57 protein-coding genes and 1 other RNA gene (2 of these 58 only partly in view) are annotated in these 53,964 nt (G+C 68.7%); 30 read left to right on the top strand and 28 right to left on the bottom strand.

The genetic code is table 11. From position 1 onward, the window contains the following. Window positions 1–315, top strand: the end of a protein-coding gene (locus ACFPN9_RS11230; RefSeq protein ID WP_082737569.1) for an ABC transporter transmembrane domain-containing protein. 1,464 nt of this gene lie to the left of the window's left edge; 315 of the gene's 1,779 nt are visible here — the last part of the coding sequence; its start codon lies off the left edge, out of view; its stop codon occupies window positions 313–315. Between the two features lie 26 nt (window positions 316–341). Here the strand turns inward: ACFPN9_RS11230 and ACFPN9_RS11225 are convergent, their stop codons facing one another. From ACFPN9_RS11225 to ACFPN9_RS11185, 9 genes are all read right to left on the bottom strand, one after another. Then, window positions 342–758, bottom strand: a complete 417-nt coding sequence (locus ACFPN9_RS11225) for a DUF1036 domain-containing protein (protein ID WP_197426727.1) — start codon at window positions 756–758, stop codon at window positions 342–344. Between the two features lie 88 nt (window positions 759–846). Further along, a complete protein-coding gene (locus ACFPN9_RS11220) occupies window positions 847–1,695 on the bottom strand; it encodes an urea carboxylase-associated family protein (protein WP_066726222.1) in 849 nt (282 codons plus the stop codon). Between the two features lie 22 nt (window positions 1,696–1,717). After that, the gene (locus ACFPN9_RS11215; protein ID WP_245282376.1) at window positions 1,718–2,035 is read right to left on the bottom strand and encodes a c-type cytochrome; all 318 of its coding nucleotides are present in this window, start codon (window positions 2,033–2,035) and stop codon (window positions 1,718–1,720) included. A 5-nt stretch (window positions 2,036–2,040) separates the two neighbouring features. Beyond that, the gene (locus ACFPN9_RS11210) at window positions 2,041–3,057 is read right to left on the bottom strand and encodes a peptidoglycan -binding protein (RefSeq protein WP_066726223.1); all 1,017 of its coding nucleotides are present in this window, start codon (window positions 3,055–3,057) and stop codon (window positions 2,041–2,043) included. 5 nt (window positions 3,058–3,062) lie between these two features. Then, the gene (locus tag ACFPN9_RS11205) at window positions 3,063–4,043 is read right to left on the bottom strand and encodes a flagellar motor protein MotA (protein WP_066726381.1); all 981 of its coding nucleotides are present in this window, start codon (window positions 4,041–4,043) and stop codon (window positions 3,063–3,065) included. Between the two features lie 154 nt (window positions 4,044–4,197). Then, window positions 4,198–4,983, bottom strand: a complete 786-nt coding sequence (locus ACFPN9_RS11200) for an inositol monophosphatase family protein (RefSeq protein WP_066726225.1) — start codon at window positions 4,981–4,983, stop codon at window positions 4,198–4,200. Between the two features lie 142 nt (window positions 4,984–5,125). Further along, window positions 5,126–6,049 (bottom strand): tetratricopeptide repeat protein, encoded by a 924-nt coding sequence (locus ACFPN9_RS11195; RefSeq protein ID WP_066726228.1) that lies wholly within the window; start codon window positions 6,047–6,049, stop codon window positions 5,126–5,128. Further along, window positions 6,046–6,699 (bottom strand): thiamine phosphate synthase, encoded by a 654-nt coding sequence (locus ACFPN9_RS11190; protein WP_082732886.1) that lies wholly within the window; start codon window positions 6,697–6,699, stop codon window positions 6,046–6,048. Before ACFPN9_RS11190 ends, ACFPN9_RS11195 begins: the two co-directional genes overlap by 4 nt. After that, window positions 6,696–7,850, bottom strand: a complete 1,155-nt coding sequence (locus tag ACFPN9_RS11185) for a benzoate/H(+) symporter BenE family transporter (RefSeq protein WP_066726231.1) — start codon at window positions 7,848–7,850, stop codon at window positions 6,696–6,698. The genes ACFPN9_RS11190 and ACFPN9_RS11185 overlap by 4 nt, the downstream gene beginning before the upstream one ends. Before the next feature lie 166 nt (window positions 7,851–8,016). Here ACFPN9_RS11185 and ACFPN9_RS11180 point away from each other — a divergent pair, with 166 nt between their 5' ends. After that, the gene (locus tag ACFPN9_RS11180) at window positions 8,017–10,020 is read left to right on the top strand and encodes a PhoX family protein (protein WP_066726234.1); all 2,004 of its coding nucleotides are present in this window, start codon (window positions 8,017–8,019) and stop codon (window positions 10,018–10,020) included. A gap of 201 nt (window positions 10,021–10,221) precedes the next feature. Here ACFPN9_RS11180 and fba read toward each other — a convergent pair whose 3' ends face one another. The 5 genes from fba to tkt all read right to left on the bottom strand — a co-directional run bounded on the left by fba (window position 10,222) and on the right by tkt (window position 16,742). Next, window positions 10,222–11,298, bottom strand: coding sequence for a class II fructose-bisphosphate aldolase (gene fba, locus ACFPN9_RS11175; protein ID WP_066726237.1), 1,077 nt, complete (start codon window positions 11,296–11,298; stop codon window positions 10,222–10,224). 531 nt (window positions 11,299–11,829) lie between these two features. After that, a complete protein-coding gene (locus ACFPN9_RS11170; protein ID WP_066726240.1) occupies window positions 11,830–13,023 on the bottom strand; it encodes a phosphoglycerate kinase in 1,194 nt (397 codons plus the stop codon). Then, window positions 13,020–13,481, bottom strand: coding sequence for a hypothetical protein (locus ACFPN9_RS11165; RefSeq protein ID WP_156446687.1), 462 nt, complete (start codon window positions 13,479–13,481; stop codon window positions 13,020–13,022). The genes ACFPN9_RS11170 and ACFPN9_RS11165 overlap by 4 nt, the downstream gene beginning before the upstream one ends. Before the next feature lie 71 nt (window positions 13,482–13,552). Continuing rightward, the gene (gene gap / locus ACFPN9_RS11160) at window positions 13,553–14,563 is read right to left on the bottom strand and encodes a type I glyceraldehyde-3-phosphate dehydrogenase (protein WP_066726246.1); all 1,011 of its coding nucleotides are present in this window, start codon (window positions 14,561–14,563) and stop codon (window positions 13,553–13,555) included. A 181-nt stretch (window positions 14,564–14,744) separates the two neighbouring features. Next, window positions 14,745–16,742 carry a transketolase gene (tkt, locus tag ACFPN9_RS11155; protein ID WP_066726251.1) on the bottom strand — a complete coding sequence of 666 codons (1,998 nt, stop codon included), beginning with the start codon at window positions 16,740–16,742 and terminating at the stop codon, window positions 14,745–14,747. A 334-nt stretch (window positions 16,743–17,076) separates the two neighbouring features. Between tkt and ACFPN9_RS11150 the strand changes: the two genes are divergently transcribed. The 5 genes from ACFPN9_RS11150 to ACFPN9_RS11130 all read left to right on the top strand — a co-directional run bounded on the left by ACFPN9_RS11150 (window position 17,077) and on the right by ACFPN9_RS11130 (window position 19,785). Continuing rightward, window positions 17,077–17,460 carry a DUF4164 domain-containing protein gene (locus ACFPN9_RS11150; protein ID WP_348626276.1) on the top strand — a complete coding sequence of 128 codons (384 nt, stop codon included), beginning with the start codon at window positions 17,077–17,079 and terminating at the stop codon, window positions 17,458–17,460. A 12-nt stretch (window positions 17,461–17,472) separates the two neighbouring features. Further along, window positions 17,473–17,841 carry a cell division protein ZapA gene (locus ACFPN9_RS11145; protein ID WP_066726253.1) on the top strand — a complete coding sequence of 123 codons (369 nt, stop codon included), beginning with the start codon at window positions 17,473–17,475 and terminating at the stop codon, window positions 17,839–17,841. Between the two features lie 80 nt (window positions 17,842–17,921). Further along, a non-coding RNA gene (gene ssrS, locus ACFPN9_RS11140) (6S RNA) lies at window positions 17,922–18,079 on the top strand. Between the two features lie 7 nt (window positions 18,080–18,086). Beyond that, complete coding sequence (locus ACFPN9_RS11135) at window positions 18,087–18,671, top strand: 5-formyltetrahydrofolate cyclo-ligase (protein ID WP_066726254.1); 585 nt, start codon at window positions 18,087–18,089, stop codon at window positions 18,669–18,671. A gap of 289 nt (window positions 18,672–18,960) precedes the next feature. Continuing rightward, window positions 18,961–19,785, top strand: a complete 825-nt coding sequence (locus tag ACFPN9_RS11130) for a TIGR00282 family metallophosphoesterase (protein ID WP_066726255.1) — start codon at window positions 18,961–18,963, stop codon at window positions 19,783–19,785. Window positions 19,786–19,804: 19 nt separating this feature from the next. On the opposite strand, the gene ACFPN9_RS11125 is transcribed toward ACFPN9_RS11130, so the two are convergent. Continuing rightward, the gene (locus ACFPN9_RS11125; protein WP_066726256.1) at window positions 19,805–21,166 is read right to left on the bottom strand and encodes a globin-coupled sensor protein; all 1,362 of its coding nucleotides are present in this window, start codon (window positions 21,164–21,166) and stop codon (window positions 19,805–19,807) included. 249 nt (window positions 21,167–21,415) lie between these two features. Between ACFPN9_RS11125 and ACFPN9_RS11120 the strand changes: the two genes are divergently transcribed. Next, window positions 21,416–22,159 carry a YebC/PmpR family DNA-binding transcriptional regulator gene (locus tag ACFPN9_RS11120; RefSeq protein ID WP_066726257.1) on the top strand — a complete coding sequence of 248 codons (744 nt, stop codon included), beginning with the start codon at window positions 21,416–21,418 and terminating at the stop codon, window positions 22,157–22,159. 151 nt (window positions 22,160–22,310) lie between these two features. Here the strand turns inward: ACFPN9_RS11120 and ACFPN9_RS11115 are convergent, their stop codons facing one another. After that, entirely contained in the window at window positions 22,311–23,090 is a 780-nt protein-coding gene (locus tag ACFPN9_RS11115) for a sulfite exporter TauE/SafE family protein (RefSeq protein ID WP_066726258.1), read from the bottom strand. A 188-nt stretch (window positions 23,091–23,278) separates the two neighbouring features. Here ACFPN9_RS11115 and ruvC point away from each other — a divergent pair, with 188 nt between their 5' ends. From ruvC to ACFPN9_RS11085, 6 genes are read left to right on the top strand one after another with little or no spacing between them, the layout of a single operon-like run. After that, on the top strand, window positions 23,279–23,791 hold the full coding sequence (ruvC, locus tag ACFPN9_RS11110) for a crossover junction endodeoxyribonuclease RuvC (protein ID WP_066726259.1): 513 nt from the start codon (window positions 23,279–23,281) through the stop codon (window positions 23,789–23,791). A gap of 6 nt (window positions 23,792–23,797) precedes the next feature. Next, the gene (ruvA, locus tag ACFPN9_RS11105) at window positions 23,798–24,415 is read left to right on the top strand and encodes a Holliday junction branch migration protein RuvA (protein ID WP_066726260.1); all 618 of its coding nucleotides are present in this window, start codon (window positions 23,798–23,800) and stop codon (window positions 24,413–24,415) included. Beyond that, entirely contained in the window at window positions 24,412–25,458 is a 1,047-nt protein-coding gene (gene ruvB / locus ACFPN9_RS11100; RefSeq protein WP_066726261.1) for a Holliday junction branch migration DNA helicase RuvB, read from the top strand. Before ruvA ends, ruvB begins: the two co-directional genes overlap by 4 nt. A 51-nt stretch (window positions 25,459–25,509) precedes the next feature. Further along, a complete protein-coding gene (locus tag ACFPN9_RS11095; protein WP_066726264.1) occupies window positions 25,510–25,776 on the top strand; it encodes a ribbon-helix-helix domain-containing protein in 267 nt (88 codons plus the stop codon). Beyond that, a complete protein-coding gene (locus tag ACFPN9_RS11090) occupies window positions 25,766–26,062 on the top strand; it encodes a type II toxin-antitoxin system RelE/ParE family toxin (RefSeq protein WP_066726267.1) in 297 nt (98 codons plus the stop codon). The genes ACFPN9_RS11095 and ACFPN9_RS11090 overlap by 11 nt, the downstream gene beginning before the upstream one ends. A gap of 5 nt (window positions 26,063–26,067) precedes the next feature. Beyond that, window positions 26,068–26,628, top strand: a complete 561-nt coding sequence (locus ACFPN9_RS11085) for a DUF3828 domain-containing protein (protein ID WP_377816937.1) — start codon at window positions 26,068–26,070, stop codon at window positions 26,626–26,628. A 35-nt stretch (window positions 26,629–26,663) separates the two neighbouring features. Here ACFPN9_RS11085 and ACFPN9_RS11080 read toward each other — a convergent pair whose 3' ends face one another. After that, window positions 26,664–27,170 carry a hypothetical protein gene (locus ACFPN9_RS11080; RefSeq protein ID WP_066726273.1) on the bottom strand — a complete coding sequence of 169 codons (507 nt, stop codon included), beginning with the start codon at window positions 27,168–27,170 and terminating at the stop codon, window positions 26,664–26,666. Between the two features lie 151 nt (window positions 27,171–27,321). On the opposite strand from ACFPN9_RS11080, the gene ybgC reads away from it, so the two are divergent. The 4 genes from ybgC to ACFPN9_RS11060 all read left to right on the top strand — a co-directional run bounded on the left by ybgC (window position 27,322) and on the right by ACFPN9_RS11060 (window position 29,243). Beyond that, window positions 27,322–27,726, top strand: coding sequence for a tol-pal system-associated acyl-CoA thioesterase (gene ybgC / locus ACFPN9_RS11075; protein WP_066726276.1), 405 nt, complete (start codon window positions 27,322–27,324; stop codon window positions 27,724–27,726). Window positions 27,727–27,769: 43 nt separating this feature from the next. Further along, window positions 27,770–28,426 carry a TetR/AcrR family transcriptional regulator gene (locus tag ACFPN9_RS11070; protein ID WP_377816933.1) on the top strand — a complete coding sequence of 219 codons (657 nt, stop codon included), beginning with the start codon at window positions 27,770–27,772 and terminating at the stop codon, window positions 28,424–28,426. Further along, on the top strand, window positions 28,423–28,665 hold the full coding sequence (locus ACFPN9_RS11065) for a hypothetical protein (protein ID WP_066726281.1): 243 nt from the start codon (window positions 28,423–28,425) through the stop codon (window positions 28,663–28,665). The genes ACFPN9_RS11070 and ACFPN9_RS11065 overlap by 4 nt, the downstream gene beginning before the upstream one ends. A 137-nt stretch (window positions 28,666–28,802) precedes the next feature. Next, on the top strand, window positions 28,803–29,243 hold the full coding sequence (locus ACFPN9_RS11060) for a DUF2852 domain-containing protein (RefSeq protein WP_066726283.1): 441 nt from the start codon (window positions 28,803–28,805) through the stop codon (window positions 29,241–29,243). 99 nt (window positions 29,244–29,342) lie between these two features. On the opposite strand, the gene ACFPN9_RS11055 is transcribed toward ACFPN9_RS11060, so the two are convergent. Both ACFPN9_RS11055 and ACFPN9_RS11050 read right to left on the bottom strand, forming a co-directional pair. Then, on the bottom strand, window positions 29,343–30,050 hold the full coding sequence (locus ACFPN9_RS11055; protein ID WP_066726286.1) for a class I SAM-dependent methyltransferase: 708 nt from the start codon (window positions 30,048–30,050) through the stop codon (window positions 29,343–29,345). Continuing rightward, on the bottom strand, window positions 30,047–30,499 hold the full coding sequence (locus tag ACFPN9_RS11050) for an Rrf2 family transcriptional regulator (RefSeq protein WP_066726289.1): 453 nt from the start codon (window positions 30,497–30,499) through the stop codon (window positions 30,047–30,049). The genes ACFPN9_RS11055 and ACFPN9_RS11050 overlap by 4 nt, the downstream gene beginning before the upstream one ends. Before the next feature lie 324 nt (window positions 30,500–30,823). Between ACFPN9_RS11050 and tolQ the strand changes: the two genes are divergently transcribed. From tolQ to tolB, 4 genes are read left to right on the top strand one after another with little or no spacing between them, the layout of a single operon-like run. Then, entirely contained in the window at window positions 30,824–31,534 is a 711-nt protein-coding gene (gene tolQ, locus ACFPN9_RS11045; RefSeq protein ID WP_066726292.1) for a protein TolQ, read from the top strand. 12 nt (window positions 31,535–31,546) lie between these two features. Further along, a complete protein-coding gene (locus tag ACFPN9_RS11040; protein ID WP_066726295.1) occupies window positions 31,547–31,996 on the top strand; it encodes an ExbD/TolR family protein in 450 nt (149 codons plus the stop codon). A 28-nt stretch (window positions 31,997–32,024) separates the two neighbouring features. Further along, window positions 32,025–33,221: a cell envelope integrity protein TolA gene (tolA, locus tag ACFPN9_RS11035; protein ID WP_377816928.1), complete on the top strand. Its 1,197-nt coding sequence runs from the start codon at window positions 32,025–32,027 to the stop codon at window positions 33,219–33,221. A 2-nt stretch (window positions 33,222–33,223) separates the two neighbouring features. Next, window positions 33,224–34,564 carry a Tol-Pal system beta propeller repeat protein TolB gene (gene tolB / locus ACFPN9_RS11030; protein ID WP_082737617.1) on the top strand — a complete coding sequence of 447 codons (1,341 nt, stop codon included), beginning with the start codon at window positions 33,224–33,226 and terminating at the stop codon, window positions 34,562–34,564. A gap of 13 nt (window positions 34,565–34,577) precedes the next feature. Here the strand turns inward: tolB and ACFPN9_RS11025 are convergent, their stop codons facing one another. Beyond that, a complete protein-coding gene (locus ACFPN9_RS11025; protein ID WP_066726301.1) occupies window positions 34,578–34,985 on the bottom strand; it encodes a rhodanese-like domain-containing protein in 408 nt (135 codons plus the stop codon). A gap of 84 nt (window positions 34,986–35,069) precedes the next feature. Here ACFPN9_RS11025 and ftrA point away from each other — a divergent pair, with 84 nt between their 5' ends. The 5 genes from ftrA to ftsH all read left to right on the top strand — a co-directional run bounded on the left by ftrA (window position 35,070) and on the right by ftsH (window position 40,935). Next, window positions 35,070–36,125 carry a transcriptional regulator FtrA gene (ftrA, locus tag ACFPN9_RS11020; RefSeq protein WP_377816925.1) on the top strand — a complete coding sequence of 352 codons (1,056 nt, stop codon included), beginning with the start codon at window positions 35,070–35,072 and terminating at the stop codon, window positions 36,123–36,125. Between the two features lie 147 nt (window positions 36,126–36,272). Next, window positions 36,273–36,782 carry a peptidoglycan-associated lipoprotein Pal gene (pal, locus tag ACFPN9_RS11015; protein ID WP_066726304.1) on the top strand — a complete coding sequence of 170 codons (510 nt, stop codon included), beginning with the start codon at window positions 36,273–36,275 and terminating at the stop codon, window positions 36,780–36,782. 131 nt (window positions 36,783–36,913) lie between these two features. Beyond that, a complete protein-coding gene (gene ybgF, locus ACFPN9_RS11010) occupies window positions 36,914–37,846 on the top strand; it encodes a tol-pal system protein YbgF (protein ID WP_082737614.1) in 933 nt (310 codons plus the stop codon). Then, window positions 37,843–38,898, top strand: coding sequence for a tRNA lysidine(34) synthetase TilS (gene tilS / locus ACFPN9_RS11005; protein ID WP_066726307.1), 1,056 nt, complete (start codon window positions 37,843–37,845; stop codon window positions 38,896–38,898). The genes ybgF and tilS overlap by 4 nt, the downstream gene beginning before the upstream one ends. Before the next feature lie 111 nt (window positions 38,899–39,009). Beyond that, window positions 39,010–40,935, top strand: a complete 1,926-nt coding sequence (gene ftsH / locus ACFPN9_RS11000) for an ATP-dependent zinc metalloprotease FtsH (RefSeq protein WP_066726390.1) — start codon at window positions 39,010–39,012, stop codon at window positions 40,933–40,935. Window positions 40,936–41,021: 86 nt separating this feature from the next. Here the strand turns inward: ftsH and ACFPN9_RS10995 are convergent, their stop codons facing one another. Next, a complete protein-coding gene (locus ACFPN9_RS10995; RefSeq protein ID WP_066726310.1) occupies window positions 41,022–42,695 on the bottom strand; it encodes a formate--tetrahydrofolate ligase in 1,674 nt (557 codons plus the stop codon). A gap of 260 nt (window positions 42,696–42,955) precedes the next feature. Here ACFPN9_RS10995 and ACFPN9_RS10990 point away from each other — a divergent pair, with 260 nt between their 5' ends. Next, entirely contained in the window at window positions 42,956–44,467 is a 1,512-nt protein-coding gene (locus ACFPN9_RS10990; protein WP_066726313.1) for a sensor histidine kinase, read from the top strand. Between the two features lie 21 nt (window positions 44,468–44,488). Here the strand turns inward: ACFPN9_RS10990 and ACFPN9_RS10985 are convergent, their stop codons facing one another. Together ACFPN9_RS10985 and ACFPN9_RS10980 are read right to left on the bottom strand one after the other, a co-directional pair. Then, window positions 44,489–45,172, bottom strand: a complete 684-nt coding sequence (locus ACFPN9_RS10985) for a glutathione S-transferase family protein (RefSeq protein ID WP_066726316.1) — start codon at window positions 45,170–45,172, stop codon at window positions 44,489–44,491. A gap of 35 nt (window positions 45,173–45,207) precedes the next feature. Beyond that, window positions 45,208–45,945, bottom strand: coding sequence for a haloacid dehalogenase type II (locus tag ACFPN9_RS10980; protein ID WP_066726319.1), 738 nt, complete (start codon window positions 45,943–45,945; stop codon window positions 45,208–45,210). Between the two features lie 103 nt (window positions 45,946–46,048). Between ACFPN9_RS10980 and gpmI the strand changes: the two genes are divergently transcribed. Then, a complete protein-coding gene (gene gpmI, locus ACFPN9_RS10975) occupies window positions 46,049–47,575 on the top strand; it encodes a 2,3-bisphosphoglycerate-independent phosphoglycerate mutase (RefSeq protein WP_066726322.1) in 1,527 nt (508 codons plus the stop codon). 77 nt (window positions 47,576–47,652) lie between these two features. On the opposite strand, the gene ACFPN9_RS10970 is transcribed toward gpmI, so the two are convergent. From ACFPN9_RS10970 to ACFPN9_RS10960, 3 genes are all read right to left on the bottom strand, one after another. Next, entirely contained in the window at window positions 47,653–48,552 is a 900-nt protein-coding gene (locus ACFPN9_RS10970) for an outer membrane protein (protein WP_066726325.1), read from the bottom strand. 309 nt (window positions 48,553–48,861) lie between these two features. Continuing rightward, window positions 48,862–50,205 carry a phosphoglucosamine mutase gene (gene glmM, locus ACFPN9_RS10965; RefSeq protein ID WP_066726328.1) on the bottom strand — a complete coding sequence of 448 codons (1,344 nt, stop codon included), beginning with the start codon at window positions 50,203–50,205 and terminating at the stop codon, window positions 48,862–48,864. A gap of 239 nt (window positions 50,206–50,444) precedes the next feature. Beyond that, on the bottom strand, window positions 50,445–51,482 hold the full coding sequence (locus ACFPN9_RS10960) for an L-idonate 5-dehydrogenase (RefSeq protein WP_066726331.1): 1,038 nt from the start codon (window positions 51,480–51,482) through the stop codon (window positions 50,445–50,447). Between the two features lie 147 nt (window positions 51,483–51,629). Here ACFPN9_RS10960 and ACFPN9_RS10955 point away from each other — a divergent pair, with 147 nt between their 5' ends. Then, window positions 51,630–52,397 carry an SDR family oxidoreductase gene (locus ACFPN9_RS10955; RefSeq protein ID WP_156446689.1) on the top strand — a complete coding sequence of 256 codons (768 nt, stop codon included), beginning with the start codon at window positions 51,630–51,632 and terminating at the stop codon, window positions 52,395–52,397. Between the two features lie 12 nt (window positions 52,398–52,409). On the opposite strand, the gene ACFPN9_RS10950 is transcribed toward ACFPN9_RS10955, so the two are convergent. After that, window positions 52,410–52,826 carry a low affinity iron permease family protein gene (locus tag ACFPN9_RS10950; protein ID WP_066726335.1) on the bottom strand — a complete coding sequence of 139 codons (417 nt, stop codon included), beginning with the start codon at window positions 52,824–52,826 and terminating at the stop codon, window positions 52,410–52,412. Window positions 52,827–52,861: 35 nt separating this feature from the next. Continuing rightward, window positions 52,862–53,964, bottom strand: partial view of an RNA polymerase sigma factor gene (locus tag ACFPN9_RS10945; protein WP_066726338.1) — the 3' portion only. The gene runs 187 nt beyond the window's last position; only the last 1,103 of its 1,290 coding nucleotides appear in the window; the start codon falls outside the window, past its right edge — the gene reads right to left on this strand; its stop codon occupies window positions 52,862–52,864.

Raw genomic sequence — 53,964 nt, 5'->3', positions numbered from 1 at the left:
TCGGGCGGCCAGCGCCAGCGTCTCGCGATCGCGCGCGCGGTGCTGAAGGACGCGCCGATCCTGCTGCTGGACGAGGCAACGAGCGCGCTCGATTCCGAGAGCGAGCGGGCGGTTCAGGATGCGCTCGACCGGCTGATGCGCGGGCGTACCACGCTCGTCGTCGCGCACCGCCTCGCCACCATCCTCTCCGCCGACCGCATCCTGGTGATGGAGGACGGCCGCGTCGTCGAGGAGGGCACCCATGTCGAGCTGAAGGCCCGCGGCGGGCTCTATGCGCGGCTGGCCTCGCTGCAATTCGGGCTGGAAGCGGCCTGAGCGCCGGACCCGGCGGCCGCCTCAGTTCACGAGGTCAGGTTGATCGTGTACTTGCCGGGGTTGGGCACGGTGCCCTTGAAGCCGACGCTGCGCTCCCCGGCCGGGCAGGTGCCGCCGACGATCTCGCGCGTGATCGCGCGGGAAGGGACGCAGAAGGTCTTGTCGACGCCCGACTGGCCCGGCCAGTGATAGGTCCGGCCCTCCTTCTCGGCATAGTAGTAAAACAGCGCCGTGTTCAGCCGGGCGACGCTCTTGCAGCTTCCGGCGGGAATCGTCTGCCAGGCCGTCAGCGTCCACTTTTTCGTCGTCTGGGGGACATTGGCCAGAGCCGTGAAGATCTTCGAGCCGGTCTTGTTGCAGAAGACGATCTCGGTCTGCTGCTGTTGGGCGGCGACCGGCGTGCCGATCATCGCCATGGCGGCAACCGCCGCCAATCCTGCCATTCTCATCTCGCCCCCCAGCGGAACCATCGCGTCACCTGATCTGACTGCCGCAAGGGCAGCCTTGTCAACTCGCGCCGCGGTGGTCGCGTCAAAGGCCATGCGTGCGCGGATAGGCGCTCGCGGGCGGGGAGGCCCAGCCGGCGAGCAGTTCGGGCTCCGTGCGGTAGATCTCGACCCTGAGGGGATAGCAGGCGGCGGCGTCGCTCGAATGGGTCGCGCTGCAATCGCCGCCCGGGCAGGCTGAGAGCGCGCCGAGCAGGTCGATCTCCGCGAAGAACTCGATGTAGTCGCCCGGCCGCACCGGGCTCGCCTTCATGAAGTATTGATGCGTGCCGCGGGTGAAGCCGGTGCACATGAAGACGTTGAGCACGTCGTGGACATGCCGCTCGGCCTCCGTCACGGGCAGGCCCTTGGCCTTCGCCAGCGCGCGCGTCAGGTTGGAATGGCAGCACTGGTGATAGTCGCCGCCCGAGAGGAGGCGGTTGGTGTAGGGGTCGCAGCGCGTCCCGATCACGTCATGCACGGCCCCGCCATCGGCGTCGATCCCGTACCAGGCGAGGGTGTCGTGGGTGATCGTCGCGAGCGGCCGCAGGGCCGGCAGGCTGCTCCAGAGCCGGTCGCCGGTCGAGACATGGGTGGCATGAAGCTGGCGGGTCTTGCCGCTGAAGAACCGCTCGGAGAGGTCGTGCGCGTTCCAGAGGTTGAGATCGCCGACCTGAGGTCCGTCGACGCCGACGATGCGGAAGAACTGGCCGGCCTGCACGCGGAAGGCCTCGGCGTCGCGGGGTGCGACCACGACCTCCTCGATCTTCGTGAGATCCTGTCGGGCGCGGCCGAGCATCGCCATGTCGGGCTTCGGCAGGCTCTCGACAGGGTAGCAGATGGTCAGCGGTCGGGAGCGGCGGGCGGCGGCGTCGGCAGGCTCGGCGGGCAGCATGGCGGGCTCCGGTCGGCGGTGGTCAGCGGGGCGGCAGCGCGGCGTAATAGGCGGCGAGCGCCGCGATCTCCTGACCGCTCATATGGCGGGCCATGTAGCGCATCTCCTTGTGGGTGCGCTTGCCGCTCCGGAACGCCATCATCTGATTGAAGAGATAGCGCTCGTTCTGGCCGGCGAGATGCGGCACCTCGGTGTCGCGGGCGATGCCGTCGAGCCCATGGCAGGCGGCGCATTCCTCGATCACCGAGCCGCGCGGTTCGGCGAGGGCCGCGCCGGCGGCTGCGACCGTGGCCGCGAGCACGATGGCGGCCCCCCAGGCCAGTGCCCGATCCTGCCTCACGCGTCTCACCGCTCGGTGATCTTGAACTCGATGCGGCGGTTGCGCCGCCAGGCATCGTCGGTGTTGGCGACGTCGAGCGGCTGGAACTCGCCGAAGCCGGTGGCGGCGATGCGGTCGGCCGGGATGCCCTTCGTCACGAGATATTCAACGACCGCGATGGCGCGGGCCGCCGAGAGGTGCCAGTTCGAGGGGAATTGCGGCGAGCGGATCGGCCGGTTGTCGGTGTGGCCGTCGACACGCAGGATCCAGGGCAGGTCGGGCGGCATCTCGCGGCCGAGATCGGCGATGATGGCGCCGAGCTTGTCGAGCTCGCCACGCCCCTCCGGCTTCAGCACGGCCTGGCCGGCATCGAAGAAGACCTCGGACTGGAAGACGAAGCGGTCGCCGACGACGCGGATGTCGGGCCGCGTGCCGAGCACCTGGCGCAGGCGGCCGAAGAAGTCCGAGCGGTACCGCGCCAGCTCCTGGACGCGCTGGGCCAGCGCCACGTTGAGCCGCGAGCCGAGCTCGGCGATGCGGGCCTGCGCTTCCTTGTCCTTGGCCTCGGAGGCGCTGAGCGCCTCCTCCAGCGCCGCGAGCTGGCGGCGCATGGCGAGGATCTGCTGGTTGACGAGATCGACGGTGGCCTGGGCGCGGGCCGAGAGCTGCTTTTCGGCTTCGAGCGCCTTTTGCGCCTCGCCGAGCTGGGCGGCCTGGTTGCCGGGCTGGGCGGCCAGCAGATCCTGGATACGGCCGCGCTCGGCCTGCTCGCGCGTCAGCGAGGATTGCAGGAGCTGCAGGTTCTCCTGGGCCTGGCGGTTCGAGGAGCGCTCGAGGGCGAGCAGGTCGGTCAGCTCCGAGATCTGCCGGTTCAGCCGCTCCAGCGCCGTGTCCTTGCCGGTCAGCTCCTGCGACAGGAAGAACTGCCCGAGCACGAAGACGGAGAGCAGGAAGACGATGCCGATCAGCATCGTCGAGAGTGCGTCGACGAAGCCCGGCCAGAAATTGACCTCGTCGCGGCGGTGGGAGCGGGAGAGGGCCATCGCCGTCAGGGCTCCATCACATTGTCGGCGGTGAGGCGCTCGAGCAGGCGCTTCATGTCCTTCTCGCGGGCCGCCTGCGCTTCCACCCAGTCACGGATGAGCTGCTGCTCGGAGCGCATGTGCTGGACGAGGCCCTGGATGCCCTCGGCGAGGCTGGCGAGCGCCTGGGTCGCGGCGCGGTTGTTGGCGCCGCTCTCGGCCATGGCGGCGCCGAGCCGGTCCAGCCTGTCGGCCAGCGGGTCGCCCGTCAGCGAGCGCAGACCCGGCGCAGCGCCCGCGGCCGCCGTGCGCGTGCCGAGCCAGCTTTCCATCTCGTTACGGAAGCGGCGCTGGGCCTGCGCGACCTGCAATTCGAGGAAGCCGAGGATCAGCGAGCCGGCGATGCCGAAGAGCGAGGAGGAGAAGGACAGGCCCATGCCGGCGAGGGGCGCGGCGAGGCCGGCCTTGAGTTCGTCGAACAGCACGCCGGCTTCCGCGCCGGTGCGCAGGCTCTTGATGACGTTGCCGACGGAGGAGACCGTGTCGAGCAGGCCCCAGAAGGTGCCGAGCAGGCCGAGGAAGACGAGCAGGCCTGCCAGATAGCGCAGCACCTCGCGGCCATCGTCGAGCCGCACCGCGATCGATTCGAGCACGGTCGCCGCCTGGGCGGGGGCGAGGCTGCGGGCCTCGAGCGCCGGCAGCACCGGGCCGAGCGGCGCGATGACCTCGCCGCGGCGGATCTCCGCGGCGGCGGGAGCCGCGGCGAGGCGGGTGGCGGCGCGCGCCTCGGCATGGAGGCGCCAGAGTTCGCGGAGCGCGATCAGGACGCCGACGAGGAGCGAGCCGAGGATCAGGCCGTTCAGGCCCGGATTGGTCATGAAGGCGGTGATCAGGCCGCCCTGGAGGATGAAGCCGAGGAAGCCGATCAGCGCGAGGAAGACGAGGGCGCGGACGACATAGCGCAGCGGGCGCGAGAACCGCGTCTCCTCCCGCGGGGGCGCGGCCATGTCGCGTTCGGCCGCCAGATCCTCAGTCGCCATGCTTAATCATCCGTTCGCCATCGTCACGGGGGGACTGTCGCTTCCCGTGCCGCGATGATCAAGCGCGAAAGATCAAGGGGATATGACCAAAGCCGCGGCTGTGGCCGCGAGGTTGCGCGGCTCAGACCGTCTTGAGCGCGGCGCGCAGGGCCTGCTCGCCGATCTCGTTGCCGCAGATGATGTCGCGGGCCATGGTCGGCTGCTTGCCGTCGAGCGTGCCGAAGGTGCCGCCCGCCTCGCGGATCATCACGGCCCCGGCCGCGAAGTCCCAGGTGTTGAGCTCGCGCTCCCAATAGGCGTCGAAGCGGCCGGCGGCGACATAGGCGATGTCGAGGGCGGCGCAGCCCATCCGGCGGACATTGGAGAAGCGGGTCATCACCGCGCCGAGTTCGCGCAGGAAGAGCGGATGGCCGCCCTTGCCGATATGCGGAACGCCCATGCCGACGAGCATCTCGCTCGGCTCGCGACGGCCCGAGACGCGCATGCGCCGGTTGTTGACATAGGCGCCCTTGCCCTTCTCGGCGATGAAGAGCTCGTCCTTGGCGGCGTCGTAGATCACGCCGGCGACGAACTGGTTGTCGCGCTCCAGCGCCACCGAGATGTTCCAGTGCGGCACGCCGCGCAGGAAGTTATGGGTGCCGTCGAGCGGGTCGATGTGCCAGCGATTGCTCTCGTCCGTCCCCTGGACGACGCCGCTCTCCTCCATGACGAAGCCATAGCCGGGCCGGGCCTTCTCGAGCGAGGCGCGCAGGATCTCCTCGGCCTTGTGGTCGGCCTTGGAGACGAAGTCGCCCGGACCCTTGGCGAGGACCTGCAGGTTCTCGACCTCGCCGAAGTCGCGCTTCAGCGAACGCGACGCCTTCATCACGGCGTCGGTCATCACGGTCATCAGGGGAGAGCGGATCATCGGTAACCTCGTTCGCGCCGTTCGGCGCAGCAGTGGGACCCCGGCTTGACAGGATCCGGTTCAGACAGCGGGCCCGGCTTCGGGGCGCGTCGGGCGCTCGCGGCAGGGCTTCGGGAAACTCGCCCGGTCCCTTGCTCGCCCGTTACGGCGCCGTCAAGGCCGCGCCCTCGATCCGGCTGGCGGCGAGGCGGGCGGCGCGGGCCTGCTGTTCCGGGTTCAGCCGGTCGAAGAGCTGCTCCAGGGCCGGGTCGTCCAGCCCCTTCGCGCGTGCTGCGAGGTGCCAGGCGGCCGCCTCGATCGAGTCGGGGGGAATGCCGCGTCCGCTCTGGTAGAGCCGCGCGATGCGGTTCTGCGCGATCGGATTGCCCTTGCCCGCCGCCCTCAGAAAGAGTTGCGCCGCCGCGGCCTCGTCGGAGGCGACGCCGGTGCCGTTGAACAGCATGATGGCATATTCGATCTCGGCCGGGAGATGACCGGCGTTGGCGGCCTGTGCCATCCAGCGGGCCGCCTGCTCGTCGCTTTTCGGCATGCCGCGGCCCTGCCGCGCCAGCGTCGCCAGCGCATGGAGCGCGTCGGGGATGCCGCCTCTCGCGGCGATCTCGAGGCTGCGGATGGCCTCGGCCTCATCGGTCGGCTGGCCTGTCGCCAGCAAAGCGAGGGCGAGGTTGTAGTTGGCGGCGGGGTGGCCCGCCGCGGCGGCACGTTTCAGCAGCGCGCCGGCCCGGGCGGGATCGCGCCGGCCACTCGCGTCATCGAGCAGGGCGATGGCGAGCGCGTAGACGGCGTTGACGTCCCCGCGCTCGGCGGCGCGCTCATACCATTCGGAGGCGACCTTCTGGTCCGGTCGCACGCCCAGGCCCTGGCGGTAGATCTCGCCGACCAGCGTCATCGCCGCGGCGTCCTTGCTGTCCACCTCGATGCGCTTGAGCGCCTCGGAGAGCGCGCGCCGGTAGTGGCCGGTCTGATAGGCGCCATAGGCGAGGTCACGCTCGGCCGCGGCGGCCGGCGATGCGAAGGAGAGGCCGGCCAGCCACAGCCCGGCGAGGGCCCGGCGCAGGCCTGTCATCGCGCCGCCTTCCGCGCGGCGCAGGCGGCGATGGCCGCATTCGCCTCGGCGACGAGGGCCCGCAGGTCGCGGCCCTCCTCGAAGGCCCATGCGCCGAGCGCGACGAATTCGGCGCCGGTCTCGGCAAGGGCTGCGACGGAGTCCGGATCGGGCGCATAGGCGACGCAGGGCGTCTCGAAGATCTCGGCCCACCAGCCGGCGCGCTCGATCACGGCCGGCAGTGGCGGCATGGAGCCGTCCGGGCGCGGCTCGCCGAACATGACGTAGTCGACGCCGGCCTCGCCGACATCCATGGCGTCGTGGCGGGCGCGCAGCCCGCCGGCGCCGATGATGCGCTCGCCCTTGAGGCTCGAGCGCGCCTCGGCGATCGCCTCGGGCCCACCGGCGAGATGGACGCCGTCGGCGCCGCCCCTCGTCGCGACGAGCGCGGAATCGGCGACGACGAGCGCGACATTGGCGCCCTGGACCGGGCCGGCGAGGCGCTTGACGCGCTCGATCCGGCTGCGCTCGTCGCCGGGGGCGAGTTGCAGCAGCACCGCGGCGAGATCGCCGCCGGCCTGGGCCTGCATCAGGCGGAAGGCCATCGCCTCGGCATCCGCCACGGGCGGGGTGACGAGCATCAGGCGGGTGGGGGGAGAGGTCGTGGTCATGATCTTGCGCGCAAACGGCCCGCGATGGCGTCCAATGTCAAGACTCCGAGGCCGGCAACGAGGCTCCAGAAGGCCGAGCCGACGCCGAACAGCGTCAGGCTCGAGGCCGCCACCGCGAAGGCGATGATGGCGGCGAAGCGATGCGCGTCCGAGGCGGTGGCCTGGGTGAGGGCGCCCGTCAGCGAGCCGACGAGGCCGAGGCCGGCGACCGCCACGATCAGCGCCTTGGGCATGGCGAGGATGAGGGCGAGCAGCAGCCCGGCCGTCGCGGCGATGGCGAGCCAGAGCAGGCCGTAGAGGATGCCCGCCTTCCAGCGCTGCGTCGGATCGGGATGGGTGTCGGGGCCGGTGCAGATCGAGGCGCTGATCGCGGCCATGTTGACCATATGCGCGCCGAAGGGCGCGGTGAGGAAGGAGGTGAGGCCGGTGACGAAAAGGCAGGCCGGCACGGGGGGCTGGTAGCCGGCGGCGCGCAGCACGGCGAAGCCGGGCAGGTTCTGCGCCGCCATGGTGACGAGATAGAGCGGGATGCCGATGCCGAGCATGGCGGCGGTATCGAAGCGCGGTGTGACGAATTCGAGGCCGGTGAGGGCGAGCCTGCCGGTGGGCCAGGCGGCGAGCCCCGTGGCGAAGCTGACCGCGATGCCGACGCCGAGCGCGGCGATGACGCACAGGAAGGGATTGACCAGCCGCGCCAGCAGGAAGACCGCCAGCAGCGGCAGGACGAGGCCGGGCGAGACCCGCGCCTCGTCGAAGACCGCCACGACGAAGCGGAAGATCACGCCGGCCAGCATGGCGGCGGCGATCGGCATCGGGATCTTCTCGATCAGCGCGCCGAGCGGGCGGAAGGCGGCGGTCAGCATCATCAGCGCCGCGGCGAGCAGGAAGGCGCCGATGGCGGCTGCCATGTCGAGCCCGCTGCTGGCCGCGATGAGGGCGGCGCCCGGCGTCGACCAGGCGCAGATGATCGGCAGGCGGTGGCGCCAGGAGAGCCAGAGGCTCGCCGCTCCCTTGGCCAGGGCCAGGCCCGCAATCCAGGAGACGGTCTGCGCCGGCGTCGCGCCGAGCGCCTGCGCCGCCGCCAGCACGACGGCGACCGAGGCGGCGAAGCCGACAAAGACGGCGACGAGGGCTGAGAACAGGAGGGACATGCGGGTTCTGCGGCGGCGGGGGCTCCTTGAACCAGAATATGCGGTGCGCCGGAAGGGCCGGCCGCGCAGGGCCGCCCGACGCCGTCGTCACCGCAGCGTCACCCTCGCCGGATAGGCCTCGATCTGTTCCAATGCCAATCTGCGCATGTCACCGGGATCAGGACCCATGAGCCAGGACAGCCCCTACGAATCGACCTTCGGCGCCAGCCTTCTGGAGCATGAAGACGCCGCGCCGCAGAATCCGACCGACAACGCCACGATGGGCGAGTTGATCTCCCAGCGCTTCTCGCGCCGCGGCCTGCTGAAGGGCGCGCTCGCCGTCTCGGCGATCTCGGCGACCGTCGGCACGCTGGCGCTGGAGACGGCCGAGCGGGCGCAGGCGCAGGCTGCGAAATCCGCCTTCGCCTTCAAGGAGGTCGAGGCCGGCGTCGATGCCGATCATCACGTCGCCGAGGGCTATGACGCGCAGGTCCTGCTGCGCTGGGGCGACCCGATCACCCCCGGAGCCCCCCCCTTCGACCCGGCGAAGCAGACGCCGGAGGCTCAGGCCCAGCAATTTGGCTACAACAACGACTTCGTCGGCTATCTGCCGATGCCCGGCGCGGCGGACCCGTCCGCCCATGGCGTGCTCTTCGTCAATCACGAATACACCAACCCGCATCTGATGTTCCCGGGCGTGGTCGAGATGAAGGACGGCAAGCCGGTCCTCAAGAACGCGACGCCCGAGCGCTTCAAGATCGAGGCGATGGCGCATGGCGCGACCGTCGCGGAAATCCGCCGCACCGACGGCAAATGGGCGCTGGTGAAGGATTCCAAGTACAACCGCCGCATCACGGTCGCCACCGAGATGCAGCTCTCGGGCCCCGTCGCGGGAACCGACCGCGTCAGGACAGGGGCCGATGCCAGCGGCCGCAAGGTGCTGGGCACGCTCAACAACTGCTCGGGCGCGATGACGCCGTGGGGCACCTTCGTGTCGGGCGAGGAGAACTTCCACGGCTATTTCTCCGGCAAGCTGCCGGAGGGCCATCGCGAAGAGGCGAACTACAAGCGCCTTGCCATCCCGTCCTCGCCCTATGCCTGGGGCCGGTTCGAGGAGCGCTTCGACCTGGCGAAGGAGCCCAACGAGGCCAACCGCTTCGGCTGGGTGATCGAGGTCGATCCGTTCGATCCGACCTCCGTGCCGAAGAAGCGCTCGGCGCTCGGCCGCTTCAAGCATGAAGGCGCCGACATGATCGTGGCGAAGGACGGCCGCGTCGTGGCCTATCTCGGCGACGACGAGCGCTTCGACTATGTCTACAAATTCGTCACGGCGGGCCGCTTTGACGCCAATAACCGCGCGGCCAATCTGGACCTGCTCGATACCGGCACGCTCCATGTCGCGAAGTTCGCGGCGGACGGCACGGTGGAATGGCTGCCGCTGGTCTTCGGGCAGGGCCCGCTGACGGCGGCCAACGGCTTCCAGAGCCAGGCCGATGTGCTGATCGAGACCCGCCGCGCCGGCGACCTGCTCGGCGCCACCAAGATGGATCGGCCCGAGGACATCACACCCAATCCGGTGACCGGCAAGGTCTATGTGATGCTGACCAACAATTCGAGCCGCAAGGACGAGCAGGTCGATGCGGCCAATCCGCGGGCGAAGAACGCCTTCGGCCACATCATCGAGATCATCGAGGAGGGCGGCGACCACACCGCCACGAAGGGGCGCTGGGAGATCCTGCTGAAATGCGGCGATCCTTCGGTCGCGGCGGTCGGGGCGACCTTCTCGACCGACACGACCAAGAGCGGCTGGTTCGGCATGCCCGACAATGCGGTGGTGGACTCGGCCGGGCGGCTCTGGGTCGCGACCGACGGCAACGGTCCCGATGTAACCGGACGCACCGACGGGCTCTGGGCGGTCGACACGGAGGGCGGCGCGCGCCGGACCTCGAAGCTGTTCTACCGCGTGCCGCATGGCGCCGAACTCTGCGGCCCCTGCTTCACGCCGGACGACACTACGGCCTTCGTGGCCGTGCAGCACCCCGGGGACGACGGCCCGGACTGGCCCGCCTTCGGCCGCCGCTCCTATTACGAGGATCTCTCGACCCGTTGGCCGGACTTCAAGCCGGACATGCCGGTGCGGCCCTCGGTGGTGGCGATCACCAAGAAGGGCGGCGGCAAGATCGGCGTTTGATCGCAAGCGTCATGGTCGGGCTTGAGCCGACCATGCCTTCACACAGAAACGCCCGGCAAATTGCCGGGCGTTTTTGTAGGGGCGTTTTCGCGGGAGCGCCTGGACCGTCATCACGAGGAGCGTCAGCGACTAAGCAATCCGAGGGATGCGCGCCGGTCTGGATCGCTTCGCTGCGCTCGCAATGACGGCTGTGGCTTGGCCTCAGCCCGCCTTGCCGAAGGTCGGGTCGAGCTCGCCCTTGGCGTAGCGCTTGGCCATCTCGGCGGTGGTGAGCACGCGCTTGATCTTGCTGGCCTGGCCGGCGGTGTTGAACTCCTGCAGGCGCTGCTTGCAGAGCTTCGTCATCGCCTCCATGGCGGGCTTCAGATATTTGCGCGGGTCGAACTCGCCGGGATGCTCGGAGAGGATCTTCCGGATCTGGCCGGTCATCGCCATGCGGTTGTCGGTGTCGATGTTGATCTTGCGGACGCCGTGCTTGATGCCGCGCTGGATCTCCTCGACCGGCACACCCCAGGTCTGGGGCATCTTGCCGCCATACTGGTTGATGATGTCCTGGAGGTCCTGCGGCACAGAGGAGGAGCCGTGCATGACGAGGTGCATGCTCGGCAGCTTCTTGTGGATCTCCTCGATGACATGCATCGCCAGGATCGCGCCATCGGGCTTGCGGGTGAATTTGTAGGCGCCATGCGAGGTGCCCATGGCGATGGCGAGCGCATCGACCTTGGTCTCGGCGACGAATTTCACCGCCTCGTCCGGATTGGTCAGGAGCTGGTCGTGGGAGAGCTTGCCCTCGAAGCCGTGGCCGTCCTCCTTCTCGCCCTCGCCGGATTCCAGCGAGCCGAGCACGCCGAGCTCGCCCTCGACGGAGATGCCGCCGAGATGGGCCATCTCCGTCACGGTGCGGGTCACGCCGACATTGTAGTCCCAGTCGCCCGGAGTCTTGCCGTCGGCCTTGAGCGAGCCGTCCATCATCACCGAGGTGAAGCCGGCCTGGATCGCGGTCATGCAGGTCGCCGGCTCGTTGCCGTGGTCGAGATGCACGCAGACGGGGATGTGCGGGTAGATCTCGGTGACCGCATCCATCATGTGCTTGAGCATGATGTCGTTGGCGTAAGAGCGCGCGCCGCGCGAGGCCTGGATGATGACCGGGGCGTCGGTGGCGTCCGCGGCCGCCATGATCGCCAGCGCCTGCTCCATGTTGTTGATGTTGAAGGCGGGCACGCCGTAGTCGTTCTCGGCGGCATGGTCGAGCAGTTGGCGAAGCGTGATACGGGCCACGTTGGCACTCCCCTTGAGGCATGGATAGGGGAGGATGTAGTGCGCCGCTTGCCGGATGGCAAAGCCAAAGCGGCGATCGGAGGCCGGATTCAGCGTCCGCGGGCTAGCACCTTAGGCTCAGTCCCGCCGCTTGCGCAGCCATGCGGAGAAGCGATCGTCCAGCCGGAGCATCCGATCAATCTCGGCCTCCATCGCGGTTAGTTCTGCTCTGCGTTCCCGCAACGACAGCGACCAAGCTTGCCTTCGCAACAAGGTCCGCGCTCTCGCCTCGTCCGGCGAGCCAGTGACTGCACGCGAACGCGCCCTTCGCCTGATTGAGGCGACCTCCGTCCGGATCGCGCTTCTCAGGCGGTCTTCGCCGATTTCATTCGCGTCGCCCATGGACAGAGCGTAGCACCGGCCCCATTGGCCGCAAGCCGGTTTCCTAAGGGACCGTGCCGAGGCACGCGAAGTTCAGCGCCAACTGGAGCATCCTTCGAGACGCGCTCCTGCGGAGCGCTCCTCAGGATGAGGGCTGAGGAGATGGCTTTCTCAGCCCTTCCGCAGCGCTTCCACCCCTGGCAGCGGCTTGCCTTCCATCCATTCCAGGAAGGCACCGCCGGCGGTGGAGACATAGGTCAGGTCGTCGGCCACGCCGGCATGGTTCATGGCGGAGACGGTGTCGCCGCCGCCGGCGACCGCGACGAGCTGGCCGGCCTTGACGCGCGCGGCGGCCGCCTTCGCGACGGTGACGGTCGCCGTGTCGAAGGGCGGCAGCTCGAAGGCGCCGAACGGTCCGTTCCAGACGAGCGTCTTCACCGTGTCGAGCTTCAGCACGACCTCGGCGACGCTCATCGGGCCGGCGTCGAGGATCATCTCCTCGGCCGCGACCTCGCCGATCTTCACGACGCGATGGCCGGGATTGGCCTTGAACTCGCGCGCGACCAGCGCATCGACCGGCAGCAGGATCTCGCAGCCGGCGGCTTTCGCCTTGTCCTCGATCTCGCGGGCGGTGGCGACGAGGTCATGCTCGCAGAGCGACTTGCCGACATCGATGCCGCGCGCGGCGAGGAAGGTGTTGGCCATGCCGCCGCCGATGGCGAGGACATCGACCTTCTTCACGAGATTGCCGAGCAGGTCGAGTTTGGTCGAGACCTTGGCCCCGCCGACGATCGCCATGACCGGGCGGGCGGGGTTGTCGAGGCCGGCGGAGAGCGCCTCCAGCTCGGCCTGCATGGTGCGGCCGGCATAGGCCGGCAGGACATGGGCGAGGCCTTCGGTCGAAGCGTGGGCACGGTGCGCGGCCGAGAAGGCATCGTTGACATAGAGATCGCCGTTGGCGGCGAGTGCCCTGACGAAATCGGGGTCGTTCTTTTCGTCGCCGGCGTGGAAGCGGGTGTTCTCCAGCAGCAGCACATCGCCGTTCTTCGCGGCCGCGAGAGCCTTGGCGACGTCGTCGCCGATGCAGTCCTGCACGAAGGTTACGGGCTGGCCGAGCGCATGGGCCAGGGCGGGCACGACCTGCTTCAGGCTGTTCTTGGCGTCGGGGCCCTTGGGGCGGCCGAAATGGGCGAGCAGCACGACCTTGGCGCCCTTAGCGGCGATCTCGCGGATGGTCGGCAGGATGCGGTCGATGCGGGTGGTGTCGGTGACCTTGCCGTCCTCCATCGGGACGTTGAGATCGACGCGGACGAGGGCGCGTCTGCCGGCGAGATCGGCGTCGTCGAGGGTCTTGAAGGCGGTCATCGAACGAGCAGGCTCCCGAACAGGCCAGGCACGCCGAAGCGCAGCACCAGAACGGTCAGCGCCACCGTCAGCAGGGCGGTGACGATCGCGGTGGTGAAGAGCGTGCCGGCGCGCGGCGTGGCGTCGATGCGCGAGCGCAGGGCGGCTATCTCGCCGCGGATGGCGGCGAAGTCCATCGTGCCGGCGGCGGCATCGACCTTGTGGGCGCTGCGCTCGAGCGAGGCCTCGGCGCGGGTCAGCACGGCCTCGTAGCGGGCGAACTTCTCCTCGATGCGCGCGGCCTTCTCCTCGATGCGGGAGAGCTGGTCGAGCTGGCGCGGTTCTGTGACGGGAGCGGCGTCGCCGGCCGTCATGGAGGAACCGATGTTCACGGGCGCGCCATAGCTCGGGGCGGGCGTGACGGTCGTCGGCATCGCGGTGTCGGCGGGCGAGGCGACGGTCGGCTCGATCTTGGCCATGGTCGTTCCGTTCGTTTCGAGAAGGAAGCGGGGCCGCATCGTTTCCGCGCGGCCCCGTCGGTCATGTCACGTCAGAGGAGCTTGCCCATGGCGACGGCGGTGTCGCTCATGCGGTTCGAGAAGCCCCACTCGTTGTCGTACCAGGACAGCACGCGCACGAACTTGTCGTCCATGACCTTGGTCTGGTCGAGGGCGAAGGTCGATGAGTGCGGGTCGTGGTTGAAGTCGATCGAGACGTTCGGCTGGTCTGTCACGCCGAGGATGCCCTTGAGCGGGCCGCGGCGGCTCGCCTTGAGGATGGCCTCGTTGATCTTCTCGACGGTGGTCTTGCGCTTGGAGATGAACTTGAAGTCGACGACCGAGACGTTGGGCGTCGGCACGCGGATCGAGGTGCCGTCGAGACGGCCCTTGAGCTCGGGAATGACGAGGCCGATTGCCTTGGCGGCGCCGGTCGAGGTCGGGATCATCGACATGGCGGCGGCGCGGCCGCGGTAGAGATCCTTGTGCATGGTGTCCAGCGTCGGCTGGTCGCCGGTATAGGCATGGATCGTGGTCATGAAGCCCTTGTCGATGCCGACTGTGTCCTGCAGCACGCGCACGACCGGCGCGAGGCAGTTGGTCGTGCAGGAGGCGTTCGAGACGACGAGATGCTCGGCCGACAGCGCCGTGTGATTGACGCCGTAGACCACCGTCAGATCGGCGCCGTCGCAGGGGGCCGAGACGAGGACGCGCTTGGCGCCGGCGGCGAGATGGGCCGCGGCCTTCTCCTTGGTGGTGAAGATGCCGGTGCATTCCAGCGCGATGTCGACGCCCAGCGCCTTGTGCGGCAGCTCCTTGGGATCGCGCACGGCGGTGACCTTGATCGGGCCGCGGCCGACATCGATCGTGTCGCCGGAGACGATCACCTGGCCGGGGAAGCGGCCATGGACGCTGTCGAAGCGGAAGAGATGGGCGTTGGTCTCGACGGGGCCGAGGTCGTTGATCGCGACGACCTCGATGTCCTTGCGCTTCGACTCGATGATCGCGCGCAGGACGTTGCGCCCGATGCGGCCGAAGCCGTTGATCGCCACCTTGATCGTCATCTCAAACCTCTCATTCGCCGAACCAAGGCGCTGGCGCGCCATTCACGCGGGCAATTCGGCCAAAGCGTGGCCGAACGCAAGTGAAAAACCGTGATGACGGCGCGCGCGGACAGTGATGCGATCGCGCGACAGCGGGCCGCGCCCTGCCTGTGTGCCCCGGCACGCCCGCTGCGACGATGCCTCAGCCGTTGTGGCGCTTCATCGCCGCCTCGGCGACCGCCTCCGGCGTGATGCCGAAATGCTTGTAGACCTCCTTGTAGGGCCCGCTGGCGCCGAAGGAGGACATGCCGACGAAGGTGCCGTCATGGCCGATGACGGCATCCCAGCCGAAGCGGACGCCGGCTTCGACGGCGATCTTGATCGGGGCGGAGCCGATGATCGCGGCCTGGGTGGCCTCGTCCTGCGCCAGCAGCAGCTCGAGCGAGGGGACCGAGACGACACGGGCGCGCACGCCCTTCTCGGCCAGGAGCTTGCGGGCCGCGACCGCGATCTCGACCTCGGAGCCCGAGGCGAAGAGCGAGACCTGCGCCTTGCCGCCTTCGGCGGCCAGCAGCTCGTAGCCGCCCTTGGCCGAGCGGTTGGTGGCGGTGGCGTCGGTGCGCAGCTGCGGCAGGTTCTGGCGGGAGAGGGCCAGAACGGTCGGGCCCTTGGTGTTCTCGAGCGCGAACTGCCAGGCTTCGGCCGTCTCGATCGTGTCGGCCGGGCGGAAGACATGCATGTTCGGCATGGCCCGCAGCGAGGCGATCTGCTCGACCGGCTGATGAGTCGGCCCGTCCTCGCCGAGGCCGATCGAGTCATGCGTCATGACGTAGACGACCGGCAGGCCCATCAGCGCGGCGAGCCGCATCGAGGGGCGGGCATAGTCGGCGAAGACCAGGAATGTGCCGCCGCCGGTGCGGAAGCCGCCATGCAGGGTGATGCCGTTCATCGCCGCGGCCATGCCGTGCTCGCGGATGCCGTAGCGGACATAGCGGCCCTTGGGCGTCCGGGGCGTGAAGTCCTCGGCCGCCTTGGTGCGGGTGTTGTTGGAGGGGGTCAGGTCGGCCGAGCCCATCACCAGCTCCGGCATGACCGGGGTGATGGCCTCGAGCGCCAGCTCCGAGGCCTTGCGGGTGGCGACCGCCTGCGGCGCGGCAATCAGCGCCTTCTTGTGGGCGAGGATCGCCTTGCCGAGCTTGGCCGGCACGCCATGGGCGAGGCGGCGCTCGAACTCGGCGCGCTTGCGCTCGGAGAGCAGGCCGAAACGGCTGCGCCAGTTGGCATGCTCGTTGGCGCCGGCCTTGCCGGCCTCGCGCCAGGCCTTCAGCACATCGGCCGCGACCTCGAAGGCGCCGCCGGTGATGCCGAGGTTCTTCTTGGCGGCCTCCAGTTCCTCGGCGCCGAGCGCCTCGCCATGCGCCTTGGACGTGCCCTGCTTCTTCGGCGCGCCGAAGCCGATGATCGTCTTGCAGGCGATCATCGTCGGCTTGCCGGACTTGCGGGCGCGCTGGATCGCGGCCTCGATGGCGTCGGGGTCATGCCCATCGACGCGCTCGGCGCGCCAGCCGCAGGCCTTGAAGCGCGCGACCTGGTCGACATTGTCGGTGATCGAGAGCGGGCCGTCGATCGAGATGCCGTTGTCGTCCCACAGCACGATCAGCTTGTTCAGCTTCTGGTGGCCGGCCAGCGCGATCGCCTCCTGGCTGATGCCCTCCATCAGGTCGCCGTCGGAGGCCAGAACATAGGTGTGGTGGTCGACGACCTTCTTGCCGAATTCGGCGGCGAGCATGCGCTCGGCCATCGCCATGCCGACGGCGGTGGCGAGACCCTGGCCGAGCGGGCCGGTGGTGGTCTCGACGCCGAGGGTCATGAAGTTCTCGGGGTGACCGGGTGTCTTCGACTCGAGCTGGCGGAACTTCTTCAGGTCGTCGAGTTCCATCCCCGGCACGCCGGTGAGATAGAGCAGGGCATAGAGCAGCATCGACCCGTGGCCGGCGGAGAGCACGAAGCGGTCGCGGTCGGGCCAGCGCGGATCGGCCGCGTCATACTTCATCACGCGCGTGAACAGCACGGTGGCGACGTCGGCGGCGCCCATCGGCAGGCCGGGATGGCCGGACTTGGCCTTCTCGACGCCGTCCATGGCGAGCCCGCGAATGGCGTTGGCGAGCTTGTCGTGCTGGGCACGGTCGATCGTGGTCATGGTGCTTCCTGGCTCCGTCTGGCGAGGGCGGGGCCATGGCCCCACCTCATGCGCGGGCGGCGGACCCGGGACGGCCCGATTTCCGACCGCGCTCCGGTCACGAATGGTGGCCCGGCTTAGGCCGCGGGCTCGGTGCGAGTCAATTCGCGAGAGGGGTTTCGCGGTCCCGGATTTTGTTGCGCTGCGACGTGGTTTCGCTGCGATGCGGCGACAACAATTGCGCCCAAGCCCTTGCGAAGGAGAGGCATCCCGCCCCGGCCGATTCACGTTTTCGTGCGAGTTGGTCTAGGGTCCGAATCGTGTGAGCCGGCTTCGATCAGAAGGGAGAGCCTCGGTGGCGAGCCTGATGGTGGACAAGGCCCTGGCGCGGCTGGACGGCGCCCTGGCACAGCTGGAGGCGGCGGCCCGCCGCCGCATCGAGGCCGAACGCGGCCGTGCCAATCTCGAAACCGAACTGGCGCTGATGCAGGACGACCGGGCGCGCCTAGCTGCTGAACTCGATGGCGCAACGGCGCGTCTCGGCGATGTCGAGACCGCGGCCGCTGATGTCGACCAGCGGCTGCAGCGCGCGATGAATGTCATCGGTGCCGTGATCGAGCGGGCCAGGGTCGATGCCGAGGCGCAGACCGACGAACCCGGCGACGACGACGAGGATGCGCAACCCGGTCCAGCCTATCGGGAGCCGGCTCCGGCCGGCGCCGGCGGCCGGGACGATTGAGCGGAGAGCGTTATGCCGCAAGTCAACGTCACCATCGCCGGCAAGGCCTACCGAATGGCCTGCGGGGACGGGGAGGAGCCTCACCTCGAGGCGCTCGCCCGGTCCCTCGACGGCAAGATCCAGGAGATGCGCCAGGCCTTCGGCGAGATCGGCGACATGCGTCTGCACGTCATGGCGGCGCTGATGGTCGCCGACGAGGCCTCGGAACTGCAGCGGCGCGTGGCGCGGCTGGAGGCGGAACTGGCCGCGCTGCAGGGCGATGCCGGTGCTGCCGACGAACGCATCGGCGAGGTCGAGGAGCGGGCGGCGGAGGCGCTCGTCGGCGCGGCCGAGCGGATCGAGGCGGTCGCGCGTAGCCTGCTGCCGAGCCCGCAAGGGTGACCGGCGCCAGCGGTGCATGGTTTCGCTGCGAACCCCGCATGGCACTGGCGCTTTGCCGGCGTCCCCCCTACATTGGCAAAGCTGGGCTGCCTGGTGCGTGCGAGAAACTGTATTCCCGGGCCCATACGACTCCCTAGGGAGCTGTCCCTGACCAGGTCCCTGGACCCGGACACACGGCGCCCACCTACTTTAGTAGGTGTCCCGGGATCGAAATCTCCACGGCCGAGGTGGCTCAGCACTCTCCCATGACCGACATGCCTTCCCCGCCCGACCCCGCTGTCCGCAAGGCGGCCCTCCGCGAGCAGGCGCTCGCCCGGCGCGATGCGCTCGAGATCGACGACCGCCTGATCTGGGACGAGGCGATCACTGAAGGCGTGCTCGCCCTGCCAGCGTTCGACGCGGCCGAAGGTCCCGTCTCGGCCTATTGGCCGATGCGATCGGAGGCCGATCCGAGGCCGGTCCTCGAGGCGCTGCATGAGCGCGGCCTGCCGCTCTGTCTGCCCGCCATCGTTGCGAAGCGGATGATCTTCCGGCGCTGGGCGCCCTATAAGCCGATCGTGCCCGGCGGCTTCGGCACGCTGGTGCCGGACCCGGCCCAGCCCGAAGTCGTCCCCGCCATCCTGATCGTGCCGCTCGCGGCCTTCGACCGGCGCGGCTACCGGATCGGCTACGGCAAGGGGCATTACGACGCCAAGCTCGCCGAAATCGGCCCTGTCACGAGCATCGGCATCGCCTATGGCGCGCAGGAGATCGACACCGTGCCGGACGAGCCGCATGACCGGCGCCTCGACTGGATCGTGACCGAGCGCGAGACGATCCGCTGCGGGTGAGCGCGTCTGGGCTCAGGTTCTGGTTCTGTCGCTTCAGCTCTTAGGCCCCGGCGATGTCATCCCGGACAAGCCGAGTACCGGCGACGATCCGGGATCCATTCCTGAGCCCATGCCGGATAGGTTCCGGAATGGGTCCCGGGTCTCCCTCCGGTCGCCCGGGACGACCCGCGCCTGTTCTAAATTTGTCGTGGGCGAGGTCAGGCACCAATCCTCGTCAGGTGCGGGCAGCGGTTGATTCCCGGCCGCTTTCGCGCCACGGAGGAGCCTCTTGCGCCTCCGGACCTGCCCCATGCGTTTTCTCTTCCTCGGTGATGTCGTCGGCCGCCCCGGGCGGGTCGCGGTGCAGGAGCGCCTGCCGCGGCTGCGTCAGCAGTGGCAGCTCGACTGCGTCGTCATCAATGGCGAGAACGCGGCCGGCGGCTTCGGCATCACCGAGGCGATCTGCGACGAATTACTGGCGGCGGGCGCCGATGCGGTGACCCTCGGCAATCACTCATGGGACCAGCGCGAGGCGCTCGTCTTCATCGAGCGGCAGGACCGGCTGGTGCGACCGGCCAATTATCCCAAGGGCACGCCCGGGCGCGGCGCGGCGGTGATCGAGGCGAGGAACGGCGCGCGTGTGCTCGTCGTCAACGTCATGGGCCGCGTCTACATGGACGCGCTGGATGACCCCTTCCAGGCGCTCGAGCGGGAGCTCTCCGCCTGCCCGCTGGGCGAGGTGGCGGATGCCGTGATCGTCGATTTCCATGCCGAGGCGACCAGCGAGAAGCAGGCGGCAGGGCACTTCCTCGACGGGCGCGCCAGTCTCGTCGTCGGCACGCACACTCATGTTCCGACCGCCGATCTGCGCATCCTGGCCTTAGGGACGGCCTATCAGTCTGACGCCGGCATGTGCGGCGACTATGATTCCGTCCTCGGCATGCAGAAGGAGGAGCCGATCCGGCGCTTCCTGCAGAAGACGCCGGGGGCCCGGCTCGAAGCCGCGACCGGAGAGGGCAGCCTGTCCGGCGTCGCCGTCGAGATCGATGACCGGACGGGCCTGGCAAAGGCCGTCTGGCCGGTCCGGTTGGGGCCGCATCTGGCGCCGGCCGCCCCGCCCTGGGACGAGGCCTGAGCGGAGCCGGACGCCGTCTTCAGGCGGCGTTGCTGCGCGCCATCAGCCCCTCGAAGGCGCTGGCCAGCGAGGCCGCTTCCCGCGAGAGCGTGGCGGCGAGGCCGAGCACCTCGCCGACGCTGCCTCCGGCCGTAGCGGCGAGCTCGCTGACGCCGCAGACGGTCTGGGCGACCTCCTGCGTGCCGACCGCCGCGAGATCGACGCTGCGGGCGATTTCCTGCGTGGCGCAGCGCTGCTGGTCGAGAGCGCTGGCGACCGTCGCGGTGGTGTCGTGCATCTGGCGGACGAAGGCGACGATGCTCTCGATCGCCTGCACCGCCTCATGGGTCGCCGCCTGCATGGCGGGCACCTGCGCGGCGATCTCGTCGGTGGCCTGGGCGGTGCGGGCCGAGAGCTGCTTCACCTCGGTGGCGACCACTGCGAAGCCGCGACCCGCTTCGCCGGCACGGGCGGCCTCGATCGTCGCGTTTAGGGCCAGCAGATTGGTCTGCGCCGCGATGGTGCGGATCATCTCGACGATCGAGCCGATGGTCTGGGCCGAGGTCGCGAGGCTCTTGACGATGACGTCCGTTTTTACGGCGGCGGCATTGGCGCTGTGGGCCATGCTGGCGGCGCGCGTCACCTCCTGGGCAACATGATCGAGCGAGACGGTGAGTTCGCTGGTGGCGCTGGCGACGCTCTGGACGTTATCGGAGGCGTCGTCCGAGGCACGGGCGGCGATCACCGCCTGTGCGCCGGTGTCCTGCACCACGGCGTTCATCGTTGCGGCCAGAGCCTCGACGCGGCTGGCACCGGAGGTTACCGCCGCGACGACCCGGCGCATGCTCGCCTGGAAGCCCTCGATCTCGGATCGCGTCTCCTCGCGCGCCTCATGCTGGAGACGGCCATAGGTTTCCAGCAGCAGCTCGAGGTCGAGCGCGGCGGCCTTGTTCAGCGCCGAGCGGGCGGCGATGCGCCGGTTGCGTTCGCGCCCCTGCCACCAGCGAAGCTTCTGCAGAGAGGCCCGGTCCAAGCCCAGCTCGATCCCGATCTGGTTGGTGACGAGCGCGTGGCCGATGGCGATGCCATGGGCCGGCACGTCATGGCGCTGCAGGGCCGAGGCGAGGCGGTGGGCGGAATCGAGGAAGGCGTCGCCGAGATCGCCCGAGGTCAGCCTGATCCAGTGGGCAAGCCTCAGCTCCCGCAGTTCGGCGATGGCGAAGGCGCGCGCGGTCTCCGGCCAGGGCGAAAACTGGGTCTGGATCTCGTCCAGCAGCGGTGGCAGGCACCGTCTGGCCTGCTCTGCATAGGGACGCAGGGCCGTCAGATCGGCTTCGCCGATCTGGAAGGCGCGAAGGCGCATCTCCTGCCCGGCGACGAGCTTGCTGTGTTGGGTGGTCATCAGTGTCCGCAGGGGGTCGGCCGGCGCTCGGCGCCGCAGTCGTCTGTGTGCCTGCAGTATGGCCGGGCTGACTTAACGTCGGGTTGCCGTGGTCGCATGAATCCGACCCTATCCCGCGTTTCGCGCAGCGGCGGCTCTCGCTTGCGTGGCGGCGAAGGCGGCGCCTATAAGGCGCGCAATGCCCGCCGGGACGCGCCAAGCCCCGCCGCGGGGCCGGAAACACCAGAAGGCAGCAGAGGTTCGGGTTCCATGGCCGGTCATTCCCAGTTCAAGAACATCATGCATCGCAAGGGCAAGCAGGATGCCGTGCGGGCCAAGCTGTTCTCGAAGCTCGGGCGCGAGATCACCGTTGCCGCCAAGATGGGCATGCCCGACCCGGCCATGAATCCTCGCCTGCGCATGGCGGTGCTCGCCGCGCGGGCCGAAAACATGCCCAAGGACAACATCCAGCGCGCCATCAACAAGGCCGCCGGTGGCGAGGGCGACAATTACGACGAGGTCCGTTACGAGGGCTACGGCCCGGGCGGAGCGGCCGTCATCGTCGAGGCGCTGACCGACAACCGCAACCGCACCGCGTCCGCCGTCCGCTCCTACTTCACCAAGGCGGGCGGGGCGCTGGGCGAAAGCAACTCGGTGTCCTTCATGTTCAACCGCGTCGGCGAGATCAGCTATCCGCCTGAGGCCGGCGACGCCGACAAGATCATGGAGGCGGCGATCGAGGCCGGCGCCGACGACGTCATCTCCGACGAGAACGGCCACACGATCCTGTGCGCCTTCGACGCGCTGAACGAGGTCTCGAAGGCGCTGGAAGCGGCGCTGGGCGCGCCGGCCTCGGCCAAGCCGGTCTGGCGGCCGACGACCACGGCCCCGCTCGACGAGGAGAAGGCCGCCTCGATGATGAAGCTGATGGAAGCGCTCGACAATGACGACGACGTCCAGAACGTCTTCGCCAATTACGAGATCTCCGACGAGGTGATGGCGAAGCTGGGCTGAGTAAGCCTGTCTCTCTCAGCCCTCATCCTGAGGAGCCGTGAAACGGCGTCTCGAAGGATGCTCCAGATGATGCCGGAGCCTCCTGGACCATCCTTCGAGACGCGCCTGCGGCGCTCCTCAGGATGAGGGCTGAGGGATAGATGCGGCGGCGCTACCGCCCCACGAATCCGTCCCACAGCGGCAGGCTGACCAGCGCGCTCAGGAAGATCACCGCATAGGCGATGCGGCGGAAGGTGGCCTCATTGGCGAGGCGGAAGCCATGGGTGCCGGCCCACATGCCGGCGCCATAGGCGGCGAAGAGCGGCAGCGCCATCAGCAGCGCCGACAGTGTCAGTATGCCCTTCCACCACAGGATGGTGCCGGAGATCAGCGTCGAGCAGCCGAAGAACGTCTGCAAATTGGCGCGGGTCTTGTGGCGGTCGTTGCGCTGGGCACCGAGCCAGAACACGGCGAGCGGCATGCCGCCGATCGAGGCCATGCCGTTGAACAGCCCCGACAGCACGCCGACCCCAAGGGAGAGCGGGATTCCCGGCCGGCCGTGATAGCGCCAGCCCGAGGCCATCAGCGCGACCGCGGCGAAGATCAGCCCGGCGAGGATCCAGCGCATCGTCTCGCGGTCGAGCCAGATCAGGAGCCAGATGCCGGCCGGCAGCGCCAGCGTCGCGGTCAGCAAGAGCGGCGCCACCTCGCGCCATTCGGCGTGCTTGGCGTTGCGCAGCGCGATCGGCAGGGCGAAGGGCGCGTCGATGCACCAGATCAACCCGAGCGCCGCGACCGGGCCGATCACCATCGAGGCCAGCGGCATGAACACCATGGCGAAGCCGAATCCGGTGAAGCCGCGCACGAGCCCGCCGAGCAGCGTCGCCAGCAGTAGGACGGCGAGCCCGCTCGGCGAGACGGCGGGAAACAGGAAGGCCAGGAGATCGGTCATGCCGTCCGAGGGGAAGCGCAGGGTTTTGCGAGGAGTGATGCCTCGCACCAACAGCCTGGCGGCGGCCGCGACAACCCCCGTCCGCGTGATACGACCGATGCACGCCGTTCATCGACGGCGGGGACGGGAAGGAATCCTTAGGGTGCCGCATGGAACAAAGCGTGTCCAAGGTTTAGGCTGCGCCCGACATGAACCCACCGATTCGCATTCTCGGCATCGATCCCGGCCTCCGGAAGACGGGCTGGGGCGTCATCGTCTCGGAGGGGAGCAAGATCGGTTTCGTCGCCTGCGGCTGTGTCGAGAGCGAGAGCGGGCTGTCGCTGGCGGAGCGGCTGCGCCAGCTCCATGACGGGCTCAGCCGCGTCGTGCGCGCCCATGCGCCGGACGAGGTCGCGGTCGAGGAGACCTTCGTCAACCGCGATCCGCAATCGGCGCTGAAGCTCGGCCAGGCGCGCGGCGTCGCGCTGGTGGTGCCGGCACTGGCGGGGCTCGATGTGGCGGAATATGCCGCCAACCTCGTCAAGAAGACGGTGGTCGGCGTCGGCCATGCCGACAAGAAACAGGTCCAGATGATGATCCGCGTGCTGCTGCCCAAGGCGGAGACCTCCTCCGCCGATGCGGCCGATGCGCTGGCGGTGGCGATCTGCCACGCCCAGCACCGCGGCATGCGCGCGCTGGTCGCGCAGATGCGGGCGGGGTGAGGGGCAATGATCGGGAAGCTCAAGGGGATCGTCGATTCCTATGGCGAGGATCATGTCATCCTCGACGTGCAGGGCGTCGGCTATGTCGTGCAGTGCTCGTCGCGGACGCTGCAGCGGCTGGCGAAGCCTGGCGAGGCGGCGGTGCTGTCGATCGAGACGCATGTGCGCGAGGATGCGATCCGGCTCTACGGCTTCCTCTCCGACAATGAGCGGGACTGGTTCCGGCTGATGCAGATGGTGCAGGGCGTCGGCGCCAAGGTCGCGCTGGCCATCCTCTCGACCTTCGAGCCCGGCGCGCTCGCGACCGCGATCGCCACAGGCGACAAGGCGGCGGTGGCGCGCGCGCCCGGCGTCGGCCCGAAGCTGGCGCAGCGCCTCTGCGCCGAACTGAAGGACAAGGCGCCGGCCTTCGGCCATGTCGATCCGGGCGTCGCGCAGCTCGCCGGCGCGCTCCAGGACAAAAAACTGCCGCAGCCGGTGGCGGACGCCGTCTCGGCGCTCGCCAATCTCGGCTATCCGCAGGCGCAGGCCGTGGCCGCTGTGGCGGCGGCCGCGCGTGAGGCCGGCGAGGGGGCAGGGACGGCGCAGCTGATCAAACTCGGCCTGCGGGAGCTGGCGAAGTGAGCGATCCCAAACGCCCCGGCCTGCTCTCCGCCGAGAAGCGCGACGACGACGCCGAGTCCTCGCTGCGGCCGCTGTCGCTGTCGGATTTCACCGGACAGGCGGCGGCGCGGGCCAATCTCCAGGTCTTCATCGAGGCGGCCAAGAGCCGCGGCGATGCGCTCGACCATGTGCTGTTCGTCGGCCCGCCCGGGCTCGGCAAGACGACGCTGGCGCAGATCGTGGCGCGGGAGCTCGGCGTCAATTTCCGCTCGACCTCGGGGCCGGTCATCGCCAAGGCCGGCGATCTCGCGGCGCAGCTGACCAATCTCGAAGAGCGCGACGTGCTCTTCATCGACGAGATCCACCGGCTCAATCCGGCGGTGGAGGAAATCCTCTATCCGGCGATGGAGGACTACCAGCTCGACCTGATCATCGGCGAGGGGCCGGCCGCGCGCTCGGTCAAGATCGACCTGCCCAAGTTCACGCTGGTCGGCGCCACCACCCGCGCCGGGCTGCTGACGACGCCGCTGCGCGACCGTTTCGGCATTCCGATCCGTTTGCAGTTCTACACGGTCGAGGAACTGCAGGGCATCGTCGCGCGCGGGGCCCGCGTGCTCGGCGTGCCGATGTCGGATGACGGCGCCAACGAGATCGCCCGGCGCTCGCGCGGCACGCCGCGCATCGCCGGCCGCTTGCTGCGGCGGGTGCGGGACTTTGCCATCGTCGACGGCGACGCCATCGTGACGCGCAAGGTCGCGGACAAGGCGCTGAAGCTGCTCGATGTCGACGCCATCGGCCTCGACCAGATGGACCGGCGTTATCTCACCACGGTGGCGATCAATTTTGGCGGCGGGCCGGTTGGGATCGAGACCATCGCCGCCTCGCTCTCGGAGCCGCGCGACGCGATCGAGGAAATCATCGAGCCCTTCCTTCTCCAGCAGGGCTTCATCCAGCGCACGCCGCGCGGCCGCATCCTGACGCCGCACGCCTTCCGGCATCTCGGCCTGCCCGAGCCGACGCGGGAGGGGGCGCAGTTCGGGCTGTTCGGCGACGAGGAGGCGTGAGTTGGCGGATCGCCGCCACGGCCTTATCTTCGCAGGCAGGAGGGCCCGGCGATGGCAGTGAAGCTTCCCCCTGATATCGCGGAGCTGGTAACCGCCCGGGTCGAGAGTGGCGACTTCGCCAGCCCCGAGGAGGTGCTGCGAGCGGCAATGGCGCCCTGGATTGCGCGCGAGCAAGCGCGTGCTGCCACCCTCGACGAACTGCGCGCCAAGATCGCCGAAGGGGATTCGGACCCGACGGATGTGACGCCGGACGAGATTCGGGACCATCTCGACCGCGTCGCCGCATCCCTGCAGAGACAAGGCCCGAATGCCGCTTGATCTGGTCTATTCGGGACGGGCACGGTCCGATCTCGAGGCCATTCTTCGCTATATTGCCCGGGACAATCTGCCAGCGGCGCGCCGATGGGTGGCCGCGATCGAGCGCCAATGCCTGCAATTGCGCTCCTTTCCCGAGATGGGTGTCGAGCGGGCCGACCTTTCGGCCGGACTGCGCATTCTGCCCTACCGGCGGGCCGTGATTGCGTACCGCGTCCTTGGGAGCCGCGTCAGGATCGTCAGGGTGCTGTATGGCGGGCAGGACTATGCCGCGCTGATGGAGAGCTGAACGACATGAACCTCACGAGACGGTCTGTGCCGCCGTTCCTGGCCGCGACGGCCGGGCTGATCATCGCGGCGACGCTCTCAGGCGGTGCCCTTGCCGCTCCCGCCGGTCCCGAGACGCCGGTGCGCGAAGCCTATGCCATCACCACCCGCCAGCTCGCCGGCTCCGGTGGCAAGCCCGTCGCGGCGCCCTGGCAGAAGCCGCATCGCGACCGGCTGATGAGCCGCGAACTCGCCGCCCTGTTCGCGCGCGACGAGCTCTATCAGGAGGAAGCCGGCGAGATGGGCCATCTCGGGGCCGACCCCTTCCTCAGCGGGCAGGACGGCGAGATCAAGAATCTGAAGGTCAGCGTCACCGTGCCCCCCGCCGGGGGAAAGGCGCAGGTCACGGCCTCCTTCCGCAGCTTCAAGCAGCCAGTCAGCGTGCGCTTCCGCATGGTGGAGGAGGGCGGCGCCTGGAAGATCGACGCCATCGTCAACCGGGTCGAAGGGCAGGACTATGCGGTGCGCGATCTGCTGTCGCAGCCCTATGAGTGCGGCTCCTTCATGAAGAAGCCCTGTAAGCGGTAGAGCTCACAGGGCTCCGGGTATCGAGCGTCGCGAGCTCAGCGCGCGAATTTGGACCGCTGCATGGCCGAGCGCTGGCCGGCATGGTCGAGCGCGCCTGACGGTGCCGCTCTGGGGTTAACGATCGGCTTCATGCCATCGTCGCCGGTATGGCTGAGGGGCCGCTGCAGCGCCTCTTGGCGCATCTTCATCGCCATGGCTTTGCGGGCCAGCGAGCGCTGACTCGGCTGGCGCAGCTTCTCGGCCCGGCGGGTCTGTTCGGCGCCGACGCGCTTGAGCGCGACTGTCAAAGCATCAGCCTTGGCTTTGGTGCCGACGTTTCCGCCAGAGGCGACGGTCGCTTTCGGATCCGATTTACCGCGCATCTCGCGCCGCTGCTGACGCGCGATGCCACGGGCCCGGTCACGCCGCTCGCGGAGGTTCTTCGCGAGATCGACCAGCTCTCCATCCGGCACCGTCGCGATGATGCGGCTGCGCGTGCGGGCGACGAGGTCCCATTCCCCTTTGTCGAGAACGCGTTCGAGCTGTTTGGTCGAGAGCGACATGCGGGCTGTCCTTTTCTTCTGGTTGCATCGCACTTGAGCAACCCTCGATCGAACAAGGCTGTTCCGTGGCGCGACGGTTTGTCCGCCGGGGCTATGCCGGCCGCGCCGTCCCCGCTAATCCTCCCGGTCCCGCAATCGGCCGCAGAACGCCATGACCGCCTCCCACAGCCTCTCCGTCCGCGTCTATTACGAGGACACGGATTTCTCCGGCGTCGTCTACCACGCCTCCTATCTGCGCTTCATGGAGCGCGGGCGCACCGAGCTGATCCGGTCCCTCGGGGTCGAGCAGCGGGAACTCTTCGACGGCGAGACGGCGCTGGGTTTCGCGGTGCGCCGCATGACGATCGATTTCCTGCGCCCGGCCGTGATGGACGATCTGCTGACGGTCGAGACGGTGTCGGTCGCGGCACGGGGCGCGACGATGGATGTCGAACAGCGCGTGCTGCGCGGGGAGGAAGTGCTCGTCACGGCCCAGGTCAAGGTCGCCTGCGTCGGCGGAGGCCGGGCGCGGCGCATTCCCGACGGCCTGCGCCGGCGCCTGGGGATCGCGGATTGAGGGCTGATCGACGCGCCCGCCGCGCCATGTTAGCGCTCGTCACATGAGCTGGAAACGCGACAAGCCCGAGGCGCCGCCGCGCGGCTACCATCACGGCAATCTCAAGGAAGAGCTGGTGCGCGCCGCGCTGGGCCTGATCCGCGAGAAGGGGGCCAACGGCTTTACCTTCGCGGAAGCAGCCCGCCTCGCCGGCGTGAGCCCGGCCGCGCCCTACCGGCATTTCCGCGACCGCGACGAGCTTCTGGCGGATGTCGCGACGCGCGGCTTCGTCCTGTTCGAGGCGGCGCTGGCGCGGGCCTGGGACCAGGGCCGGCCCGATCCGCAGGCCGCCTTTCATCGGCTGGGGCTGGCCTATCTCGCCTTCGCCCATGACGAGCCGGCCTATTATGCGGTGATGTTCGAGGCGGGCGTGCCTCTCGATGCCAGCCCCGAGCTGCGCGCGGCGGCCGACCGCGCCTTCCAGGGGCTGCGCGCGGCCTCGGAGGCTCTGATCGCGCTGCTGCCCGCCGGCAACCGCACGCCGGCCCTGATGATGGCGCTGCATGTCTGGTCGATGTCGCATGGCGTCGCCGCGCTGTTCGGCCGGGCCGATGGCGGGCGCCGCCCGCTGCCGATGTCGGCGGCCGAGCTGCTGGAGGCCGGCATGCTGATCTATCTGCAGGGGCTGGGGATCAATTCCGACAAAGATCCGAAGCCATGACTGAAGTCACGGATTCCCAGATCGACGAAGCGATTCTCTCCGAGCTCGGGCCGCGCTCACTTAAAACCGCCCGGATTGTCGTTAGGGTCGGTGAGCTGTTTAACGAAGCGGATCAGGCCTTTCTCGACAGGGTCGAGGCGCGTATCGGTGTGTTGATCGAAGCAGGGCGAGTGCGCTTATTTGGTCGTCTGGCAGATTGGCGCTGTAGCGAACTTGCCTTGATGCCGCCCGACGCGTGATTGCCCATCGTGCGCCGCTCCCATCGAAGCGCTTTTGATTGTCCAGCCCTCTGAATGCTCAATCTTGACAAGCGGACCGCCGTCCCCCATTTATGTAAATGTGATTTACATTCACGCTTTGTCAGGGTGAGGGACCAATGCCGATCGTCGAGAAGCTCGATGAATATGGGAAGGGAGCCTGGATCGCCTTCGCGGTTCTCGGCTTCGTCGTGTTCTGGCCTCTGGGTCTGGCGACCCTGGCCTTTCTGTTCTGGAGTGGACGCATGGGTTGCGGAATGAGCGGTGCCGACCGCTACGAACACAGGATGAACCGTCTGCAGAGCAAGATGGAGCGCCTGAAGGAACGCATGGGCGGCCGCCACGGCGGCTTCGGTGGCGGCTGGGGCGGCGGGCCGTCCAGCGGCAACCGCGCCTTCGACGAGTACCGCGCCGAGACCCTGCGCCGCCTCGAGGAGGAGCAGAAGGAGTTCCAGGATTTTCTGGGCCGGCTGCGCATGGCCCGCGACAAGGCCGAGTTCGACCAGTTCATGGCCGCCCGTCGCGGCGAGAACCCCGAGCCGCAGGCCAGCGCCGGCTGACGCTCCCCACCGACGTCACGCATCGAAGCGCCCGTCCCGGGACAAAGGGGCGGGCGTTATTGCGCATGCGGAAGCGCGCGCTCCCTTTCTCAGCGTCCGTCAGGCGCGGGCGACCCAACCGCGCCAGGTGAAGGCGGCGTAGAACATCGCAATGTCGGAAAACCCTGCATCGCGAAGAATGTGTTCGTCCTCGACCGGGTCGAGGAGGTTCAAATGCGCATCAACCGCAGCGCGCGCCGAGGCCGCCTGGGCGGGATCGGCGCCCGCTGTGACCGCATAGGCGGCGTACCGCGACAGCCATCTCGGTCGTGACGCCGGCTCCTGCGGGAAGCTGCTATGGGCGGCGACGAATGGCGCACCGGGCTTGAGCCTGGCGTGGATGGCTCGCGTCGTGCGCAGGCGCTCGGCCGCATCGAGGAAATGCAGGGTCAGCAGGCAGGTGGCCGCATCGAAGGGCCCGGCCGGCGCATCGTCGATATAGCCATGCACCAGTTCGATGCGCGGCATCAGCGGCCCGAGCGTCTTGCCGGCCAAGTCGAGCATGGGCTGGGACGGATCGACGCCGACGAAGCTCCAATCGGGCTGTGCCCGTGCCAGCGAACCGAGCTCGAGCCCGCCGCCCGCGCCCAGCACCAGCACGCGTGCCGAGGCGGGTGCGTTCTCGGCAAGCAGGACGGCCGTCATGCGGTGCAGCGCCTCGAGGCCGGGAACGAAACGCGGCGGGCCTTCGGCGTAGTGGGCGATGGCTTCCGGATCTTTGAAGCTGTCGGTGGCGTTGCGGATAGGCTGGATGCATGCGTTCGTCATGGGCAGGAACCTTCGGGGTGTGCGCGAAGCGCAAGACGCGCACGGAAATCGGCGTGCAGCGTTGCGAGCGTGATGGTGCCGAGACGCGCGAGCAGCATGGCCTCGGCCTCGCGGAAACTGTCCGCAAGCGCCGCGTTGACCGCCTGTTCGACGAGGCAGGAGGGCGCTTCGGTTCGGTGACCGATCGCGAGCAGCTCGCGTTCGCCGAGCGCTTCATGAATGTCGCGCAGCGTGATGTCGGCGAGGTCGCAGGCCAGAGCCCAGCCGCCGCCATGGCCCTTCCCCGAGCGGACATAGCCGCGCTGGCGCAAGCCGGCCATGATCCGCCGGATGACGACCGGGTTGGTCTGCATGATGCGGGCGAGGTTTTCGGACGTGACGGGCTCGTCGCGCCCCGCCATATGCAGCAGGACGTGGAGAAGGCCCGACAGGCGGCTGTCTCTTTTCATGTAACTTTGGTAATTACATGATGCGGAGAAGGCAAGGCTCTCCGATGAAACGCGGGGGAGATCGCTGCATCCTTGCTCATCGAAACCCGGTCCAGCGCCGGCGTATACCCGGCATTAACCTTGCTGGAGGCTTAACTCCATCGCGAGCATGCGTTTCGCAGGAAACCCCCTTTGCGCCCATCTTTCGCCGGATTCGAAGGCGATTGAAGGCCACGGCATTTCCCCGGATCGCGGATCGGGCGGCGTCGCGGGGTCACCCACGGCGCGTGTGGCGGGGCGTTGGCTGGGCGACCGGTCCGAGCCGCCTGGCAGAAGGATAACAGGATGAACCCCGCCGACGTCGCGCAGGCCGCGCCGCAGATCGACATGTCGTTCTGGTCCCTGTTCTGGCACGCCCATATTGTCGTGAAGCTGGTGATGCTCGGGCTGATCGGCGCCTCGGTCTGGTGCTGGTCGATCATCATCGACAAGACGCTGCTTTACCGCCGCACGAGGCGCGACATGGATGCCTTCGAGGAGGTGTTCTGGTCCGGCCGCTCGCTCGAGGAACTCTATCGCGAGCTGGCCGCCCGGCCGGCCACCGACATGGCCGCCGTCTTCGTCGCGGCCATGCGCGAATGGAAGCGGTCTTTCGAGAATGGCGGGCGCTCCGTCGCCAGCCTGTCGCAGCGCATCGACAAGGTGCTCGACGTGACCATCCAGCGCGAGACCGAGCGGTTGGAATCGAAGCTGCTCGTGCTCTCGACCATCGCCTCGGCCGCGCCCTTCATCGGCCTGTTCGGCACGGTCTGGGGCATCATGCATTCCTTCACCGCCATCGCGGTCTCCAAGAACTCCTCGCTCGCCGTCGTGGCGCCCGGCATCGCCGAGGCGCTGTTCGCGACCGCGATCGGCCTCTTCGCCGCGATTCCGGCGCTGATGGCCTACAACAAGCTGCAGGCCGAGGTCGCCAAGGCCTCGGGCCGTCTGGAAGCCTTCGCCGACGAGTTCTCCGCGATCCTGTCGCGGCAGATCGACGAGCGGCTGGCGGCATGAGGGGCTGACACCATGGGCATGTCCGCAGCATCCGGCGCGAAGTCGGGCGGCCGCCGCGGCCGCCGCGGGCGCAGGCACGCCGCCATCGCCGAGATCAACATGACGCCGTTCATCGACGTCATGCTGGTGCTCCTGATCATCTTCATGGTCGCGGCGCCGCTGATCGCGACGGGCGTTCCGCTCGACCTGCCGCAGACCGGCGCCAAGCCGATCAATGTCGACCAGAAGCCGATCACCATCGCCATCGACGGCAAGGGCCAGATCTTCCTGCAGGACCAGCCGACGCTGGAGCCGGATCTGGTGACCAAGCTGCAGGGGCTGGCGAAGCAAGGCTTCGACGAGCGCATCTATGTGCGGGGCGACCGCATGGTCGATTACGGCCGGGTCGCCTCGGTAATGTCGACGATCACGTCGGCGGGCTTCAAGCGGGTCGCGCTCGTCACCGAGCCGGCCGCGCGCTGAGCGGGATGAAAGCGGAGAACACGACGCGGTGAAGCTCTCCTCCGAACCGGGCATGGTGGTGTCGGCGCTCGGCCACGCGACGTTTCTCGTCGCGGGGCTGCTGGCGTTCTCCGCCCCTGCGCCGTTGCCGGACAATGAGGAGGCGATCGCCGTCGAGATGGTCGATGCGAGTGCGCTCAACCAGGTGACGCGCGGCGAGCGCAAGGCCGAGAAGGTGCAGGAGCAGCCGCTCCAGCGCGCCGAGCGCAAGCAGGAGATCGTCGAGCGCAAGGAGGAGGGCGAGGCCAAGCAGGATGCGCCCGCCCCGCCGAGCCGCCCGGCCGAACTCAAGACCGCGGAGGACAATGCCGCTGCACCGCTGCCGCCCTCGCGGGCCGCCAATCTGCCCAAGCCCGAGGTGAAGCCTCCGGAGCCGGTCAAGCAGCCGACGCAAAAGAGCGGGCCGAGCGCCGCCGAGATCGCGGAGCAGAAGCGCGAGGAACTGGCCAAGCTCGCCGAAGAGGCCGAGCTCGCCAGCAAGGCGAAGCAGGCCGAGGAGGCCGCGAGGGCCGCCGCGAAGGCGAAGGCTGAAGCCGAGGCGAATGCCCGTGCAGAAGCTGCGGCCAAAGCGAAAGCCGAAGCGCTGGCCAAGGCCGAAGCCGAAAAGGCCGCCAAGGAGAAGGCGGAGGCCGCTGCCAAGGCGAAAGCCGAGGCCGAAGCGAAGGCCAAGATCGCAGCCGCCGCGAAGGCCAAGCAGGAGGCCGAAGCCAAGGCCAAGCGCGAGATGGAGATCGCCAAGAACTTCAATCCGAGCGACATCTCCAAGCTGCTCCAGTCGAAGGAGCAGGCCCAGTCGACCGGCTCGGCCGCGCCGCAGGTCAACCGCACGGCGTCGCTCGGCACCGAACGGGGCTCCTCGCAGAAGCTCAGCCCTTCGCTGCGCGGCCAGCTCATCGGCATCATCCAGGACCAGCTGATGAAGTGCTGGAACGTGCCGATCGCGCTCGCCAATGCGCGTGGCGCCGTTGTGCCGCAGGTGCGGATGAAGCTCGCCGCGGACGGCTCGCTGCTTGCGCCGCCGGGCGTGGTGAATTCCTCCTCCGACCCCCTCTTCGCGGTCGCAGCCAGTTCGGCCCTGACCGCCACCCGCCGCTGCGCGCCGTTGCGCATTCCGGCTCAATTCGCCGCCTATTACGACGACTGGCGCGACGTCATCGTCAATTTCGACGCAAGGGACGTGCTGTGACCCTGATCGACCGCAATCCTCTTCCGCTGCTGCCGGCTGCGCCCTCGCGCCGCAGGCTGCTCGCGCTCGCCGGCGCCTCGCTGCTCGTGCCGGCCGCGGCGCGTGCCGAACTCGTCATCGACCTCCGCGGCGGCACCTTCCAGCCGCTGCCGATCGCCATCGCCGATTTCGGCGGCGAGGGCGGGGTGCTGGTCTCGGGCGTGATCGGCAACAATCTCAGGCGCTGCGGCTATTTCGCGCCGATCGACAAGGCGCGCCATCCCGACAAGAACCCGCCCTTCGACGCCGTGCCGGACTTCAATTCCTGGAAGGCGGCGGGCGTGCAGGCGCTGGTGACGGGGCGCGTCTCGCGCGACGGCTCCGGCCGGATCAAGGCCGAGTTCCGGCTCTGGGACGTGACGACCGGCACGCAGACCGACGGCCAGCAGTATTTCACCGACCCGAACAACGCCCGGCGCGTCGGCCATATCATTTCCGACGCGATCTACACCAAGATCACCGGCGTCGGCGGCTTCTTCGACACCCGCGTCGTCTTCGTCGACGAATCCGGCCCGAAGGAGAACCGCCGGAAGCGGCTGGCCATCATGGATCAGGACGGGGCGAATGTCCGCTACCTGACCGACGGCTCGATCTCCGTGGTGACGCCGCGCTATTCGCCCGTGTCGCAGGAGGTGACCTACATGTCGCAGCGGCTCGGCGAGCAGCCGCGCGTGCATGTGCTCAACATCGAGACCGGGCAGCGCCAGATCGTCGGGAATTTCCCGGACATGACCTCGAGCCCGCGTTTCGCCCCGAACGGGGCGCGCATCGCGCTCAGTCTGCAGCAGGGCGGCAACGCCAATCTCTATGCCATCGACATCGGCTCGCGCACGACGATGCGGCTGACCTCGACCGGGGCGATCGACACTTCGCCCTCCTATTCGCCCGACGGCACGCAGATCGTCTTCGAGAGCGACCGCGGCGGCTCTCAACAGCTCTATCTCATGGGGGCCGGGGGCGGGGAGGGCAAACGCCTCTCCTTCGGCCAGGGCTCCTACTCGCAGCCGAGCTGGTCGCCGCGCGGCGACCTGATCGCCTTCACCAAGCGCGGCGGTGGCGGCTTCGCCATCGGCGTGATGCGCCCGGACGGCTCGGGCGAGCGGCTGCTGACCGAGGGCTTCCACAACGAGGCGCCGAACTGGGCGCCCAACGGCCAGTACATCATGTTCTTCCGCGATCCCGGCGGCCAGTCCGGCGGCAAGCTCTACATGGTGGACATCACCGGCCGCGTCGAAGTGCCGGTGCCGACGCCCGCCTTCGCCTCCGACCCGACCTGGTCGCCGCTGCTCACGGCGGCGCGCTGAGGCGCGGCGGGTTTCAGCCCGCCGCCTCGCCCCCGACGAGGGTGAAGCCCTCGTCGATCCAGCCCGTGACGCCGCCGGCCATGATCTTCACGGGCCGGCCCAGTTCTGCGAGGCGCAGGGCGGCCTTGGCCGCACCGTTGCAATGCGGGCCGGCGCAATAGGTCACGAAGAGCGTGTCCTGCGGCCAGTCTTCCAGCTTCGAGCGCACGATCTTGCCCACCGGCAGGTTGATCGCCCCGTCGACATGGCCGCGGGCGAAAAGCGCCGGGCTGCGGACGTCCAGCAGCACGAAGTCCGGCTGCTTCGACAGGGCGTCGTGAACATCCCAGCAATCGGTCTCGAAGGTGAACTCGGCGGCGAAATGCGCGCGGGCGAGATCGCTCGGCGCGGCGGGGACGGCGGTGACGGTGGTGGTGGTCATGTGGTGGGCTCCTGGTGACCCGCTCATCTCGCAAACCGGCACGCCCTCTTGCAATTGGCGCAAATGACAGAGTACGGGCAGATCATGCCAAACACGACCGGTCCCCTCGTCGTCGCGCTGCTCTATGACGGACTCTGCACCTTCGAGTTCGGCATCGTGGCCGAGATCTTCGGTCTGTCGCGCCCGGAGATGGGCGAGGGCTGGTACCGCTTCGCCAGCTGCGCGGTCGAGGACGGGCCGTTGCGGGCGCATGGCGGCTTCCTGCTGACGCCGCAGCACGGCCCGGAGCTGATCGGCGAGGCCGATCTCATCGTCGTGCCGGGATGGAAGGGGGCCGACCATCCGGTTCCCGAGGCACTCTGCGAGCGCCTGCGCAGGGCTCACGAGCGCGGTGCGCGGCTCGTCTCGATCTGCTCGGGCGCTTTCGTGCTGGCGGCGACGGGCCTGCTCGACGGCGGTGTGGCGACGACGCATTGGCGTTATGCCGAGGCGCTGCGCGCGCGCCATCCGACCATAGCGATCGACGATGCCTCGCTCTACCGGGCACAGGGACGGATCTTCACCTCGGCGGGCAGCGCCGCCGGCATCGACCTGCTGATCGAGATCGTGCGGCAGGATTTCGGGGCCGAGGCGGCCAACTCCGTCGCGCGGCGCCTGGTGATGCCGGCCCATCGCACCGGCGGCCAGGCGCAGTTCCTGGAGCGGCCGGTGGCCCGCCACCGCCATGCCGAGATCGCGCCGCTGCTCGACAGGATCCGGGCGAAGCTGGATGCGCCCTGGAGCACGGCCGAGATGGCGGCGTCGTGCCGGATGAGCCTGCGGACCTTTCTGAGGCGGTTCCAGGACGCCACCGGCTCGTCGCCGGGCGACTGGCTGATCGGCGAACGGGTGGAAGAGGCGAAGCGTCTGCTGCTGGATGGCAAGCTCGGCGCCCAGGAGATCGCATTGGCGGTCGGGATGGGCACGCCGGACACGCTGCGCCATCATTTCCGCAGGAGGGTCGGCATCAGCCCGCTGGAGTACCGGGCGCGCTTCGTCTCGGGGGCGCAGGAGCGCGTGGCGACCGCAGCGCAGATGCTCGGGACTGTGCCTCCGATGCCACAACCGAGCCGCGAATCCCCGATCGCAGGGATTGATTAACCATATGCCGCAATGCCGCCACTTCGCCTTGATCTGGCAAGGTCTCGTTTAGGTTGACGCTTCATTGATGCCTGCAAGTGCATCTCATCCCTTGTCCGTCGTCGTCGAGACACGCGCCTCGCCAAGTTCGAACGCCCGGAGTTCATCATGCTCGCCACCCTCTTTGCCGGCGGCCGCGCCGTCCGTTTCGCCGCCGCCATCGCCGCCTCGCTCGCGCTCGGCGCCTGCGCCAACAATCAGAACGCCGACGGCAGCGGCTTCGGCGCCGGCGGCGCCGCGACCCCGGGCAGCGCCCAGGATTTCGTCGTCAATGTCGGCGACCGCGTCTTCTTCGAGACCGACTCCACCGACCTGACGCCGACGGCCGTCGCCACGCTCGACAAGCAGTCGGCCTGGCTGCAGCGCTATCCGCGCTACACCTTCGTGGTCGAGGGCCATGCCGACGAGCGCGGCACCCGCGAATACAACTTCTCGCTCTCTGCGCGCCGCGCCCAGACCGTGCGCGACTACCTCGCCTCGCGCGGCATCCAGGGCAACCGCATGCGCATCGTCAGCTACGGCAAGGAGCGTCCGGTCGCGGTCTGCAACGACATCTCCTGCTGGTCGCAGAACCGTCGCTCGGTCACGGTTCTGGACGGCGCCGGCGGCGGCGTCTGACCCCCGGTTGCTATCCGTCGTCTTCGGGGCCGGCACCTTCCTTTTCGGAACGGTGTCGGCCCTTTCATATTTTGGCCGTGGTCGCAGCGTGTTATAGCGACGCATCCCCACTCCAACCCGGTTCCCGACGCATGCTGCGAATCCATGCTCCCGCCTGGAAGATCCGCTCCGGCCTGGCCGCCCTGGCCATGGGTACGGCGATCTCCTGCCTGAGCCTGCCCGCCTCGGCGCAGGACGCCGCCGATCTCGTCGTGCGCACCTCGCGGATGGAGAACCAGATCCGCCAGCTCTCCGGCCAGATCGAGCAGCTTCAGTTCGAGAACCGCCGCCTCAGCGAGCAGCTGCGCAAGTTCCAGGAAGATGTCGAATTCCGCCTGAACGAGCGGGGCGGCGGCCGTGCGCCGGCCGCGGCTGCGCCCGGGGGCGCGGCTCCGGCTGCCGGCGCTCAGCGCCCGCAGCGGCGCAGCGACGCCTTCGATCCGAGCACGCAGGTCGGCGCCGCCGGCGCGCCGCGCCCGCTCAATGGCGGCATCGGCGGGATCATCGAGGAAGAGTTTGCCAATGACGGCAGCGGGCAGGGCCCGCTCGACCTGCAGGGCGTCGGCCGCGGCGTGCCGGGTGGCGCGCTGCCGCAGCCGGCCCCACGCGGGGCCAGCGTGGCGGCCGCCAGCGGCCCGGCCACCGCGAAGGAAGCCTACGACGCCGCCTATGCCGCGATCCTGCGCAAGGAATACGAGCAGGCCGAGATGGGCTTCCGCCAGTTCCTGCAGAGCTTTCCGCGCGACCGCCTCGCCATCGACGCGACCTACTGGCTGGGCGAGAGCTATCTCCAGCGCAAGCGCTACCGCGAGGCGGCCGAGCAGTTCCTGAAAGTCAGCAGCGACGCCCCGCGCTCGGCCAAGGCGCCCGAGAGCCTGCTGCGCCTCGGAATCGCGCTGAACGGCCTCGGCGCGCGTGACCAGGCCTGCGCGACCTATGCCAAGGTCGGCGTCGACTATCCCAGCGCGCCCAATTCGGTGCGGCAGGGCGTGGAGCGCGAGCGCCGCCGCTCGGGCTGCGCTTGAGCGCCGTCGAGCCGCTTTCCAGCGATCATCCCCCTCTCGGGGCGCGCGAGGCGAGTGAGCTGTTCGCCGACCTCGCAGCCGAAGACCGCCTTCTCGTCGCCGTCTCCGGCGGACCGGATTCGGTTGCGCTGCTCTCCCTGCTGACCGAGTGGTCGCGCGAGCCCGGTCGTCCCGCTGTCATGGCGGCGACGGTCGACCATGGGCTGCGTGCCGCTTCGGCCGGCGAGGCCGTCGCCGTCGCCGCTCTCTGCGCCCGCCTCGGTGTTCCTCATCGCATCCTGCGCTGGGAGGGAGACAAGCCTTCCAGCCGGCTTCAGGAACGCGCCCGTGCCGCGCGCTACGCCCTGCTGGCGCAGGAGGCGGAGCGTCTCGGCGGCGCCGTGCTCGTGACCGCCCATACACTCGACGACCAGGCCGAGACGCTGCTGATGCGGATGGCGCGTGGTTCCGGCCCCTCGGGCCTCGCGGGGATGCGCCGCCGCGCGGTCTGGCACGGCACGGTTTTGGTCCGGCCTCTGCTGGGCGTGCCCAAGGCGCGTCTCGTCGCGACGGCACAGGCGCGCGGCTTGTCTTTCGTCACGGATCCGAGCAATGGCGATCCGCGGTTCGCGCGGGCGCGCTGGCGCGCCCTGGCGCCGCTGCTCGCCGGCGAGGGGCTGGATGCGGAACGCCTGTCGCTGCTGGCCGGGCGGCTGGCGCGTCTCGACGAGGCGGTCGCCGCGCGGGCGGACGCCGTTGCCGCCGCGCTGCTGTCGGCCGAGCCGGGAGCGCCGCTGCTGCGGCTGGATTTCGAGGCTCTGCGGCAGGAGCCCGAGGAGATCGTGCTGCGCGTCGTCGCCCTGGCGCTCGCGCGGCTGGATGTCGATGCGGAGGGCGCGGTCCGGCTGGAGCGGCTGGAGGCCTGCGTGGCCGCCTTGCTGCAGGCGGCACAGGCGGGCCTGCCGCTGACGCGCACGCTGGCCGGGACTGTGCTTACGCTGCGCCGGGATGGCGAGCTCGCGCTGCGGCCGGAGGGGCCTCGCCGACGTGGTATTCACCCTGCGGCAACATAGGCGAAAGGGCGCAAATGTCTTTCCCTTGGCAATGGGCCCGCCCGCACCTAGATTGACACTGCAAACTCTCGGCCTCTTCCGGTTGGTCCGGCAGGCCTGATCGGACAGATGATGAATCCGAACTTCCGAAATTTCGCCCTTTGGGTGGTGATCTTCCTGCTGGTCCTGGCGCTCGTGACGCTGTTCCAGAGTCCGAGCCAGCGCGCCAACGTCAACGAGATCCCCTACAGCCAGCTCATCAACGAGTCGGAGGCGGGGCGCATCAGCAATGTCGTCGTCGCCGGGCAGGAGATTTCCGGCACCTTCTCCGACGGGCGCAGCTTCGTGACCTACGCACCCTATGGCGATCCGGCGCTGCTGAAGACGCTGGCGCAGAAGGGCGTTCAGGTCTCGGCCCGCGCCCCCTCCGAGGGCACGCCCTGGTTCATGGCGCTGCTGGTCAATTCGCTGCCCTTCGTCATCTTCATCGGCCTGTGGATCTTCATGTCCCGCCAGATGCAGAACGGCGCCGGCCGGGCGATGGGCTTCGGCAAGTCGAAGGCCAAGCTGCTGACCGAGGCGCATGGCCGCGTCACCTTCGAGGATGTCGCGGGCATCGACGAGGCCAAGGAAGACCTGACCGAGATCGTCGAGTTCCTGCGCGACCCGCAGAAGTTCCAGCGGCTGGGCGGGCGCATCCCGCGCGGCGTGCTGCTGGTCGGCCCTCCCGGCACCGGCAAGACGCTGACGGCGCGCGCCGTCGCGGGCGAAGCCAATGTGCCCTTCTTCACGATCTCCGGCTCGGACTTCGTCGAGATGTTCGTCGGCGTCGGCGCCAGCCGCGTCCGCGACATGTTCGAGCAGGCCAAGAAGAACTCGCCCTGCATCATCTTCATCGACGAGATCGACGCCGTCGGCCGCCATCGCGGCGCCGGCCTCGGCGGCGGCAATGACGAGCGCGAGCAGACGCTGAACCAGCTCCTGGTCGAGATGGACGGCTTCGAGCCGAACGAGGGCGTCATCATCATCGCGGCCACCAACCGGCCCGACGTGCTCGACCCCGCCCTGCTGCGTCCGGGCCGCTTCGACCGCCAGATCGTGGTGCCGAACCCCGACGTCGCCGGCCGCGAGAAGATCCTGCGGGTCCATGTCCGCAAGGTCCCGATGGCGCCGGATGTCGATCTGCGCGTGCTCGCCCGCGGCACGCCCGGCTTCTCGGGCGCCGACCTGATGAACCTCGTCAACGAGGCGGCGCTGCTGGCGGCGCGGCGCGGCAAGCGCATGGTCACCCATGCCGAGTTCGAGGACGCCAAGGACAAGGTCATGATGGGCGCCGAGCGCAAATCCATGGCGATGTCCGAGGAGGAGAAGAAGCTCACCGCCTATCACGAGGCCGGCCACGCCATCGTCGGATTGTATGTCCCGGCCGGCATCCCGGTCCACAAGGCGACCATCATCCCGCGCGGTCGCGCGCTCGGCATGGTCAAGTTCCTGCCGGAAGGCGACCGCTACTCGATGAAGTTCAAGGAATTCACCTCGCAGCTCGCGGTCGCCATGGGCGGGCGCGTGGCGGAGGAGATGACCTTCGGGCGCGAGAACGTCACCTCGGGCGCCACGGGCGACATCCAGCAGGCGACCAAGATGGCCAAGGCCATGGTCACCCAGATGGGCTATTCGGACGAGCTCGGCATGGTCGCCTATGGCGACAACCAGGAAGAGGTGTTCCTGGGCATGTCGATGGGCCGCAGCCAGAACGTCTCCGAGGCGACGGCGCAGAAGATCGACGCCGAGGTCAAGCGCCTCGTCGACCAGGGCTATCAGGACGCCAAGAAGATCCTCACCGAGCATCACGAGCAGTTCGTGGCGGTCGCCGAGGCGCTGCTGGAGTTCGAAACGCTCACCGGCGAGGAAATCCGCGACCTGATCGCCGGCAAGCGCCCGACGCGCGACATCGACGATACGCCCTCGACGCCGCGTGGCTCCGCCGTGCCGAGCGCGGGCAAGGGCCGCAAGCGCGGCGAGCCCGATGCCGGGCTGGAGCCGCAGCCGCAGGTCTGAGCAGCCAACAGCAAGAGAATGAAAAGGGCGCCTCGCGGCGCCCTTTTTCGTTCTTGGATGTCGTCCCTGGCTGAGGGGGAGGGCGCTCAGAAGAGCCCTTCGATCCGCCCTTGGGCGTCGATATGGATGCGCTCGGCGGCCGGTACGCGCGGCAGGCCGGGCATCGTCATGATGTCCCCGCAGATCGCTACGACGAAGCCGGCGCCGGCCGAGAGCCGGACCTCGCGCACCGGGACGATATGCCCGGAGGGCGCGCCACGCAGCGTCGGGTCGGCCGAGAAGGAGTATTGCGTCTTGGCGACGCAGACCGGCAGATGGCCATGGCCGTCCGTCTCGAGCTCCGCGAAGCGGGCGCGCACCTTCGCATCGCCCGCGATGCCATCGGCGCCGTAAATCTCTCGCGCAACGGTCTCGAGCTTCTGCCAGAGCGGCATCTCGTCGGGGTAGAGCGGGGCGAAATCGGCCTCGCCGCTCTCGGCCAGCGCGACGACCTTGTGGGCGAGTTCCTCGGTGCCGGCGCCGCCTTCCGCCCAGTGCCGGCAGATCACCGCATCGACGCCGAGCTGCTCGCGGCAATAGCTCGCGATCAGGGCGTGTTCGGCCTCGGTGTCGCTGGTGAAATGGTTGATCGCGACGATCGGCGGCACGCCGAACTTCCGGATGTTGCCGACATGGCGAGCGAGGTTGGCGAGACCCGCCTGGAGCGCGGCGAGATCCTCGCTGCCTAGCGCCTCCTTCGCCGCGCCGCCATGCATCTTGAGGGCGCGGACGGTCGCGACGATGACGGCCGCGGCAGGCTTCAGCCCGGTCTTGCGGCATTTGATGTCGAAGAACTTCTCGGCGCCGAGATCGGCGCCGAAGCCGGCCTCCGTGACCGTGTAGTCGGCGAGCTTCAGGGCGGCGCGGGTGGCGATGGCGGAGTTGCAGCCATGGGCGATGTTGGCGAAGGGGCCGCCATGGACGAAGGCGGGCGTGCCCTCCAGCGTCTGCACGAGGTTGGGCATCAGCGCGTCCTTGAGCAGGACGCTCATCGCGCCGGTCGCCTTGAGGTCGGCGGCGGTGATCGGTCGCTTGTCGCGGGTGCGCCCCACGACGATGCGGCCGAGTCTGGCCTCGAGGTCGTCGAGATCGGTGGCGAGGCAGAAGATCGCCATGATCTCGGAGGCGACGGTGATGTCGAAACCGTCCTCGCGCGGGAAGCCGTTGCTGGCGCCGCCGAGCGAGGAGACGGTCTGGCGCAGGGCCCGGTCGTTCATGTCCATGACGCGGCGCCAGGCGATGTGGCGCGTGTCGAAGCCGAGGCCGTTGCCCCAGTAGACATGGTTGTCGATCATCGCCGCGAGCAGGTTGTGCGCGCTGGTGATGGCGTGGAAGTCGCCGGTGAAATGCAGGTTGATCTGCTCCATCGGGACGATCTGGGCATGGCCGCCGCCGGCCGCGCCGCCCTTGACGCCGAAGCAGGGACCGAGCGAGGGCTCGCGCAACGCGATCATGCAGCTCTTGCCGATACGGCTGAGCCCATCACCGAGGCCCACCGTCGTCGTCGTCTTGCCCTCGCCGGCCGGGGTTGGGTTGATGGCAGTGACGAGGATCAGCTTGCCGTCCGGCTTGCCCGCGAAGTCCGGAATGGCCTTGGTGTCGATCTTGGCGATGAATTTGCCGTGGGGCTCCAGAGCGTCGACGGGAATGCCGGCTCGCTCGGCGATGTCCGCGATTGGACGAAGCTTCGCCGCGCGTGCGATCTCGATGTCGGTCGGCATTCCCGCCCCTCTCCAGGCTCTGCGAGGCCGGTGGCTCCGGCCGGAATCGTTGCGGCGACACTGCCGCGAAACAGCCGGCTCTGCCACTGCTTTCCAGCGGGCCTGTCCACCTCCGCACTATGTCTTTTGACGCGAGCCCACAGAGCCGCGGCTGCTAGTGCTGCGAACGAACCGGCGCAGTTGCGGGGAGCCCGCGAGGCTGGCATCACTGGCACGAACCGCCAGATCAGCGGTTCATCGCTCGGTTCGGGGGACAATGGATGACGGAGCGATCCTGGCCTGTTGGCGGCGGCGAGGTCGGCGCCATGCTGCGGGGCTGGGACGGGAGCGAGACCGTGCTCGGGCTGCCGGTGGCTTGGCCGGAACGGCTGCGCTCGTCCCTGCAACTCGTGCTGGCGACGCCGACACCAATGGTGATGTTCTGGGGCGCGTCGGGCCTCCTGTTCTACAACGATGCCTATGCGGTGATCGCCGGCGCCAAGCATCCCGCCATCCTGGGGGAGGAATTGCACGAGGCCTGGCCGGAGGTCCGTTTGCTGCATGACGAGGTGATGGAGACCGTCTTCGCGAATGGTCGTCCTCTCTCCTTCCGCGACCTGTCGCTGGTGCTGCATCGCAACGGGGTTGCCGAAGACGTTTGGCTGAACGTGGATTACAGCCCGATCCTGGATGATTCCGGCGTCGCTCTCGGCGTTCTCGCCGTGGTGTTCGAGACCACCGAGCTCATTCACGCGCAGCGCGAGCGCGATGCGGCCGAGCAGGCCCTCCGGCGGCGCGAGCAGGAACTCGCGCAGGTCCAGAAGATCGGCAAGGTCGGCGGGCTCGAGGTCGATCTGCGCGACGGCTTCCGCAACACGCGTTCGCCGGAATATCTCCTGGTGCACGGGCTGCCGCCGGAGGCGGTCAACGAGACCCATGAAGACTGGGTCCGCCGCATTCATCCGCAGGAGCGGGCGATGGTCGAGAGCCATTTCCGCGAAAGCGTGGCCGGCAGCGCGACGGATTACCAGATGGAGTACCGCATCATCCGCCCGTCGGACGGGGCGGTGCGCTGGATTTCGGCGGTGGCGCAGATCGAGCGCGACGGGGAGGGGCGGCCGCTGCGGCTGATCGGCGCCCATATCGACGTGACCGAGCGCAAGGAAACCGAAGCGCAGCTGCGGCTGCTGATGCAGGAACTGGCGCACCGCGTGAAGAACACGCTGGCCATGATCCAGGCCATCGCCTCGCAGACGCTGCGCGGCGCCAGCTCGCTGGAGGCGGCCAACGAGACCTTCACGGCGCGGCTGGGGGCGCTGGCGCGCGCGCATGACCTGCTGGTCGGCGGCGTGCGGGCCCATGCCGCCATGGCCGACATCGCCGCCAGCGTCATCGGCATCCAGGGCGACCCGGCGCGGTTCCAGATCGGCGGTCCGGAGGTCGTGCTGGGGCCGCGCGCGGCGCTGGCGCTCACACTGGTCCTGCATGAGCTGGCGACCAATGCGGTCAAATACGGCTCGCTCTCGATCTCCACCGGCATCGTGACCCTGTCCTGGCGGGTCGACGAGATCGACGGCTCTTCTCAGTTCCGGCTGCGCTGGCAGGAGAGCGGCGGGCCGCCGGTGACGCCGCCGTCGCGGCGCGGCTTCGGCTCGCGCCTGATCGAGCGGACCTTCCCCTCGCCGCGCGGGCGCGCCGAAAGCGCCTATCTGCCGGGGGGGCTCGTCTTCACGCTGGACGCGCCGCTCGAGTCGCTGAAGGACGGCGATGGCGACGAGGCCGGGCGCGTCTGAGGCGCCCGGCTTCCGGCAATCTCAGGCGAGATGGGCGTTCTGCGGGAAGAGGATCCTGCGGGCCTCGTCATCGACCTCCATCTTGAAGGCGAAGGCGTCCTTCAGCGCCGTCGCGCGCTGGGCTGCCGGGCGGGCCGAGATCTCGTCGAGATGGCGCTTCACATGCGGGAACATCCCCGCCCAGTGGTCGCCGACGGCGAAGCCGAGCCGCGTCGCCCAGCCCCAGACCGACATGTCGATCAGGGTGTAGCGCTCGCCCAGCATGTAGCGGCCCTTGGAAAGTTGCGCGTCGATGATGCCCCAGTGGCGCTCCGCCTCGCGGGCGTAGCGGTTGATCGCATAGGGGATCTTCTCGGGCGCGAAGCGGCTGAAATGGACCGCCTGGCCGCAATAGGGACCGATGCCGGTGGCGACGAACATGAGCCAGGAGAGCATCTCGCCGCGGGCCTTCGGCGTGTCGTCGGGGAGGAACTGCCCCGTCTTCTCGGCGAGATAGAGCAGGATCGCGTTGCTGTCGAAGATGGTGACGTCGCCATCGGTCAGCGCAGGGGTTTTGCCGTTGGGGTTGATGGCCAGGAAATCCGGCTTGAACTGGTCGCCCTTGCGGGTATCGACCGGGACCATTTCATAGGGAAGCCCGGCTTCCTCGAGGAAGAGCGCGATCTTCGCCGGATTGGGCGAGGGGTGGTAGTAGAGCTTGATCATCTCGGTCTCCGGGCTTGGGACGGTGGCAGGAGGGTTCAGGCACGAACATGTGCCGGCAGATCGGTCAGGCGGGCGATGGTTGCGTCGGCCGTGAATCCGAGACGCTCCGGGCGCATGCGCAGCGCCTTGAACATCAGCATGGGATCGATCGTTGCGGCGGCATCGAGCTCGCTCCGCAATGCCTCGTCCGTAAGGCGGGCGATGCGCGCGACGCGGAAGCCATGCGCCTTCGCCCCGGCGATGTCGAAGCCGTTGGAGGAGACGAAGAGGATCTGCTCGCGTGCGAGGCCCAGCCTCGCCTCGACATGGGCGTAGCCGCGCGGATCGGGCTTGTAGGCGCCGATCTCGTCGACGCTGATCACCGTCTCGAGCAGCGGGGCGATGCCGGCCTGCGCCACCAGCCGCTCCAGCATCGGCGGACTGCCATTGGAGAAGATGGCGAGCCTCAGCGGCGCGAGCGCTTCCAGCGCCAGCCGCGCTTCCGGATAGAGCGACAGCGCGTCATAGGCGTCGGCGAGGCGCGCGATCTCCGCCGGCGTCGCGGGCAGGCCGAGCGTCTCCAGCGCATAGGCCAGCGAGTCCCGCGTCACCGTGCCGAAATCCGCATAGCGGCCCATCAGGCTGCGCAGCCAGGTGTATTCGAGCTGCTTCAGCCGCCAGAGCTGGGTGATCACCGTGCCGTGACCGGGGAAGGCCGCCTCGGTCGCGGCCGCGACGGACTGAACGTCGAAGAGGGTGCCATAAGCATCAAAGACGACGGCCGCGATCGCCATTCCGGATTCTCCCAACTGCCCCGGCAACCTTCTTAGCACTCGCACTGCCGCAGGGGTGCATGGTATCCGGCACAGCTCCCATCACAGATCTTCACAGGTCATCATGTCCGCCGTCCCTGCCAAGCGCCCCGTCATGCTGATGATCCTCGATGGCTGGGGCTGGCGCGAGGAGGCCGAGAACAATGCGGTGCGCCTGGCGCATACGCCGCATTTCGACAGGCTCTGGGCGGCCTCGCCCCATGCCTTCCTGAAAACCTCGGGCCTCGATGTCGGCCTGCCGCCCGGCCAGATGGGGAATTCCGAGGTCGGCCATCTCAATCTCGGCGCAGGCCGCGTCGTGATGCAGGACCTGCCGCGCATCAATCAGGCGATCGAGGACGGCTCGCTCGGGCAGGCCCTGGCGGCGAGCGGGCTCGTCGATGCGCTGAAGGCGAGCGGCGGCGCCTGCCATCTGCTCGGCCTCGTCTCGCCCGGCGGCGTGCATGCCCATCAGGATCATGCGGTAGCGCTGGCGCATCTGCTCGTCGAGCAAGACATCCCGGTCCGGATTCACATCTTCACGGACGGGCGCGATACGCCGCCGCGCTCGGCCGCCGGCTATGTCCGCGCCTTCGCCGCCGCCCTGCCGCCGCAAGCGGTGATCGCGAGCCTGACCGGCCGCTATTTTGCCATGGACCGCGACCATCGCTGGGAGCGCGTCGAGACCGCCTGGCGGGCGATGGTGCTGGGCGAGGGGCCCGAATTCGCCGACGCTGCCTCCGCGATCGAGGCCGCCTATGCGCAGGGCGTCACCGACGAGTTCATCCCGGCGAGCGTCATCGGCAGCTATGGCGGCATGGAGGATGGCGACGGGCTGCTGAGCTTCAATTTCCGCTCCGACCGGATCCGCGAAATCCTCGACGCGGTGCTGTCTGCACCGTTCGATGGCTTTTCCCGGTCGCGGCGGCCCGTGCTGGCGAAGGCGGTCAGCATGACCTCCTACAGCGCCGAGCTCGATGCCGTGATGCCAGCGCTCTTCGCGCCGCAGACGCTGGCCAACGGCCTCGGCGAGACGGTGGCGAAGGCGGGTCTCGCGCAGATCCACATGGCGGAGACGGAGAAATATCCGCACGTCACCTACTTCTTCAACGGCGGCGAGGAGACGCCCTATCCGCGCGAGGATCGTGTGATGGTGCCCTCGCCGAAGGTCGCGACTTATGATCTGCAGCCGGACATGTCGGCGCCGGAGCTGACGGAGCGCGCCGTGGAGGCGATCGCGTCGGGCCGCTACGATCTCGTCGTCCTGAACTTCGCCAATCCCGACATGGTCGGGCACACGGGCGTGCTCAGCGCCGCGATCGCGGCGGTCGAAACGGTCGATGCCGGGCTCGGGCGGATCGCGGAGGCTGTGGCACAGGCGGGCGGCGCGCTCCTCGTCACGGCCGATCACGGCAATTGCGAATTGATGGTCGATCCCGAGACCGGCGCGCCGCACACGGCCCACACCACCTTCCCGGTCCCGGTGATGGTCATCGGCAGCGAGGCGAAGGGGCTGGCGGATGGCCGCCTCGCCGACATCGCACCGACGCTGCTGGCGCTGCTTGCTGTACCGCAGCCGGCCGAGATGACCGGCACCTCGCTACTGCGCTGAGCGCGTCTTTTTCGGCCCAAAACGAAAACGGCGCGGACCGAAGTCCGCGCCGTGTCGAAAGGGTAGGGGGCTGCCCTTCAGTATTTGCGGACCGTCGGGGCCGGCGCGTAGGCGACCGGCTTCTCGACCGGACCGCAGCAGCTCGGATCGCTGAAGTTCCAGCGCATGCCGATGCGGACGTCGTGGCTGTCGATGCCCTTGAACCGCACCGAGGAGCTCGGATTGGTGAGCAGGCCCTGGGCGCCGCGCAGGCCGACCGTCGGGCCGTCGCCCATGTTCAGGTAGCGGTAGCCGATGTCGAGCTTGAGGTTCGAGGTGACGTCGTAGGAGACGCCAGCCATCAGCGCCCAGGCGAGGTTGGTCTTGCTGGCCGAGTCGCCATAGGCATAGGAGGCATTGGCGAAGGCGGCGCCGACGGCCTGGTTCACGCCGTTGTCGGCGAGGCCGCTGACGGTGTGGTTGGCCATACCGATGCCGACGCCGAGATAGGGCGTCAGGCAGTTCCAGGTGCCGAGATCGATATAGGCGTTGGCCAGCGCCACGAAGGTCGCGACATCGGCGCGGTAGACATTGGTCTGGTTGGTCGGCACGCCGAAATTGTAGCTGATCTGGTCGCGGCCGTTGAACGACCCGCCGCGATACTCGCCCGTCAGGTCGAAGCGCAGATAGCTGTTGAACTGGTAGCCGATGCCGACGCCGGCGAAGGCGGCGAAGCCGCGATCGGGCTTGACGGTAGAGAATGACGTCACGCCCGCCGTGGCGATCACCGGGGCGTTGTTCAGCTTCACGTCGAGCTCGTCATAGGACTGCGAGCCGACGCCGATGTCGCCGCGCAGATAGAAGCCGCTGCTGATCGTGCCCTTGAGACCGAGCGGCTCCGGCGGCGGCGGCGCAGGGTAGGCGAGATCGGCGGCGGTGGCGGCGGACGCCCCGAGCGCCAAGGCGCCTGCCAGCGCAATAGTTTTCAGGCTGCCCATGGCAGTGTCCCTCGCGTTTGCGCGGCACCCGTTACGCAGGCCGCGCGTGTTACCGACGAGGGAACGATGCCGCCAATTCCTTAAACGAGACTTAACCTTAGGAATTAACCTGAAAAAAGTCTGAAGCCGGCCCGAATACTTGATGGGACGTTAATGGGGTGGGGATCGGGTAGATCGTCGTCATCCTGGACGACCACAGGTCGGCCGGGATCCATCACAGGACGCGGCGCCGCCCTATGATGGATCCCGGCCTGCGCGGCTGTGCCGCTTGTCCAGGATGACGGGAGGGTTGGATCAGGCGAACTAGCGCTAAGCCGCCGCCTTGGTCACGGCCTCGACGATGTCGTCGACGGCGCGCATCACCAGATCGCGGTCGTCGCCCTCCGCCATCACGCGGATCACCGGCTCGGTGCCGGAGGGGCGGATGACAAGGCGGCCGCTTTCGCCGAGCAACTGCGTCGCCGCCTCAATGGCGCTGACGACGGGCTTTTCCTTGAGCGGCTGGCCCTGCTTGTAGCGGACGTTCTTGAGGATCTGCGGCAGCGGCTCGAAGGCGTGGCAGACCTCCGACACCGGCTTGTCCTGCCGCTTCACGGCCGCCAGCAGTTGCAGCGCCGCGACCAGCCCGTCTCCGGTCGTGCCGAAATCGGAGAGGATGATATGGCCGGACTGCTCGCCGCCGAGGTTGAAGCCCTGGCTGCGCATATGCTCGAGCACATAGCGGTCGCCCACTGCGGTACGGGCCAGGCTGAGGCCAAGGCCCGCGAGGTAGCGCTCGAGACCGAGATTGGACATGACCGTCGCAACGACGCCCGGCTGCGACAGGCGGCCATCCTCCTGCCAGGTGCGGGCGATCACGGCCATCAGCTGGTCGCCGTCGACCACCTGGCCCAGTTCGTCCACGATCAGGACGCGGTCGGCGTCGCCATCGAGCGCGATACCAATATCGGCGCGCAACTCGCGAACCTTGGCGATCAGCGCATCCGGCGCCGTCGAGCCGACATCCTTGTTGATGTTGAAGCCGTCGGGGTCGACGCCGATGGCGATGACCTCGGCGCCCAGCTCCCAGAGCGCCTCCGGCGCGACCTTGTAGCCGGCGCCATTGGCGCAATCGATGACGATGCGCATCCCTTCGAGGCTCATGTTGCGCGGCAGGGTGCGCTTGGCGAACTCGATATAGCGCGCATGGGCGCTCTCGATGCGCTTGGCGCGGCCCAGCGCCGGCGCATTTGATAGCCGCGGGGCGAGATCGGAATCGATCAGCTTGGAGATCTCGGCTTCGACCTCGTCATTGAGCTTGTAGCCGTCGGGGCCGAACAGCTTGATGCCGTTGTCCTCATAAGGGTTGTGCGAGGCGGAAATCATCACGCCGAGATCGGCGCGCATCGAGCGCGTCAGCATCGCGACCGCCGGCGTCGGCATCGGGCCGAGCAGCATCACGTCCATGCCCACCGAGGTGAAGCCCGCGACCATGGCGTATTCGATCATGTAGCCGGAGAGGCGGGTGTCCTTGCCGATCACGACGCGGTGGCGATGCGAGCCGCGCTGGAAGGCGAGGCCGGTGGCCTGGCCGACCTTGAGCGCGAGGTCCGGCGTGATCACACCGTTGGCGCGCCCCCGAATGCCGTCGGTGCCGAAATATTTGCGTGTCATGGCCTATCCGTCCAAGCGGGCCTGACGCCCGTTTCGGCTGCGTTCTATAGCGGAAATTGGTTTCCGGCTCGTCACGAATTGTGACGTTTCGCAGACGGGGGGTGGATTGGTGCGCCCGGAACCCATGAACACGGTGTGTGCCAGCCGAAGCGCGGCGGCCGGTCAACCTATCCTGCCGCACCCGTGTTCTTGGGTTCCGGGCTCATCGCTGCGCGATGCCCCGGAATGACGAAGGTCGCTCACCCGAAGGCGAGCTGGACCTTCATCGCCTTCGACTTGTCGGCGGCGAGATCGAAGGCCTCGATCGCCCGCTCGACCGGGATCGTCGCGGTGAGCAGCGGCGAGAGATCGATCGTTTTCGAGCCGATCATCGCCACCGCCCAGTCGAACTCCTCGTGGAAGCGGAAGGAGCCGCGCAGGTCGAACTCCTTGGCGACGACGACGTTCATCGGCAGGGTGAAGTTGCCGCCGACGCCGATCTGCACGATCACGCCGCCCGAACGCACCACGTCGAAGGCGCCGGTCAGCGCGTGCTGGTTGCCCGAGGCCTCGAACATGACATCGAAGGCGCCCTTTTCGGCGCCGTACTCGGCCTTCAGGCGGTCGGGCTCGGCCATGACATTGATGGCGCGGCAGGCGCCCATCTTCAGCGCCGTCGGCAGGGGCCCGTCGACCACGTCAGTCGCGACGATCTCGGCCGCGCCGGCGGCCTTGGCGGCGATGATGGTGAGGATGCCGATCGGCCCCGAGCCGGTGACGAGAACGCGCTTGCCCAGCAGCGGGCCGGCGCGCTTCACGGCATGGAGGCAGACCGCGAGCGGCTCGGCGAAGGCGGCCTCGGCCGCGCTGACATGGTCGGCGACCTTCACCGCTTGGCGTTCCTCGATCACCAGCATCTCGCGGAAGCCGCCCTGAACATGGGGGAAGCGCATGGCGCTGCCGTAGAACAGCATGTCCGTGCAGTGCTGCTGCTGGCCCATCTGGCAGTAGCGGCAATGACCGCAGGCGCGGCTGGGATTGATCGCGACGCGGTCCCCCACCTTGACGCGCGTGACCTCGGCGCCGACGCATTCGATCCGGCCTGCGATCTCATGGCCGAGGATCAGCGGCTCGCGCACGCGGATCGTGCCGAAGCCGCCATGCAGGTAGTAATGCAGGTCCGAGCCGCAGATGCCGCCGGCTTCGATCTTCACGCGGACCTGGCGCGGACCGGGTTCGCCGACCGCGACCTCGTCGATGCGGAGATCCTTTTCGGCATGGATGACGACGGCGCGCATGGCGGCTTCTCCCTGCGAGGGCGACGACGCCCGCCCTCATTCTGTGTCGGCTCGATTGTCTAATCGATTGAAAGATGCTTACCGAAAGCGGCGGCACCGGCGCAAACGCAAACTGCCGCAGATGCTTCACCCTCGCGAGGTTCCGTCATGTCTCTGTCGCTGTTCAGTCTGGAGGGCAGGATCGCCCTCGTCACCGGCTCCGGCCAGGGCATCGGGCTGGCGCTGGCGGAAGGGCTGTCGGAAGCCGGTGCGCATGTCGTGCTGAACGGCCGCGACCGCGCCAAGCTGGAGCGCGCCGCGCAGGCGATTTCGGCCGCCGGCCGGAAGGTCTCGGTCGCGCCTTTCGACGTCACCGACCAGGCGGCGGTCGAGGCCGGCGTCGCCAAGATCGAGGCCGAGATCGGGCCGATCGACATCCTGATCAACAATGCCGGCATGCAGAAGCGCGCGCCGATCACCGAATTCCCGGTCGAGGGCTGGCATGAGCTGATGAACACCAATCTTCATTCGGTGTTCTACGTCACCCAGGCGGTGACGAAGCGGATGGTCCCGCGCAAGCGCGGCAAGATCGTCAATATCGGCTCGGTGCAGAGCGAGCTGGGGCGGCCGACGATCATCCCCTATACGGCCTCGAAGGGCGCAGTGAAGATGATGACGCGCGGGCTCGCCGCCGAACTCGGCAAGCACAACATCCAGTCCAACGCCATCGGACCAGGGTACTTCGCTACGGAACTCAATGCCGCGCTCATGGCGGACGAGGCCTTCTCGGCCTGGCTGTGCAACCGCACGCCGGCCGGGCGCTGGGGCGAGACGAAGGAACTCGTCGGCGCGGCGATCTTCCTGTCGTCGGCGGCCTCCGACTACGTCAACGGCCACCTGCTGATGGTCGATGGCGGGCTGACCGCGGTGGTCTGAGCGGCGGAGGCCTCAGCCTTTTTCCTCGGCGAGCGGGCGGCCTTCGCGGGCCGCGCGCGCCCGCTTCTCGAACTCCTTGCGGATGCTCTCGATCTTCTCCTCGTCGAGCTCTTCCAGATCCATCAGCTCCTGACGCGCGCCCTCGACCTTGGCGAGCAGTTCGTCGAGCTTGATCTGCATCGCGGCCGTGTCGCGGTTCTGGCTGTTCTGGATGATGAACACCATCAGGAAGGTGATGATGGTGGTCGAGGTGTTGATCACCAGCTGCCAGGTGTCGTTGAAGCCGAAGAAGGGCCCCGACAGACCCCAGATTATGATGGCCGAGACCGCGACGGCGAAGGTCTGCGGCTTGCCGGCCCAGCGCGCGGTTGCCTGCGAGAGGCGGGTGAAGAGCGTACGGTTGGTGAGCGGATCGGAACGCGATGCCATTGCGAAGTCCCCCTGACCCCTGTGGATCGCTCGGTTCAACGTCCGGCGGGATGTGTGCGTTCCCCGCTGGTCGAGGTTCGGTCCGCTGGGCGTTGGGAGGCGCTCATCAGGAAGTCGCGTATGGCCGGATCGCTGGTGAGGCCGATGGCGCGGGCATAGGCGTCGCGGGCGGCCTCATCCTGTCCGGACCGGCGCAGCAGATGGGCCTTAAGCGCCCAGAACGGCTGGTAGGACATGACGTCGCCGGCGGGCAGCTCGGCCAGGGCCGAGAGCCCGGCTTGAGGGCCGGATGCTTCCGCCAGTGCCGCCGCCCGGCTGACCAGCACCCCGGTCGTCGGTGCGAGCCGGGCGAGCCCCTCATAGAGCCGGGCCAGGGCTGCTGCGTCGGTGTGTCCCGTCACCGCCCTTGCGGCATGGACGGACTGGATCGCCGCCTCGAGCTGGAACGGCCCCAGCGCCGCATGCCGAGCGGCCTGCGCCAGCTCGGCTTCCGCCTCCTCGATCAGCGGCGCCGACCAGCGCGCCGTGTCCTGCTCGGCGAGGGGCACGAAGGCACCGTCGGATGATCTGCGGGCCTCGCGCCTCGCCTCACCATGCAGCATCAGCGCGAGCAGGCCGCGTGCCTCGGGCTCGCCGGGCAGGAGCTGGATCACCAGCCGCGCCAGCCAGATGGCCTCTTCCGCGAGGCCGCGGCGCCGGAGATCGGCGCCGGCGATATCCTCCCAGCCGCTGCCATAGGCGGCATAGATCGCCTGCAGCACGGCATCGAGCCGCCCGGGCAGCTCGGCCCGTTCAGGAATGGCGAAGGCGATGCGGGCATCGCGGATCTTCGCCTTGGCGCGCACCAGCCGCTGCCCGAGCGCCGCTGGCGAGGTCAGGAAGGCCTGGGCGATGCGGGTGGCGTCCAGACCCAGCACGGCCTGCAGCATCAGTGGCGCGCGGGCGGCGGGATCGATCGCCGGGTGGGCGCAGACGAAGAGCAGCTTGAGCCGTTCATCGGGGAAGGCAAAGCCATCTGTGTTTGCATCCTGCTCCGCCAGCAGGGTCAAAGTCGGCTCGGCGGCGGCGCGGATGGTCTGGCGGCGCCGTCCGTCGATCAGCTGGCGACGCGCGGTCGTCAGCAGCCAGGCCTCCGGAC

Source organism: Allobosea massiliensis (genome assembly GCF_042655245.1).
Classification (GTDB): Bacteria; Pseudomonadota; Alphaproteobacteria; order Rhizobiales; family Beijerinckiaceae; genus Allobosea; species Allobosea massiliensis.
Note: the sequence above shows the minus strand (reverse complement) of the source record. Positions and strands in the feature narration are given on the sequence as shown.

Coding starts and splice junctions, on each gene's coding strand:
- ACFPN9_RS11025 (WP_066726301.1), bottom strand. CDS start 34,985: ATGACCACCACCACCGTCACCGCCGTCCCCGCCGCGCCGAGCGATCTC.
- ACFPN9_RS11190 (WP_082732886.1), bottom strand. CDS start 6,699: ATGACCACGACCTCTCCCCCCACCCGCCTGATGCTCGTCACCCCGCCC.
- ACFPN9_RS10955 (WP_156446689.1), top strand. CDS start 51,630: ATGTCTCTGTCGCTGTTCAGTCTGGAGGGCAGGATCGCCCTCGTCACC.
- ybgF (WP_082737614.1), top strand. CDS start 36,914: ATGCTGCGAATCCATGCTCCCGCCTGGAAGATCCGCTCCGGCCTGGCC.
- ACFPN9_RS11090 (WP_066726267.1), top strand. CDS start 25,766: ATGCCGCTTGATCTGGTCTATTCGGGACGGGCACGGTCCGATCTCGAG.
- ACFPN9_RS11135 (WP_066726254.1), top strand. CDS start 18,087: ATGACCGACATGCCTTCCCCGCCCGACCCCGCTGTCCGCAAGGCGGCC.
- tolQ (WP_066726292.1), top strand. CDS start 30,824: ATGAACCCCGCCGACGTCGCGCAGGCCGCGCCGCAGATCGACATGTCG.
- ACFPN9_RS11205 (WP_066726381.1), bottom strand. CDS start 4,043: ATGGCCGCGCCCCCGCGGGAGGAGACGCGGTTCTCGCGCCCGCTGCGC.
- ACFPN9_RS11115 (WP_066726258.1), bottom strand. CDS start 23,090: ATGACCGATCTCCTGGCCTTCCTGTTTCCCGCCGTCTCGCCGAGCGGG.
- ACFPN9_RS11070 (WP_377816933.1), top strand. CDS start 27,770: ATGAGCTGGAAACGCGACAAGCCCGAGGCGCCGCCGCGCGGCTACCAT.
- ybgC (WP_066726276.1), top strand. CDS start 27,322: ATGACCGCCTCCCACAGCCTCTCCGTCCGCGTCTATTACGAGGACACG.
- ruvC (WP_066726259.1), top strand. CDS start 23,279: ATGAACCCACCGATTCGCATTCTCGGCATCGATCCCGGCCTCCGGAAG.
- ACFPN9_RS11225 (WP_197426727.1), bottom strand. CDS start 758: ATGGCAGGATTGGCGGCGGTTGCCGCCATGGCGATGATCGGCACGCCG.
- gpmI (WP_066726322.1), top strand. CDS start 46,049: ATGTCCGCCGTCCCTGCCAAGCGCCCCGTCATGCTGATGATCCTCGAT.
- ACFPN9_RS11180 (WP_066726234.1), top strand. CDS start 8,017: ATGAGCCAGGACAGCCCCTACGAATCGACCTTCGGCGCCAGCCTTCTG.
- ACFPN9_RS11220 (WP_066726222.1), bottom strand. CDS start 1,695: ATGCTGCCCGCCGAGCCTGCCGACGCCGCCGCCCGCCGCTCCCGACCG.
- ACFPN9_RS11185 (WP_066726231.1), bottom strand. CDS start 7,850: ATGTCCCTCCTGTTCTCAGCCCTCGTCGCCGTCTTTGTCGGCTTCGCC.
- ACFPN9_RS11195 (WP_066726228.1), bottom strand. CDS start 6,049: ATGACAGGCCTGCGCCGGGCCCTCGCCGGGCTGTGGCTGGCCGGCCTC.
- ACFPN9_RS11055 (WP_066726286.1), bottom strand. CDS start 30,050: ATGACGAACGCATGCATCCAGCCTATCCGCAACGCCACCGACAGCTTC.
- pal (WP_066726304.1), top strand. CDS start 36,273: ATGCTCGCCACCCTCTTTGCCGGCGGCCGCGCCGTCCGTTTCGCCGCC.
- ACFPN9_RS11085 (WP_377816937.1), top strand. CDS start 26,068: ATGAACCTCACGAGACGGTCTGTGCCGCCGTTCCTGGCCGCGACGGCC.
- ACFPN9_RS11130 (WP_066726255.1), top strand. CDS start 18,961: ATGCGTTTTCTCTTCCTCGGTGATGTCGTCGGCCGCCCCGGGCGGGTC.
- ACFPN9_RS11210 (WP_066726223.1), bottom strand. CDS start 3,057: ATGGCCCTCTCCCGCTCCCACCGCCGCGACGAGGTCAATTTCTGGCCG.
- ACFPN9_RS11125 (WP_066726256.1), bottom strand. CDS start 21,166: ATGACCACCCAACACAGCAAGCTCGTCGCCGGGCAGGAGATGCGCCTT.
- ACFPN9_RS11050 (WP_066726289.1), bottom strand. CDS start 30,499: ATGAAAAGAGACAGCCGCCTGTCGGGCCTTCTCCACGTCCTGCTGCAT.
- glmM (WP_066726328.1), bottom strand. CDS start 50,205: ATGACACGCAAATATTTCGGCACCGACGGCATTCGGGGGCGCGCCAAC.
- ftrA (WP_377816925.1), top strand. CDS start 35,070: ATGCCAAACACGACCGGTCCCCTCGTCGTCGCGCTGCTCTATGACGGA.
- ftsH (WP_066726390.1), top strand. CDS start 39,010: ATGAATCCGAACTTCCGAAATTTCGCCCTTTGGGTGGTGATCTTCCTG.
- ACFPN9_RS10985 (WP_066726316.1), bottom strand. CDS start 45,172: ATGATCAAGCTCTACTACCACCCCTCGCCCAATCCGGCGAAGATCGCG.
- ACFPN9_RS10995 (WP_066726310.1), bottom strand. CDS start 42,695: ATGCCGACCGACATCGAGATCGCACGCGCGGCGAAGCTTCGTCCAATC.
- ACFPN9_RS11095 (WP_066726264.1), top strand. CDS start 25,510: ATGGCAGTGAAGCTTCCCCCTGATATCGCGGAGCTGGTAACCGCCCGG.
- ACFPN9_RS11060 (WP_066726283.1), top strand. CDS start 28,803: ATGCCGATCGTCGAGAAGCTCGATGAATATGGGAAGGGAGCCTGGATC.
- ACFPN9_RS11065 (WP_066726281.1), top strand. CDS start 28,423: ATGACTGAAGTCACGGATTCCCAGATCGACGAAGCGATTCTCTCCGAG.
- ACFPN9_RS11200 (WP_066726225.1), bottom strand. CDS start 4,983: ATGATCCGCTCTCCCCTGATGACCGTGATGACCGACGCCGTGATGAAG.
- ACFPN9_RS10960 (WP_066726331.1), bottom strand. CDS start 51,482: ATGCGCGCCGTCGTCATCCATGCCGAAAAGGATCTCCGCATCGACGAG.
- ACFPN9_RS10950 (WP_066726335.1), bottom strand. CDS start 52,826: ATGGCATCGCGTTCCGATCCGCTCACCAACCGTACGCTCTTCACCCGC.
- ACFPN9_RS11040 (WP_066726295.1), top strand. CDS start 31,547: ATGGGCATGTCCGCAGCATCCGGCGCGAAGTCGGGCGGCCGCCGCGGC.
- gap (WP_066726246.1), bottom strand. CDS start 14,563: ATGACGATCAAGGTGGCGATCAACGGCTTCGGCCGCATCGGGCGCAAC.
- ACFPN9_RS11145 (WP_066726253.1), top strand. CDS start 17,473: ATGCCGCAAGTCAACGTCACCATCGCCGGCAAGGCCTACCGAATGGCC.
- ACFPN9_RS10980 (WP_066726319.1), bottom strand. CDS start 45,945: ATGGCGATCGCGGCCGTCGTCTTTGATGCTTATGGCACCCTCTTCGAC.
- ACFPN9_RS11165 (WP_156446687.1), bottom strand. CDS start 13,481: ATGGCCAAGATCGAGCCGACCGTCGCCTCGCCCGCCGACACCGCGATG.
- ACFPN9_RS10990 (WP_066726313.1), top strand. CDS start 42,956: ATGACGGAGCGATCCTGGCCTGTTGGCGGCGGCGAGGTCGGCGCCATG.
- tkt (WP_066726251.1), bottom strand. CDS start 16,742: ATGACCACGATCGACCGTGCCCAGCACGACAAGCTCGCCAACGCCATT.
- ACFPN9_RS11080 (WP_066726273.1), bottom strand. CDS start 27,170: ATGTCGCTCTCGACCAAACAGCTCGAACGCGTTCTCGACAAAGGGGAA.
- ACFPN9_RS11170 (WP_066726240.1), bottom strand. CDS start 13,023: ATGACCGCCTTCAAGACCCTCGACGACGCCGATCTCGCCGGCAGACGC.
- ACFPN9_RS11120 (WP_066726257.1), top strand. CDS start 21,416: ATGGCCGGTCATTCCCAGTTCAAGAACATCATGCATCGCAAGGGCAAG.
- ruvA (WP_066726260.1), top strand. CDS start 23,798: ATGATCGGGAAGCTCAAGGGGATCGTCGATTCCTATGGCGAGGATCAT.
- ACFPN9_RS10970 (WP_066726325.1), bottom strand. CDS start 48,552: ATGGGCAGCCTGAAAACTATTGCGCTGGCAGGCGCCTTGGCGCTCGGG.